We start from the raw sequence: 57,671 nt of genomic DNA on the forward strand, positions 1-57,671 counted from the left end.
GAAATCATAGCTGTCAATTTATGTGGCAGTTGATTAATTATGTTGATGCCTTTTTGGCATCGTTTTCATCACAGCAAAAACCAGGAAGACAAAGAATGGGTGTAGCACTATTATGAAACCTTATTTAGGTCATTACATATAATATTGATTAACTTATTCATTGTGAAATTAGATTTATTTACATAGTTAAACACTGATGACATGAATAGAATGAGGCAGCGACCGGATACTATCTGTTTAACTAAATAGGTTGCAAATATTAGCTCTATTTTTTTGCCAAACATAAAGGCAAGGAAAGTTATGACTAAAATTTTGTCTGTCTTTTTTACTGCCATGTTTTATATACTGTTCAGCTTTGAGTTTTGTTTTACTATAATCATTAAATGTATAAAATTCTATTTTTGTCTGTTTCTTTTTCTACAAAGTTATATGCTGCATGCTGTGACAAATGATGTATTGAATATTTAATTAATTGTTTTGCGACTAAACAAACGTTTTATTATGACAGAGGCGTCTTTAAACAATTATAATAAGGATTTCGGTTCAACGATATCCTCATATCCTCAGATTTTTGGAAATAATTCACTATTTATTTTATCTATAATCTTAAAATTTATATTCCATTGTTTAAGTATCTAATATAGGTGAGAACCTATAAAAATAAAATCTTTGAGCGCGATAGCTAACATATATTTTTCTTATTTCCTCATTAGTTTATATACCTTGGATAGTAGTGATGCTGGGAGTATTCTAATAGAACTTCGTAATAAAAAGGTGAAGTAAGACGAAGAAAAATTATCTATATTTTTTTCTATCTTTAATTTTGCTAGTTGGAATTCACTTTTAATATAAGGAATGCCTCGTCTTCTTTCTATCATGGAGTTCCCTCCTCTTATTTTTAGTAATCTATCTGGTATATTAGCGACCTTGTATCCATTCGATATTATACGTATCCATAAATTATAATCTTCCATAAAAAGATGATGTTGATAACTGCCTGACTTAATAATAACACTTTTCTTAAAGATGACACTCATATGGTTGAATGGATTTCGTTTTTTTATAAATTTAAGAATGTCATTATGATATAGTGCAAGTGATTTTTCATTGGTAATAACTGACATATTTTCATTGTATTCAGTTACATTTGATCCTAAGACTGAAATATCTGGGTTTTTCAGCATATAATCAATTTGTTTTTCAAATCTATTAGGCATACAAATGTCATCAGTATCCATTCTGGCTATTAACTCGTTGTGGCAATGTTCTAACCCAATATTTAAAGCTTTTCCTAACCCTATATTATTTTCTAGGGGGACAATAGTAAGAGGTAATATATTTCTCCATTTTTCTATTATATTTGATAATTCAGAATCTATTGGGCCATCAAGTACTAATATTATTTCTTGTGGTTTTCTTGTTTGTTTTAATAAACTATAGAAACATTCATTAAGATAGTTGGCCTTTTCTTTATAATATAAAGACATTAGAACAGAAAACTTCATGATTAATGATATACCTATCTAGGTTAATTGGAGATTGCTATTTATGTGCGTTTCTATATTTTTTGGATATTAGTAAATACGATAATAATCTATAAATGAAGAAATATATTACTAATGATTTAACTAAATAAAATCCAAGAGAATTATCTTTTTTTACTGTAATTACTATAAATAAAACTAAAATCAATATGGTGTAGAAAAAAACTCTAAACATATCAGAATTCAATCTAAATCTTTCAGTGAATAAATTAAATCTAGGTTTTGTGGAAAATTCTATAGTCACAGCCAATGGATAAATAAACCAAAGTAATATAGCATAGTCAATACTTATTGTAAGAAATACTAGACCAAAATAACGAAGATACACGAGAGAGCTATAAAGAATTATGCTAAATCTATTTCTTATATAATTATATAAGAAATAGATTATTTGTATAAATGCTGCTGCTAGAATCAAAGATAAGCTAAAAGGAAAATTACACCAATAGATATAAATTAAACATATCATTAATAATGAATATCTAATAGAATAAATGGCTAATTTGTTTTTTTCATAGAATAAAAATTCTGAACCATTTAATCGTAATGTTGGATTTTTTTCTTTTTTTGTTAACTCGCAATCATTTGTAATATATCCGATCTCATAGCTTGAATATATTATTATTATTCCCAGAATAAATCCTAAAAAAGATCTTATGTCATAGCTAAATAGTATAAAGTATGATAAAAAAACAGGGATTAAATAGGTGGTTACCCAAGCCAAGCGACTTGTATTTGTTTTCAATCTAGTTTTAAAAGTATAGAGGAAAGGAATAAATAAAAATATCATATGATTATTTCTACATTTAAATTGTGTTTTTGCCAAAAGGGTAAATCTTTTTTTCTGGAAACTATAGTATATTTGGATGCTTTTTTTATTAAAGCTAGATCGCTTTTATTATCTGTAATTACCCAATAGACATTTTCAAAGAGTTTATCTTTTTGTCCTAAGAGATCATTCTTTATTTTTCCTGTGCAGTATTCTCTAGAAAAAATAAGATTTGTGGCATGATGTTCTTCTATCTCTAAAGTACATGATACTTCTTTTATTATTATATCCAAACTTGCAGAACATATTATAATATCAGCTTTATTGAGCTTGTCTAAAAGGCTATGTGTCTGAGAGATCTTCTGGTGAAATAAAATATTTTTGACAAAATAGTGGGTTTCTTTGTTTAACTTACTGATAGTGAATCCTTTAAGTAGTTTTATATATAAGGATCGATATATATCTATATTTATAATTCTTCCTAGAATAATAAGGAAATATTTAGCAAGGTATGTCTTTAGTATTTTTCTCTTTATTACATGTTTATTTTCTTTTCCTAATAAATAATCTATGAAATCAAAGGTGGTATTTGAGTGATATAGGGTTCCACATACATCTAGTATTATTTTCATGCTCTTCTAGGCTTTTTAATTGCGCGAATAAATAGAGAAAATGTTAATAGGGTGGAGAAAACAACTATAGTATCTATAACAAATGCAATTCCAATCGTAGGGAATAATAAAATAGTGAGTGAACGTATATATAATGTTAAGATAATTATACTATATAAAGGATTAGAATGATTGTTTAGATTGGATTTTATTTTTATAAGTTTGCCTAATAACCATCCCAATACAATCACAAATATAATATCGAATGGCTTAGGGAAAAATTTATAAGCCAATAAATCAAAATGGTCTATTGAACCACCTGCATAAGCATCAGGAAACCAATACAACCATATCAATCTACCAATGCTTTGATTTGTATAGTCATAATTAAAAAGGTAGTTAGTAATTCCATTTCCTAATATAGGCCCTATAAATTGTAAATATAATTCTGTATTAGTGGTATTAATTCTATTGATTAGATCATATGGAAGAGATAAATAATACATGTCACCATTAGCTATAATTCTAAGGATAAATAGTTCTAATTGTATTGGCACTCCTGGTAAATATTGTGAGGTTATGTATCCACTTGCGTTTGATTGTAGAGTAAGGAAAAGCATGACAGGTAAAAATGAAAGTATGATAAGACATGTGAATTTTATATAAGTATTAGGTTTTATTTTGTAGATAGAATAAGTTTTAATAGAAATAAATAAAGCTAGAACCTGCTCGATTAAAACAATTTTTGCACCAGAAATCAAGCATGAATATAGTAAGAAGAATAATGTAAATATAGAAAGTAATGTTTTCTTCCTATTTGTGGATAGTTTAATTCCTAGTCCGATGCAAATCATGATACGAAGAGTATCTAATATTCTATAAAATACTCCCAATCCTTTATTAGCTTCAAATCTAGATAGAAAAAAAGTGGTAATAGAAATATTGTATATATATATAAATGAAATTACTAAATAAATAGTAATAGATAGTAATAGAAATTTATCTATATTATATTTTCTAAATGATGATTGTCTAAATAAATTTAAATTAATTAAATTTTTTGCTCTAAAAGATATATTTATTGAAATTATTAATATGGCGGCATAAAGAAATATGACGCTAAATATTTCAATAGATATATAATTATGCATATAAAGTATTAAAACTACAGCATATGATGTAGAAAATGTGAAGTGATAGTATAGATAGATAGGGTCTAATATATTCACAGCTAATTTTTTTATGGAAATAAATATAACTATAAATATAATGATAGTATATGTTATATATTCCAAGATATTATGGAATACAAAATTCAAGAAAGCACTAGGTTCCATAATCAATTTCTATTGATATTTTTTCATTATAAATTTGGGTAAAAAAGTCTTTATCGTGGCTCTTGTCCCTTTTTTTGTAAATAGTAAGTATGGATCTTTTTTAAAGGCTAAGAATAGATATTTAATAGAATTGAAAAATTCAAATGGAGCATAATCCATACTAATTGATAATAATATATTTGCTTTAGCTTTTTTATATATAGGTAAATTTTTGTATCTTTTTAGTATGAGGATTTTTTCTTTCATTATAGAGAGATTCTTTGATGTGTTAGTATCATGTCGTCTATAAGATGCTAATATATCAGGAAGTCTTGCTATATAGTAATTTCTTTCCTCAGTAAGTCTTAAGTACATATACCAATCTTCAATTTTTAATTTTTCATCAAAAGATATATTTTGAAGAGCTTTTTTTCTAATGAATTGAGTTGCTGCTGGCAATATAAAGTTGTAGCAGATAATATCCTCGAAATAATATTTCGCCAACGGCATTGTCTTTTTTCTATATATATGATTGCATTGGTCAATAAGTTCGATACTACCAAAAACAGCGGAACAATCATTATTTCTTTCCATGAAGTAAACCTGCTTAGATACTTTGTCTTTTTTTATTAGGTCATCAGAAGCAAGGCCAGCAAAATATTTACCTTTGGACCATATTAGGGCTTCGTTTAAGGTAGATGATAGCCCTCTGTTTTCTCTATCTATATATATAAATCGATTAAATCGAGCTTGACATTTTGATTCTAGCTCTTTAATTGCAATAGATGAGTTATCAGTAGAGCCGTCATTTATAATTATTAATTCAATGTTCTTATAGTCTTGATATATTATGCTTTTTATTGCATTTGCTACATATTCTTCATGATTGTAAACAGGGATACAATAAGTAACTAAAGGTAAAGATTCTAAATGAAAATTTAATTGATTACTCAAATTAAGTTCCTTATCCTAATTTTTTAAAGAAAATTAACATAGTTATTAAATACAGTACGTAATTTAGACAGTAAGCGTAACCCATACCAATTAATCCATAGTTGTTAACGAATGAATATGAAAGGAGAATAAACGATATCCCAAATATAATTTCTGTTATTATAAATGATTTAACCATAGCTTTAGCCAGCATTAAATAGGCTAATAGCCATGATGCTATCTTAAAGACATCACCTATAACTTGCCATAAAAATAAATCTCTCATAGGTGTGAAGTTTTGAGTAAATAATATAGTAATAATTATATCTCGGAAAAGATATATTAGTAGGGCACAAATTGTCACTATTGGGATGATGAGCCTATAACCTTGTGTTATCTCTTTTTTTAGTTCTTTATTATTAGTAATTTCAGATAATCTTGGCAAATAATAAGTACTTAAAGCAGTAGTAACTACCATAAGATACATAGTCGAAATATACCAAATACCTTGCCAATACCCTGCTTGATCCCAACCAAGTGTTGTACCTAGATAATTCCGAATAATTAAGTGAGATACAGGAACCATAATGGCAGAAGTTATAGCCATAGCTGAATAGCCCATTAATTTTTTTGCGATCGGGCGGTTAAATGGTTTAATGAAATTTTCCCATTTTATTATAGGATGTTTTCTTAGTAAGAATAGCGTTACGAGTAATATAATTGATTGATGTGTAGCTAACGCGATTAGTGCTCCATTTAATTTGAAGGCAATAATTAAGATACTAGTAAGCACCAATGCATAAATACTTTGAATTATATTTATCTTTATGTATGTTTGAATTTCTTTTAAACCATTTAATATGGATAATAGTAATCCATTTAAGACAAATAATACTATAGTAAAGCCAAAAATAATAAATACATATTGATATTTTATATCTAGTAAGATCTCTTTAGCCGCGGTTTGTGACAATAGTATTAACAGTATTCCTACTATAATCGATGTTATAAGGCTAATTTTAGCTGCGGTACTGAAAAGAGCAGGTGTTTTAGAATCGTTTGGTCCATATTCAGCAGTGTATTTTACAACACCATTATTGATTGCACCTTGCGCTGCTATCATAATGAGTTGACTAAGACTTTGAAATTGCCCGATTAATGCTAATCCAGCTGGGCCAATATAAAGTGACACGGCTTTATTAATAACTAGCCCAGCTAGCATTTTGAATGCAGTCGCTATTAGACTTAATATTGATGTCTTGAAAAGAGTCATTATTCTTACTTATTTAATATTAAAATTATTACAAGCAGTGATGACTTTTTCTGCGTCTTCTTTTGTTATAGTTGGTCCAATTGGTAAGCTTAATACTTGTTGATGAATTTTTTCAGTAATAGGGAAATTTAATGTATTCCATTCTGAATACGCTTTTTGTTTATGAGGAGGGATAGGATAATGAATCAACGTTTGGATACCATTTTCAAAAAGATGTTGTTGAAGCTTATCGCGGTGTGGACAATTAATTGCAAACAAATGCCAAACATGGTTTTCTGGATGGAGTGCATTTTGTTCAATGGTGATAGGTAATTTTATGTATGGATTATTGATATTCTCTAAATAATGCTTTGCAATGCTACGTCGATATTCTGTTTCGATATTTAGGTATTTTAATTTCACAGAGAGAAACGCAGCTTGAAGCTCATCTAATCGACTGTTAATGCCTTGATAAATATTTTTATACTTTTCATGTGAGCCGTAATTACGTAATGCTTTTATCGTGGTTGTTAATTCTTCATCGTTTGTTGTAATTGCACCTGCATCACCCAAAGCACCAAGGTTTTTTCCTGGATAAAAACTAAATCCTGATGCATTACCCCAGCTGCCGGCTTTTTTATCCGCTATTTCAGCTCCATGCGCTTGTGCACTATCTTCTAGTACTAATAGATTATATTCATTGGCAATCTTCATGATTTCAGGCATTGGTGAGATTTGACCATACAAATGCACGGGCAAAATAACTTTTGTTTTTTCTGTGATTGCAGATATAATATTATTAGGGCTTAAGTTATATGTATTTTGATCTGGCTCAATGAGAACGGGCTTTAAATTATTTTCTGTAATCGCTAATACTGATGCGATATAAGTATTAGCAGGTACAATAACTTCATCACCATCTTTGATTTTACCTAATTCTTTCCATGCTCTGAGGACTAGTATTAAAGCATCTAAGCCATTAGCGACACCGATCGAATGTTTTGTGCCACAATACTCTGCAAATTCTTTTTCAAAACATTCTAACTCTTTCCCCATTATGTACCAGCCTGAATCAACTACTCTGGAATATGCTTCTTTTAATTCTTCTTTATGTTTTAAGTTTATTGATTTTAAATCGAGAAAACTGACCATATTTTATATATTCCTTTTCATATTACTAGATAACATTATACTATGGTTTTTATTAATCGGTCATTTTTGTTTTTATCATAAATTTATCGTAGTCACGTATATAGTCGGATTCATCATAAACATCATCAGCTAATACCATTAAGATACAATCTTCTGAGAAGTCATGCATTTCATGCCATGCCATTGGGTCGATTAGGATACCGCTATGGGATGTATCTAATACAATTTCTTCTCTTTTTTTTCCGTCGTCTAATATAAAACGGCAATTACCGCTCATGCAGATTGCAATTTGCTTTAGCTTTTTATGGGCATGGAATCCCCTTGCAACACCAGATTTAGTTCCAAAAATGTAATAAACTCTCTTTATTTCAAAAGGAATGTTTTTGTTTCCTTCTAATGAAATTAGCTGTCCTCTTTCATCGCCAAGAATTTTAAAATCAATTAGTTTTATTAAGCTCATATCTTCCTCTGAATAAGAGATTGTAAATATTTTCCATATCCGTTTTTTGACATAGTGTTAGCAGCTTTGGCGATATCATTTTCATTCAGCCAACCGTTACGCCATGCAATCTCTTCTAAGCAAGCAATTTTAAACCCTTGGCGTTTTTCAATGGTTTCAACAAAGGTGGCGGCTTCTAGTAAGCTGTCATGGGTGCCTGTATCCAGCCACGCAAAACCACGACCAAGGAGTTCTACATTTAAAGAATTATTATCAAGATACATCTGGTTAATTGATGTGATTTCTAATTCACCACGATCTGATGGAGTGACTTTCTTTGCGAAATCAACGACCCGATTGTCATAGAAGTAAAGACCGGTGACAGCATAATCAGATTTGGGTTTTTTAGGTTTTTCTTCAATAGAAATTGCTTTCATCTGGTCATCGAATTCAACAATTCCAAAACGTTCAGGGTCTTTTACTTGATAACCGAAGATGGTAGCTCCAGTTTTTTGGGAAGATGCTTTTTGTAGTTTTGGTGAGAAAGCTTGCCCCCAGAAGATATTGTCTCCTAAAACTAAACAGACTGAGTCATCACCAATGAAATCTTCACCGATAATGAATGCTTGGGCCAGTCCTTCAGGTTTATCTTGAGTTGCGTAACTTATCTTTATTCCTAAGTTATTTCCGTCATTCAAAAGGCGCTTGAAGTTTATTTGATCTTCAGGAGTTGTAATAATAAGAATGTCTTTGATTCCTGCTAGCATCAGTACTGATAGTGGATAATAGATCATTGGCTTATCATATACTGGGAGGAGCTGTTTAGATACACCTATTGTTATAGGATATAATCTGGTGCCGGAGCCACCGGCTAAAATGATGCCTTTCATATTAATTTTAATTTGACCAAATAATTCATGTTTTTTCTGAATCTAAATTAATTTTACGATAATTATTAAACGAAGTTATTTAATGGTTTTTTCTTAACATATAGGGATTTTCCTGTGTATAGAAACGGAAAATTTGAACTAATGTATAAGTACCATTAAACAAAGCTACCGCACTAGGTTGTTGGCTCCCAGAACGCCTGCAAAATTCGGTAATCTTACCTATTGTACTGATTTTCCAGTACTTTTGTCTGTCGTAACAAAAAGTAATGGGGGATAAGATTTTGTAACTCGTTGGGGGGAGACTAAACTGTAAATTCTGTCTGGTCAAGCTTAACAAGCCACTTGTTTAACTAATTGGTAGAATACGGTTAGCTGAGATCTGTATTATCGCCTATGAAGTGGTAGTTAGATTCGTTAATAACGTCTATGATGCCTTATTTTTCAAAGAGTTTTATTCTATTCCATTAGTTTCGTAGGGAGTATTTCAGTTTTACATTCGTTTTTTTAGATTGGTAACTTTCTTCTTGATATCCATCCGATAATAAGGAATTGATATTGTTAAAAAAATGATATTTCTAATTCTGTAATCCGTGATCTTTGGAGGTGTCGGTGAATCTATCCGTGATTGTTATCTAAATGTTAGAGAATGGGGGAGGGATTGATGTAGGTTATGTTATTGATAGCCAGTAAAGTTTAGTGGTTTTTTAATCGTAGGATTAAAATGAACTTAAGCTGCTTCGAATAGAATCGCATTCATTTAAGTGTCAAAATTAATTTTTTGATATTACGTGGATTTACAGCAGTTAGGAATGAACCGATTGAGACTCCTACACACAGGAGTAATAGCTTTATAGAGATGGGTTCATCTACCAGTAGACATGCAAAAATTACTGCCCAGATAGCGTAAGTAATATTTAAACTCATCGCGCGGATGGGCTGGAGCATGCTGATTGCTTTGTAGTAGAAGAGGTACGATAGGGTGGCTACCAGGGAAGTGAAAAATAATAAGGAGTATAGTTCTATGTTTGAGAAGATATGTACAACACCAGGAAAAGAGTGAATTAATAATATGATGATAATTAAATAGCCCACAGAGGATGATAATTGCCTGATAAAATAAGCAATGTCAGCAGGGATGTCTTTATTCATTCCATAAGAGCTAATAACAATTTCGGAACTCCAGCCTAGTGCACATATAAAAGCGAAAAGAAAGCCTATCCAACCAGATGTTGTCTGTGTTGATGCTGAGTAACCGAGTATCATGGTGCATACAACAGCTAATATTAATCCCAATATTCCGATAAGGTGAATGCGATCTTTAAGTAGGAAAAAAGAAGTTAATGCGCCAATAGCAGGGTAGGTTGCTGAAATAGTTGCTGTGTAGCTAATGCCAATGTATTGAATGGCTAAAATATAACAAGACATGCCTATTGGGCCACCAAATATAGCCGCCAGTATAATTATTCCATTTTTCTTGTTCTTGGGAATAAGGCGTATTGCTTGGTATTTTCCTTTGACGATAAGATATATAAACATATATCCACATGAGATTGTGTCATTCAGAAAGGCAAGTACAATGGGAATGAGCAGATAGGAGGAAAGAACGGTATCTTCTAATAATAAGGCTAAAAGTACACCGCTTAGCCCCCAGAAGACACCAGAGGACAGTCCATAGGCATTGGCTGTTATTTTACGATCGATGAATATAGCCATTTGGGTACTGTTCCGTTAATTTTTTGGTTTGTGTTAGGCGATTAAATCCAATAATTTATATATACCCGTCATCTTTCAAGCTGCTGCTTTGTTGGCTACGTTCACTTACCCCAGTCACATAGTTATCTATGCTCCTGGGGATGCGTTCTCTTGCCGCCGCACTGCAACTTGAAATCTATTGGGTATATGTTTCACCATTTTTTATGAAAACAACCACTTATTCCTTTGAAATCCATAGGGTATAGATACTATTTTAAAAGGTCGTAAATATAGTCTTTAGGGTGAAAATCAATAGGTGCATTAATAAGAATTTTCCTGATATTCTCAAAATCATAATTTTCACAAGATATTCTTAGATCATTTAATAGTGGGTTTAATTTGTCCCAAGTCAGAAAAACTTCATTGGCTGTCATGATTCTCGGGTGATTAGTGCCAGAAACATTATCACCAATTAATAGTTCTTCATAAAGCTTTTCACCGGGCCTTAATCCGGTAATTTTAATTTCGATATCACCATGAGGGTTGGTTTCATCTTTAACTGTCAGTCCGGAAAGGTTGATCATTTTCCGGGCAAGATCATAAATTTTTACTGATTCCCCCATATCCAGAACAAAAACATCACCATTATTGCCCAGTGCACCTGCCTGGATAACTAACTGGGCGGCTTCTGGGATCGTCATGAAGTAACGGGTAATATCTTTGTGAGTGAGGGTTATTGGTCCGCCACTTTTTATTTGTTTTTCAAACAGGGGAACAACGGAACCAGATGAACCAAGAACGTTGCCAAAACGAACCATTGAGAATTTTGTGTGACTGTTTTCTTTGGCAAAAGCTTGTAGTATCAGTTCGGCAAATCTTTTTGTTGCCCCCATGGTGTTGGTAGGGCGGACGGCTTTATCTGTAGAGATTAATACGAATTTATCAACTTTTTGGTTCACCGCTGCTTTGGCAAGTGAAAGTGTACCAAAGATATTATTGTTCACCCCCTCTATGGTATTCATTTCTACAAGGGGGACGTGTTTATATGCCGCAGCATGGTATATTGTATGAATGTTAAATTTATTTATTATTTTATTTATCTTATCCGAATCTTTTATATCACCTAAAATTGGAATAATAGTGATATTTAAATCGCTTTCTGAGTTTATCTTTTGTAATTCTTTTTCTATTGAATAAAGGCAGTATTCGGTTAATTCAAATAATATCAGCTGAGTGGGAGACTGAGTGATGATTTGTCTACATAACTCTGATCCGATTGATCCACCGGCGCCTGTAACAAGAATATTTTTGTTTTTAATATTTTTACTGAGCAAGTTTTGTAATGGGGCCACTTGCTCTCTGCCGAGTAGATCGTTAATAGAAACGCGTTTGAGTGAGTTTATCTGGGCTTTTCCTTCAACCAGGTCATTGAAACTTGGAATGGTGAGTATTTCACAATGCTCTTTTTGTAGTTTATCAAGTATTTTCTTTCTATTGGATATTGATGCACTAGGTATTGCTAATAATATTTTCTTTATATTATATCTTTCTACTAAGAGTGTTATTTTCTCTGGAGAGAAGACATAAATTCCATGAATAGATAAATTGTGTAGTTTAGGGTTGTCATCAATAAAAGCAATCGGGTTGAATTCTCTATGCTCTCTTAATATGGGTAAAAGTTGCCGACCAGATTCTCCTGCCCCGTATATGATAACAGGAACGCCTTTATATTTTAATAGATTACGCAGTGTTCTATATAAAAATCGGGTACCGCAGAGTGACATTACCAGAAAAGAGAAGTAAATAATCGGTACGGTTCTGGGTAAAAATGCTTGTTGATATAAGGAGAATGCTGTTAATAATAGCGCAGATGAAAATGAGCCAACGATAGCCCATTTTAATATACTCATATTAACGTATTTTATGATAGATCTATAGAAACCAATTCTTAAGAAAATAAATAGTGTGCAAGGTATTGTAAATATAATAACTAGCCAATGTTGTAAACTATAGATTGGCACTTCTCTATCAAGCCGTAGCCACATACTTAACCAATATGAACTACTGATCATAAGTATATCTACGGCCAGCAGAGTGATGGTCTTTATTAATCTGTCTTGACTAAATATTATTTTTTTGTTCATGATTTTCAATTATCTAAAAACGACTTTATAAATTGTTTTAAAAATAATTTTCAGGTCATAGAAAAGTGACCTGTTATTAATATAGTTTAAGTAGTATTTGGCTTTTATAGGCATAATAATATCAATATAGGCTTGATGAGGATCTTTATATTGACTTAATATCTGATTTTCATCGATCATTTCTATAGAAGCCAAATCTGTTATTCCGGGTTTTACCGATAATATTTTGTGTCTGATATCATCTGGATATTTTTCCATAAACTGTGGGACTTCTGGCCTTGGGCCGACTAAACTCATTTTTCCCTGTATAACATCAATGAGTTGTGCTAATTCATCCAGTTTATATTTGCGTATAAATCTCCCAGAGTTGGTAACACGCAGATCATGACCGATAGTGAGTTGTCCTTTTTGCTCTGACCCGATAGTCATGCTCCTAAATTTGTGAATATAGAAATTTTGGTTATATTGGCCTACCCGTTTTTGTCGGAAGAAAATAGGTCCTTTTGAGTCTATTTTTATCCAAATAGCTATCACAATTAAAATTGGAGAAAGGATAATTAATCCAATTGAAGATGAGGTTAAATCAAAAATTCTTTTTATAATTGAATGCGTTATTTTCATTTATTTAAGAATCTCTTTAATTGTGTTAATAACGTAAATTTGATCTCCTTTTGTCATTTTTGTATATAAGGGAATCGATACAATCTTTTTAAAGTTTTCTTCTGCTATAGGAAAATCATTTTTGTCCAGAGAATAGGTATCTTTCCATATTGGCTGTTTATGTAATGGAATAAAATGGACAGAACAGCCTATATTTTTCTCTGCCATTTTTATGATGAAGTTATCTCTGGATATTTTGACTTCATCATTTAGTCTAATGGTGTATAGGTGCCAGGCATGTTGACTATTCGGTTCTTTAGGTTTGGTAGGTAAGGTAATAGGTAGATCTTTTAATTCATGATCGTAAAATCTGGCCATTGCTTCTCTTTTCTTTTGAAAAGCATCTATTTTCTGTAATTGATGAATACCGATGGCTGCACAGATATCTGGCATATTATATTTATAACCCGGTTCAATCACCTCATAATACCAAGCCGGCGTTTTAGATTGGTATCGATCAAAAGCATCTTTACTGATACCGTGAAGACGCATGATTTTTGTTCTTTTTATAATGTTTGGATTTCTGGAGACTAATATGCCTCCTTCCGCTGTTGTCATGGTTTTATTGGCGTAGAAGCTGAATACCGTCACATCTGTGTCGAGTGTGCCAATTTTCTTTCCCTTATATAAAGTCGGGAATGAATGGGCGGCATCTTCAATGATTCTTAGGTTAAATTCTTTTGCAATGGCAATGATTTCATCCATATCACAGGATAAACCGGCAAAATGTACAGGCATGATAGCTTTGGTTTTAGCGGTGATTGCTTTTTTTATTGCTACTGGATCAATATTCAGGCTGTCAGGTAAAGAATCAACGAAAATAGGATGAGCACCCAGATAACGGACGACTTCTGCTGTTGCCGTAAAGGTGTAAGTCGGTACGATAACTTCATCACCAGGCTGAATACCAATGGCTTCCAACGCTAAATGTAATCCAGCCGTTGCTGAATTTACTGCAATGGCTTCAACATCAGAATCTAAATATTGTGCAAAATCTTGTTCAAATTTTTTGGCTTTAGGTCCGGTCGTTATCCAGCCTGTTTTAAGTGAGTCAATGACTTCGTCAATTTCAGGTTGTCCAATTTCAGGTAATGCAAAAGGAAGGAATTTATTATTCATGATTTGTTATTGCCTTTATGAAATTGTCTGCTAATACGGAATAAGCGTGATTTTCTAAAGCGTAAATTTTACCTCTTTGCCCCATTTGGTTTAATTCGTTAGTTGATAACTTACTGAGATTTATTAAGTTCTGTGCAATATCTTCTGGTTTGCCTGATTTAATTGTAATACCGCAATTTGCTTCAGAAACAGGATCATTGCCTGCATCAATCGCACATAAAATAGGTTTACCCGCCATCATATAATCAATCAGTTTATTGGGGCTGATGCCAAATCTGAATAATGATTGCTTTTGTAATCCGATATAGGCAATGTCAATTTTATTTAATAATGTGGGTATTTGCGTTTTAGGAATCGGATCAAAGAATATAACGTTATTTATTCCCAGTGATTCAGATTCTTCAATTAAATTATCCTTTTCAAGGCCAGTGCCGACCAATAAGAACGTAATGGGTTTATCATGAAGCAATGAGGCTGTTTGGAGTAGTTTTTCTAGCGCATTTGGCCGTCCATGAGCACCGCTATAACATACAATTTTATGCCCTTTATTTTTTTCAGCTGTGATTAACGTTTCAAGTAAGCTGTTTAATGGCGTGAGTTGATTCATCCAATCATCGATAACCACACCATTAGGAATAATATGTAATTTATTAAGGTCTAACCCATGAGCCTGCATATGCTCTTTTACGTTTGGGAGCATAGAAATTACAATATCGGCATGTTTGTAAGCCGCGTTTTCAGCGAGTTGACATAGTTGGATAAATGGATGTTTAGGTGACATTCCACCTAATTCTATAGGTGAAAGGGGCCATAAATCATGCAGTTCAAAAACTAATTTAGCGCGAGCTTTTTGAGCAATACGTTTTGCCACCCATATATCCATAGGGTATGTGCTTGATGCAATGACCACGTCAGGCCGATATTTTTTGACCAGGTTATTACTGTCGAGCCAAATTTGTCGTAAAAAAGAGAAGATATTTTTGACTCTGACCAATCCATTTCCGTTGTAATCTGGAGTTGGATACCAGATAAATTCTAACCCATTAATATTTTCGGTGGTTTTTTTATTATTGATCAGTTTGGCTTGTTTTGTCCGGACATGAGAATAAGAGGCTGCGAGTATGGTAATTTTGTGTCCCGATTTAATCCATTCCTGGCCTAAATGGTATGGGCGAAATTCCATACCCAGATCCGGTGAACCCGCATAATGGTTTATATAGACTATATTCATAGTAATTTTTCTAATTCGTCAGCAATTCTTGTCGCAGCGATACCGCCGCCGTACATGGATTGAACTGCGCCTATATTAATATTTATCATGTCGTGAACTGATTGGGTTATTTTTTTATTTTCAGCTTCTGAAAGTTTGTTCACGCCGGCTTCAATTAATTCTACCCATTCAGTTTGATCCCTGACGGTTACACATGGTTTTCTGAAGAAGAAAGCCTCTTTTTGTAGTCCTCCGCTGTCTGTAATAATCAGGGCGGTGTTTTTGAGTAGCCAGAGCATTTCTAAATATCCCACTGGCTCAATTAAATGAACATTTAAATGCAAGTTGTATTGCTCTAACATTTTTTTAGTTCTTGGGTGAATTGGCATTAAAACAGTAGCAATCCTTTTATGTATATCATTCAATGCATTAACTATTTCAGTTAAACGCTGTGGATTGTCGGTGTTTTCAGCACGATGGAGGGTCGTTAAGATAAAATGTTGGATAGAATCCAGCCCATCAGGTTTTTTTGCCATTTGGCTAAAATATAAAGCGGCATCTTCCATCACATCACCGACTTTCTTTATAGTCACTGGTTTCGAGCTAAAGCCTTCTATTTGTAGATTATTGACAGCGGTGTCTGTTGGACAGAAAAGAATTGAACTCACATTATCTGTTAATATCCTATTTATCTCTTCTGGCATTTTCATGTTAAAACTACGCAAACCGGCTTCAACATGGATAACTGGAATATGTAATTTAGATGCGGCTAATGCACCCGATAAAGTCGAGTTAGTATCACCATATACCATGACTGCATCGGGCTTTTCTGTGATAAGTACCTTTTCAACCTCGATTAGCATTTTACCGGTCATTTCACCATGAGAGCCGCCGTGAATATTGAGCGTATAATCAGGTTTGGGAATGGCTAATTCATTAAAAAATATATCAGACATATTAGTATCAAAATGTTGGCCTGTATGAATGATAATTTCTTTAAATTTATTATGATTTTTTAAAGCGCGGGATACGGGACTTGCTTTAATAAATTGTGGTCTGGCGCCTAATACGGTAATGATTTTTTTCATATCGATTAACGTCCAATTTGTTGATAAAATTTGTTAAGTTTATTTTGTTCAATATCCCAATTGTATTTTTCATTTACTGCCAGAAGCCCATTGTTACCCATTTCTTCCGCTATATCAGCGTTATTTGATAAGTAATCTATCGCATCCGCTATTTCCTTCGGGTTTAATGGGTCGATGCAAATGCCACAATGGTTTTTTACAACAATATCTTTCCATAATGTGAAATTTGAAGCGATAACTGGGATGCCGGCACTCATATATTCGAATATTTTATTGGGTTGGGCATCGATATGATTGGGAAGTGGGTGATATAGCACAATACCCGCAATAGATTTAGATAAAAGTTCTTTGGTTTCTCCTCGATTTAAAAATCCCAGTTCATCTATTTTGTGCCAATTTTTCATGCTTTTTATTTTATTCTCTAAACCTTTGTCAGAAAAATTTCCCGCTAATTTCATTGTTGTATTCGTCGTGAGGTGAGAGATGGAGTCGACCATTTCTGCTATACCTCTAATGTCGGAAATGCCTCCGACATAGCAGACTTGTTTTTCTTTTTCATGCCAGTTAGCGTTCTTATTATGTAATTCACCTAATATGGGGTAATTATTAATGTCTATGGTGTTTTTATTAAGTTTTAAGAATTTATTTCTTATTGATGGGGTAGCCGTAATAATTCCATCAAATTTCTCAGCAGAATATTTTTCGTAGAAGGTAAATAATTTAGAGATAATAATTTTGTTAAATTTATTTAAATAAGGTTTACTAAAAATTTGTTTAGGGACATCTTCATGAGCATCAAAAATGACTCGTTTACCTTTCTTTTTGAGTTTTAATCCGATAGGGATGAGTTCTGGATCATGGAAATGATATAAATCAGCGTCTAATTCTAATGCTTTTTTATAAACTTTATCGGTTGTTTTAAATATTCTATTTAATCGACCTGTTAATATACCGACATCAATGATAGTAATGTTATTCTTTACTTCATTACCTTTACCATCTGCAACAATAAGGGAGACTTCATGTTCTTTTTGTAAGGCAGAACATTCTTTTAGGAAAATACGAATGTCGAAGCGCGAATGTACTGAGGTCATATGTGTGATTTTCATAAGGGTATTTTTTTAGTTTTTGTAGGGAATAAAAATAATAGTATGCTTAATGCTAGCAGCCCATATGTTAGTAACAGTGCTGTAATCGCTGAATTTGATATCGTATATACGAAGGGCAAATATAATGTGGTTGAAAACTCAAATGGAACTTTTTTTGAACTCAGGTTCATGGCGAAGATTAATAGATTAAATATAAAAAAGTTTATTAATAAACCAAATGTACCATATCGGGCGATACCGTCTCCGATAAAGCCGGTATTAGCCGATCCTGATGTGCCATAATATATTTGAGAAATTATTTGAGGAGCTTCTCTCGTAAATTCACTATTGTTGTTGTAGATATAATCATAAAAGTAATAGGTATTTAATGTTGGTGTGAAGAATACTCTACGGAGCCAATGTATAAGTGGATCGTAAAAATCGAAAATAAAATATAATATTCCTGCGGTAAGGAATAAATAGAGAATAATATTTATCACTGAGTTACTTATCGATCTTGTTCCTTTTATATAGAAGAATAGGATAATAACGGCGAGGTTCATGAATGCTATGCTTTTTAATCCAGAAGAGCTATAGATTAAATAGGAAATAGCAAAACTTATTGCAATGAGGATGTATTTAATAGAGCCTCTTATATAGAGTGAAGCGAGTAATAACAATGGTGAGACAACATATCCCCCATTTGTAATGATGTACATGGTGAGTAGTGGTGTATTTGCTTTAAAGTGTTCTCTTACAGCATAAACGCTAAATATATTTGGCGGTATTATACTGAATCCGGGATTACTAATAACGAATAACAGCACAATAATACCACATCCTATTATAATTATTTTATATAAATCCCATGGAATTTTCAGTTTCGGCATCGTTACTCTATCTATTATCCGAAAAAATAATATAGATAAGAAGAATAATATGTTTATTGTGAGTATAAAAATTGTTGAGTTGAGGGATGCTGAATTAATTAATGGGAATATAACTGATACGGGTATAATGTAAGTTATATATATTAACCATAGAAAAACCATGACTGGATTTTTTTTGTTATTGAGCAAAATGAGAGGTAAGAAAGATATCCAACAGAGAAAAATGCTCAAGTAACCTTGTGGGGCAATATTATAGCCTCTTACCTCATGGAATGTGTCTAATATAAGCATCGAATTCAGGTAGATAATAATCTGATATATAAATATTTTTAGAGTTATTTTAATTTTATTTTGCATTTTTTCTGATAAGGAAATAAATAGATGATAATACTAAGATAGATAGGAAGTACATTGTAATAAATTGATAATATGCCCAACTAATAGGCCCGTGTTTTATGTAATAATAGCCAATGTTAGCGGTGGATTTACTCCAATTATGATATAAATCTATTATCTCTTTATTTTTAAAATTTTGATTTCTTTCTATCAGATCTTTTAGGAGTAGGGTATGTATTCTATGATATTTGATATTACTTGGATTGCCAATTAAATCATAGCTGGACCATTCATTTCTTATGTCGAACTTAAATATATTATTACTGATCGATTGATACAAACTTTCGGATACCCTTTTACTTTCATCTATATTTAGATGATTTTCGAAGGACTCAATGCCATAAGTGGAGTAAATCATTCCGTTTAATACAAAAGCCAATTGGTCTGAATTAGCCTGAGGATCAACATATTCTTCAATCCATGGCATATTATCTAATGTTGTTAAACTGCCGCCTTTATGAATAGGTGTTAGTGATGATTGGTATAGTAGTTTCGAGGTTGACAGATATTTATCATCACCAAAATGGTCATAAGCCCTTAATAGGAGAATAATAGCATATGCGTCTGTTAGTCCAGACCACCAGGGGGCAGAGAGTTTGTTGTTTTTATATCCTTTATATGGCCAATCAAAATCATATAAGTAGTGATTTTCACCATGAAATAACTTTGTATTGTTTAATAACCAATCCGCTGAAAATTTAAAATTAGAAATTAATTGGTCTTTATTGAATTTAGGCGGTGGTACATTCCATCCAGGTAAGGATGAATCCGTCCTCCATAATATATTGATGTTGTCTTTATTTAGGGCTAAAGAAGAGTATATCATTCCATAGTGAACAACATAAAATGGAGATAAAAATGGCTCAGGAATATGGGGTGAATGTGATAAGGGAAAACCATAGCTATTAAATTCACGTTGAGAAAATTTCCCTTTCATGACCAAGCTTCTTACACTACCATTGAATTCATCTATTTCATAAGCATATTTATTGAATGTATAGCTCACAATCATCACGATAATGATGTAGGGAATTATTTTTATTATGTTTTTATTTCTCTTCATTTTAACCTTCTTTATACATGAAAGATAATTTTAGAATATAAGCAGTACTCATCAGATAGAGAACAAAACTTGTGAGTGAAAATAATAAAAGGGCTAAATAGATATCTCCTAGCATATATCCGACTAAGAGGGCTATAAATCTTAATATGATAGATGTTGTTTGAATGAATAAATTGCTTTTTTGATGTTCAAAAATAGATAAATATATTGATAAAGATGAATATATTATTTGCCCGCATAAATGAGGTATTAAACATAATAGATATTTACCTGATTCATACCATTCTTCACCAAAAATAAAGGTTATGACGGGTATGCCCGCGAAGTATGTTACTATAGCAAATAAAAGAGAAATTAGCGTTAAAAAATAAAATGTTTTTTTTATCTTTAAAAAAGGTGCTGTAGCCGGGTCTTTTAAATATCCTTGTAATATAGACGAAACGGTTTGGCTTAGTAGTATAATTGGGGCGCCTGATATTCTGGATGCGATTAAATAAAATCCGGCTGATTTTAGCCCATATGTGGACATGATAAATAATGGAGGTAGTTCATTACTAAATGTATTAATTGAGGCCGCAGGAAAATCATAAACGGGAAATTTATAATATTTTTTAGCCAGTAGTTTTATTTTTTTGAATTCTTTTCTGTTTGTAATAAAACGATATTGAGATTTTTTACCTAAAAATAGAACACCTAACGATTGACCTAATATCTGACCTAAGATAAGACTGCTTGCACCTAAACTAGCGATACCCCCAATGATTTGAACGCTAACCATAACAATCGTTTGAGTTATTCTAGTGATAGAGAATTCACGATATTGCCTTTTTCTTATACTATTGAAACTGACGGCTCGATAAAATCCATAAGTTATAATACCCAGTGGGATATAGTATATATAGTTTCCTATGGCTATTTTTTCTGATGGATTGTATATTGCAAAGACAGTGATGACTATCAAGCTAATGGTTATTGGAATGAGGCAAGATAATGTGATTAATGAATTAATCTCACGATTTTTTTCTGATGAACTTATCGAAAATTCATAACGAAGACAAGCACCCACAGCAAAAACACTTAAAAGTGATGAAAATGAAGCGTAAATGCCTAATTCTTCAGGTGAGAATAATCTTGTTAATACAGGTGTCGATAGTAATAATAATATCTGGCTGATTAATGATGAGAGTAATAAGCCAGATATATTCCTCAATAGTTTATGGTTCATAAATTTCAAATTGAACCGGTAATTTTATTAATTAAATCTATGGATAAATAAGGATGCATCGGTAAGCTAATCACTTCCTGGGCGATTTCATCACCCACAGGCAGAGTGATATTACTGGCCACCGCAGGTTGTTTATTCAAGGGAATAGGATAATGAATGGCGGTTGGGATGCCTTGTTCTTTTAATTTTCGCTGTAATTCGTCCCGGTTTTTAACCCGGATAGTATATTGCGCATAGGCAGAGAGATTGTGTGGCTCAATATAGGGTGTGGTCATGATGCCAATGTTATTCAATGCCTGATTGTAGTTTGTGGCAACTGTCTGACGTAATGCCATTTCTTCATCAAATATGTCCAGTTTGGGGAGTAGAATGGCCGCTTGCAGGGTATCTAAACGGCTATTCACTCCAACTCTGACATGGTGGTATCGCCTGTCTTGTCCATGGCGGGCAATTTGACGAATAATTTTCGCCAGCTCTTCATCGTGGGTGAAAATAGCCCCGCCATCACCGTAACACCCCAGGGGTTTACTGGGGAAGAAACTGGTACAAGAAATTGTGGTCAGGTTACAGGAGCGTTTTCCTTTATATGTTGCGCCGAAACTTTGGGCCGCATCTTCTATGACGGTCAGGTTATGTTTTGCTGCAATGGCATTAATTTCGTCAAAATCGGCACATTGTCCATATAAGGAGACCGGAATAATTGCTTTGGTTTTGGCGGTAATCGCGGCTTCGAGTAAAGCCGGGTCTAAGTTGTACGTGGTGGGTTTGACATCCACATAGACCGGTATGCCGCCCAGCAGTGCGACGGTTTCAGCGGTGGCAATGTAGGTAAATCCGGGGGTAATGACCTCGTCACCCGGTTTGATGCCAATCGCCATTAAGGCAATTTGTAACGCATCGGTACCATTCGCGCAGGTAATACAATATGGCGCCCCGGTGTATGCAATCAGCTTTTCTTCTAATTCGGCCACTTCCGGCCCTAAAATATATTTGCCGTGGGTGAGGACCTTTTGGATATTCGCGTCAATGTTATCTTTAATTCTGCGTTGTTGAGCAGCCAGATCGGTAAATTGCATTCTTTTATCCTTGCTTATTTAATTCGCACGACGGTCTGGTTATTGAGCTGATAAATATGGTGTGTGTGTGGACAAATGGTGGTGGCTTGTCCATGTAGCGGTAAATCGAGTTGTTCACCAAATTCACTCATCCAGCCAATCTGTTTGGCCGGTACACCCACCATCAGGGCATAATCGGGGACATCTTTATTCACGACCGCACCGGCGCCAATAAAGGCATAAGCGCCAATGGTGGTGCCACAAATAATGGTGCAATTGGCGCCTAAAGTGGCGCCTTTTTTTACCCATGTGTTTTGATATTCACTTTTTCTTTCAATCAATGAACGGGGATTATAAACATTGGTGAAAACCATGCTGGGGCCACAAAATACGCCGTCTTCCAGATGAACGTTGTCATAAACAGAGACGTTATTTTGTATTTTGCAGTGATTGCCGAGGGTGACTTGATTGCCAATAAAGACATTTTGTCCTAACGAGCAGCCTTCGCCAATTTTGGCTCCAGAACAGACATGCGTAAAATGCCAGATACGGCTGTTTTTCCCGATTTGTGCCCCTTCATCAACGATAGCACTGGGATGTATCATTACGTGTTCGGCTGACATGAGGCTGGTTCCATGGGGTTAATAGGTTAGAGGCAAAGAAATGGTTTTATTATCTCTGGCCGATAGGTAGGCGGCGATAAGCAGCTCTAAGGATTTTAAGCCTTCCCGGCCATCCGTGATGGGCTGGGCTTCGCCTTTCATGACATCAATGACATTTTTATAGTAGAGGGGATGACCAAAGCCATAAACGGAGGTGGTTTCATAGTTGGCGGTTTTGACGTGTTGGTCATACTCTTTTTCGTCAGCGAAATGCCATTGCTGGATTTCATTGACCGCTAAGCCGCCTACTCTAACGGTGCCTTTTTCCCCCAGAATGGTGATGGAACCTTCGAGATTCTGCGGATAGGTACACATGGTGACCGCCATTGAGCCTAAGGTGCCATCCCGCCAGCGGATATTCAGTACCCCGGTATCTTCCGTTTCGATATCCAGGTGGGTAGATGTCATGGCCTGAACATCTTTGACCGGGCCGATTAACCATTCAATTAAGTCAACGTAGTGGCTGGCCTGATTCATGAAGGCACCACCGTCAAATTCCCAGGTGCCCCGCCAGGCGGCCTGGTCATAATAGGCTTGGGGGCGGGTCCAGAACACATTGAGGTGAACCATATAAATTTTGCCAAAACGTTTTTCACTGACTGCGCGTTTTAATAATTGTAGCGTCGCGTTGAGGCGGTTCTGTTTGACCACAAAGAGGTATTTACCGGCTTTATCGGCGGCCTTAACCATATTTTCACCATCTGCCAGCCGGGTAGCCATCGGTTTTTCGGTGACGACATGAAAGCCTTTATCGAAGCAGGCTATTGCCTGCTCTGGATGGAGGCCGGATGGGGTGGTCAGGATAATGATATCGGCGGTGATAGTCTCCAGCATGGTGTTTAAGTCGCTGAACCCCGGGACACCGGTTTTTTCTACCGCGGCGTTTAATGCGTCTTGATCGTTATCACAGACGGCGACTAATTCGGTCTCTTCTTGATGGATTTCCAGCGCATTGAAATGATTTTTAGCGATCCGTCCACAACCTACTAAAGCAAACCTTATCTTTCTGTCTTTGATGATGTTCAGCATGGTTTATCCTGAGTTAAGCTTTTGTAATGTTTTTATGATTGGGAGAATATTTGCCACGAGTATCAACGACTAATGTGGCGTTATTAATAATTAATTCATAATCAAATTTATCGTGATCAGTGGCTAAAATAACGCAGTCGAAGGTTTGGAGATTATTTTCCGTGATGGGCTGGCTGATTAAATTAAAATGATGTTCCCGCATTTTAGGAAAGACTGGAACGTGCGGATCTGAATATTCGATATTTGCCCCCAATGCCTGGAATTTTTCCATAATATGTACCGAGGGGCTTTCCCGCATATCATCCACATTCTTTTTATAGGCGATACCGAGGATTAATATACGGCTGCCATTAATGGATTTATTCGCCTTGTTGAGGGCTAATATGGTTTTATTGACCACATAATCGGGCATGGAGGAATTGACTTCACCGGAGAGTTCAATAAAGCGGGTATTGATACCATATTCTCGGGCTTTCCAGGTTAAATAGAAGGGGTCAATCGGAATGCAGTGACCGCCTAATCCCGGGCCGGGGTAATAAGGGACAAAGCCGAAGGGTTTGGTTGCGGCGGCGCGAATCACTTCGTGGATATCAATCCCCATTTTATCGGTAACGAGTTTCATTTCGTTGACTAAGCCGATATTGACCGCCCGGTGTATATTCTCAAGCAGTTTCGTCATCTCGGCGGCTTTAGTTGAACTGACCGGGACAACCTGGTCAATGGCGGGTTGATAAACGGCGATACCGGCTTTTAAGCAGTTTTCCGTGTGGCCGCCAATGACTTTAGGGATAGTTCGGGTCTCGAAATCAGGATTACCGGGGTCTTCCCGTTCGGGAGAATAGACCAGGAAGATATCTTCACCGACGGTTAACCCGTTTTCTTCGACCCGGGGTAATAATTCTTCTTCCGTGGTGCCTGGGTAAGTGGTGCTTTCTAAGGAGAGGAGTTGCCCGGCTCTTAAATACGGTTTTACCCGGTTGGTGGTGTTAATGACAAAGCTGATATCGGGTTCGCGGTATTTATTTAGCGGCGTGGGAACGCAAAGAATAATGGCATCACATTCCGCGATTTTGGTGAAGTCCGTAGTGGCTTCAAAACCGGTATTTATCGCTTTACTGATTTTGGATGAGGAAATATGTTCGATATAACTTTGGCCTTGATTTAATTTATCTGTTTTTTCTTTATCAATATCAAAACCAATGACCTTAAAACCGATATCGTTATATCGAAGCATTAACGGTAAGCCAACATAACCCAGGCCAACAATGGCAATAATGGCGGTTTTATTATCAAGTTTCTTGGTGAGAATGTTAAGTGAGGACATATTTTGCCTTTTAAAATGATGATTTAAAAATGAAATCATGAAAATAAGTCACATTTGGTTTTTAATAGAATGTTATCTATTTTCATAAGTTTTATTTGGCAAGTGAAACTTTAACAACCTATTTTAAATAGGTTTTATAAGATATATTATTGGAATAATAAATAATGTAATAACAAAGCTACCGCACTAGGTTATTGGCTCCCAGAATTCCTTGGAATTTTATAATGTTATCTATTATTTTGATTTTTCAATGCTTTTGCCTGCTGTAATGGAAAAGCAGTAAAAATATAAGTGTTTTTAATGAATGAAGGGGAGATTAAACCGTCAGACTCTCTGGGTCAAGCATAATAAAAATTTATCTATTTAATTATTTTGTATAATAAGGCCGGTGAAAATTTGTATCACCGGCCATGAAGTGGTAGCCAAATAACCAAGCGTAAGCCGCCTAGTGGGCTGTCTTCAGCACATACCCAGCCACGATGTTGGCTGACTGCGGTTTCTACAATGGCTAAACCAAGGCCGGTGCCGCCAGATTCTCGGTCGCGGGCTTCGTCTGTGCGGTAGAAAGGACGGAATATATGTTCGCGGTCTTCTGGGGTGACGCCAGGGCCGTCATCGTCAACGGTGATGGTGATCCCTTGATTATCGGTGTGGAAACCCACGGCAATGTGGTGGTGGGAGTAGCGTAAGGCATTGCGTACAATATTTTCAAAAGCACTGCTAAGCGCTGATGGGTTGCAGTAAATAGTCCAGGAACCCGGTGGTGAGGTTGTTTCAAGGATTTTATCCATTTGTTCAGCTTCAAAGCTGGCGTTATCAAGAATATCGTTCCATAACTCTGTCATTTTGATATTTTCTCTCAGCAGCTCATTTTTATGCTGGCTGCGGGAGAGCACTAACAGATCGTTAATCATGCTGTCTAGTCGTTGGGCTTCTGTCTCAATTCTTTCCAATTCTTTACTTTCACCATGACGACGGCGAAGTAATGCTGTTGCAAGTTGTAGGCGGGTGAGGGGCGTGCGTAGTTCATGGGAGATGTCGGAAATGAGTCGTTGCTGTGCGGTGACCATGCGCTCTAATACACTGATCATCTGATTGAAGCTGTTACCTGCGGCCAGAAACTCTTGTGGGCCAGCTTCCAATTCTGGATGCTGGCGTAGATTGCCTTTAGCAACATCGTCTGCGGCATTTTTTAATTTACGGGCCGGTTTAGCCAAACTCCAGGCTAGCCATAATAGGAGTGGCGCACTGATTAGCATAGTGGCAATTAATAGCAATAGTGGTCGGTCAAACATCAGGTTAATAAAGTCTGACTGTGGGCTGTTTGCTGGGCGAACTAAGTAGAGTTGGTAATGATCTTCTCCGTCCCGGATAGAAAATGGCCCTAACATCTCAGAACGGCCATATTTTTTCTTTTTAGGGTGATCTGCATTATCTGATTGTCCGATAAAATTGCGGACAACTTGCATTTCACTTCTCTGGGCACCAATAACCCGTCCTTCACTGGTGACTAATATCAGGCGTTGTCCTGGTGGCGCCCATTTTTCAATTGCGCGAAATAAACGGCGCCACCAGAGTAAATCATTAGCTGGGTCTTGTGCTAATTCTGCTTCAATATGTTGTTCCAGCATAATTCCCTGCCGATATTCATTTTCCAGCAGAGAGGTCAATTGTCTGGAATCCAGTTTTGGTACCATCAATACCAGCATCAGGACTAACGCGAGAGTAAACCAGAAAATTGCGAAGATGCGTGCTGTTAAGCTGTTTATCATGTTGCAGAAACCATTAAATAGCCGCGGCCACGTAAAGTTTTAAACCAAGGCTGACCATCTTCCCGTTCAGGTAATTTACGACGCAGGTTAGAGATATGCATATCAATTGCCCGGTCAAATGGGGTCAGCCGTTTACCTAATACTTCTTGGCTTAGGTGTTCGCGGGAAACAACTTGCCCCAAATGTTGAGCTAATAAATAGAGCAATGTGAATTCAGTACCTGTTAAATCTAATATTTGATTAGCGAAGCTGGCTGCCTGGCGGCCAGGGTTTAATTGTAGGTTATCGACCAGAAGCGTGGGCAGGCCGTTGTCTGTCTGTTGTTGTTCACTCCAATTTGAGCGGCGAAGAATAGCGCGTATACGAGCCACGAGTTCACGATCATTAAATGGCTTGGCAAGATAGTCATCAGCGCCTAATTCCAGTCCCAGAACACGATCCAAATCGCTTCCGCGTGCTGTCAGCATAATTACCGGGGTTTGGTGATGTAGCCGAAGTTCTTTTAATGTTGAAATACCATTCTTACGCGGCATCATAATGTCGAGTAGTAGTAAATCAATCGAGTCGTCAAGGAATTTTAATGCTTGTTCTCCGTCATAAGCGATAACAACGTTAAATCCTTCCATTTCAAGTAATTCTTTTAATAGTGATGTCAGTTCACGGTCATCATCAACTAATAGGATTTTATGCATCGATTACTTCCTCCAGGAACAAAAATACGATAACAAACTTTGTTATTCCACGACTTTACGTTCTTTTACAAGCTCTGACGCTAGTTTGCAGCCGCACAGGTATAGTTGTCTACATTGAATCGAATAGCATCGTTCGGGGAAACGAGGAGTTGTTTAATGCGTAACATAGCAGCGCTGGTTCTTGCGTCAATATTTGTTGTTAGCTCGGTAGCATCTTTAGCTGAAACAGCAAATACGGCTCACGCTGCTACAGTACCTGATATTTGTGCGTCGTGTGGTTATAAGAGTGGTGAAGCTCATCATTATCGTAATAATAATGAAACCAGTGACAATGATCATATGTTCAATGGTATCACTTTAACCGAGCAGCAGCGCCAGCAAATGCGTGATTTGATGGTGCAAAAACATCAGCAGCGCTCATTGATGTTGATTAATCGCGCAGAACGTGAAGAGATGCGCAAATTAGTAACGGCGAAGGATTTTGATGAAGCGGCAGTAAAGGCTCAAGCTGAAAAGATGGCTAGATATAGTGTTGAACGTCAGGTGGAAATGGCCCGTATCCATCATCAGATGTATCAACTGTTGACTCCTAAGCAGCAAGCACAATTAGAGCAACACCATCGGCAGCGTATGTCTCAGTTACCGAACTGATTTTGTAGTATCCATAGCATAGTAGTAAGTTAGTAGTAAACGAGAATTTTTCCTTGCCATAGACACCATCCCTGTCTTTCAGGCCCTTTTTAGGGCCTTTTTTTTCAGTCACTTACAACACATTTCTTTGTAAAACAACAACATAAAAAAGTATGAAGGGGTTAGAAAGTATACGAAAGTTTTTGAGTGTGGACGCTTGCCACAATATCAGATGCGCCTTCCAGAAAAATTTCGCGAGCAATTAGAAGAGCAAGCGTGTAGAGACGGTGATTTTTCTCTTGTAACATGGATCAAGCGGATTTTGCGTAAAGAACTATGGGAACGAGGTATTGAACCGAAAGGTTGAATCTTGTGAAATGCCAAGAAGCACCCATTCTAGGTGCCTCTTGTTTTGAATTGCTCTAACACCTTTATATGTGGGTCTTAGCCTACCGTAATCTGAACAGGTTTTCCTATACGGGTTAACATATTAACCAATGCGTCAATGGTGAATTTACTTACCTTTTTATTCACAACATCAGATACTCTTGGACGAGAAATGTGCAACACCGTTGCTACTTCAGCTTGTTTCATTTTTTTATCTGCAATCCATAAAGTAATTTCTTCCATTAGCTGTTCTTTGATTTGCAATGTGTTTTCTATTTCTCGTAAAGAGGTTGCATGAAGTTGCTGAGCCTCTTGCTCAGTAAAACCTAACTCAGAAAATATATTATGTCCGGCTGGAGTTACCCTACGAATTTCAGTGTCAATTTTAGTGGTCATTTGATATTTCTCCGTTGCTGGATAACTGCGTTGTATCGTACTTTAGCGATATCCTTATCATGTTTATTCGTTTGTTGAGTTTTTTTCTGAAAACTATGCAATACATAAATAACTTCATCGAATTTAGCAACATACATAATACGATAAATACCTGTATTGTCTCTTAGCCGTATTTCTTTTACGCCAGAACCGATGTCAGAAAAGGGTTTCCAATCTTCAGGATCTATTCCATGCTGTATTCTATGAAGCTGATAGCCTGCGTCTTTACGTGCATCTGTAGGGAAGGCTAACAAATCTTCATAAGAAGAGCCAATCCAGGCAATTTCTTTCTCTGTACCGCTCCTGATTTTCGTCATAGTTTTCCCTTCCTTACCTGATTGTATAAAATTTTATACAATTCTGTGCAAAGTTACAAGAATTGTCGCTTCATTTATCGTGCGCGGCATGAGTCTTTTGATTACTCAAGGATGAACATCTCTAATACTCTTTTTATATCCTCCACTTTGTGCTATCCCTGATACTTACCCAATCAACTGAATTTTATTGTCACAGTGATCACCATAGCGAAATCATCATTACGGGAGTCTTTCGCTATGGCACAAGATTATCATCATGGTGTCCGCGTGCAGGAAGTCAACGAGGGTACGTGCACTATTACCACTGTCAGCACCGCTATTGTCGTGCTAGTCTGCACAGCGGATGATGTTTGACACCAAAACTTTTCCCTTAAACACGCTAGTCTTGTTAACCGACATTCTGACTGCCAATAGTAAGGCCGGCAAAACGGGCACATTGTTCCATGCTCTGCGAGCGATTGCCGACCAGTCCAAACCCGTGACTGTTGTTGTGCGTGTGGCTCAGGGGAAAACTGAAGCAGAAACCACGTCGAATATCATTGGCGGCGTTACCGACGAGGGCAAAAAAACGGGAATGCAGGCGCTGCTTGCGGCACAAGGTCAGCTTGGCATCAGACCGCGTATTTTGGGTGCTTGAGCACGTTATTTTAGCTATGAACGATTTCAGCAATATTTGACATGTGAAGATGTTGAAAAGAGACAACGTGCAATAATCAAAATCATCGGCGCATCAAATCTTATTGGTAAATCTGAAAGTTGACTTTTGGATTCTATCAACTAGAGTACGATTATTCCCCATGAGGGCTTTGTTAAAAAATTTCTCCCGCAAAGGGCTTATAACCCCTCATACATAGTATGAGGGGGTTTCAGACCGCTGACAAACTTCGTTGAAAATAACGGGGTTTGTTTCCTTCATTATGAATCATAATGTCTCCATTTTCCTCATTAACCCGGTCTAATCCCCCGCTAAGGCGTTATTTTCACTTCTCCCGTAATAAAATGCTTGTTCTCCAGAAATAAAAACAACAAAGCATTGCGATCAGCAATGGCAGCTCGCAGGACGAGACAGCTATGCTGGCTTGATGCACAGCACAACATAGCACCCGCCCGCTCAAAGAAGATGACGGGGGTGATTCATCTGTTGATGAAGGATACGCGCAATCAGAATATCGGTATCCCGGATAGTATAGAAAACCGTGTGACGGTGAAACTCAACCCGCATGACACTTGGGACAGATGGGTATTCCCTCCCTATATGTGGCATTTCAGCTAGTGTGTCAAAAAATGCTTCCAGTGCCTCCGTATAATGGTCAGCCTGAACTTCACCGAATTGCAAAAGTGTATAATCATAAATCCCAGCAAAATCTTCAGCAGCCTGATCCGTGAGCTTATACATTATGTCTGTGTTTCCGTTGTTCCGCTATATCCCGTAGGGTCAGCGAGCTTTCCCCACTTTCCAAGCCAGCAATAACCGCTTTGCGTACAATCTCATCGTAAGCTTCTTGTTGCTCCAGCAAACGCAGCGCCGAACGCATAACTTCACTGGCATTTCCATAACGGCCACTTTCAATCATATGCTGTACGAACCTGTCAAGTTGTTCGCCCATACTGACAGTAGTAATTTTTCTCATATTTCACCGATGTATTAATAGTTAATACATCAAGTGTACAGCAAATGAGGCTGCATTACCAATGTCCTGAAGCCCCGAAAAAAATCGGGGCTTATGTCGATGTGGTCAAGGTGTGGACACTTACTTAAATAAATCCTTTTATTACAATGTGTTATGTTTGAAAAACAAACGCCATCCCTGTCTTTCAGGCCCTTTTTAGGGCCTTTTTTTTCAGTCATTTACAATGCATTTCTTTGTAAAACAACAATATAAAAAAGTATGAAGGGGTTGGAAAGTATACGAACGGCAACGGATCACGCCGGAAGTTTATCCTCATGGACTCAGTCTATCAGACTCCTCAACCTCATCCTGGTAACGTAATGGATAAAGGCGCAGTAAATGGCCTTCGTGAGTGGTTCGAAAATGTAATAGGAGTCGAACATGATTAAAAGCAACAACATTATGACTATCGACGGTCATCCCGCTTCTGTTACCTACGAAGCAGAAATTAGGGCCTTTCGCGGCAAGTTTCTGGATGTCACCGGATATTGTGATTTCGTATCAAACAGTATTGACGGGCTTGAAAAAGAGGGACAAATCTCACTGGCTGAATATATAGAAACGTGCGAGGAAGAGGGAATTAACCCATTCAAGGAAGAGGACAGGTTAAAATCTTTTACTCTTCGTTATCCTGGCTGGCTGGAAGCTCGTTTGACTGCGGCGACAATATCACTCGCAGTCTCAAAGAACCAGTTCATAGTTCAGCTGCTTGAGCGGGAACTTCAATAAAATAGATAACGCCGGACAGTAACAAAACGTGTTTTTAGTGATACGTATTTCATGGGAAGAAATCGCCCAAACTGACCGGGAGCAAATTTATCTCTACTTCTTTGAACGGGCTGGGCTGTTATTGGCTGATACAATGGATACAAAATTTTCGGAGATGGCTGAACTTCTGAAAGTTAGCCCATACGCAGGCATAAAGGCTCGTAACAGCCCTGATGAACGTTATAGAAAACTCGTTGTCCCTCATTTTCCTTTCATCATGCTCTACCGTTACGATGAGGATATAGAAAATATAAAAATTCTCAGAATATTGCACATCTCATTAAGCCCCTCGGCATGCGAAGGACTTTTCTTGTATATCGATGTGGTCACAGTGTGGACATTTTTGTTTTAAAATCCTTTTGTTACAATTCGTTATGTTTGGAAAACAAACACCATTCCTGTCTTTTTCCCGCCTTCTGGTGGATTTTTTTTAATTGTTGTTATTCTGACCAATCCTGTTTATCTTACTTCATTTAACTTAAGTTGATTTAATTATTCATGGTTCTCAGGAAGGGAAATAGTATGTCTGGTAACGAGATAAAAGATCGACGTCCGATCAAAACGCGCAATTCAGTATGGGCTGGGAAAGCGGCTAAGTGGCTGCAATATCACGGGGTGACACCAAATAGCATATCTATTGCTAGTGTTGTTTTTGCTGCATTAGCTGGATTGTGTTTCGCGGCCTGTTTTAAGGACCAACCTTTCTGGTTAACTTCAGTATTATTGGTTATTGGGGCTTTATTTATTCAGACTAGGTTAGTGTGTAATTTATTGGATGGAATGGTGGCTGTTGAAGGTGGTTTGAGAACATCTGCCGGCACTGTTTTTAATGATCTTCCAGATCGTATCGCTGATTCTTTTATTTTGATTGGATTGGGATATGGTTTAACTCTTTTCCCATTTGCAATTTCCCTTGGCTGTATTGCGGCATTATTGGCCGTTTTGACCGCTTATATTCGCTTATTAGGTGGTACTTGTGGTTTGCCTCAGCGTTTTCTTGGCCCAATGGCGAAACAGCATCGTATGGCATTAATTACTGTTGGTTCAATTATCGCGGCTTTTTTACCTCAGTTATGGGGCCAGTATCTTTTGTTTGTGGTATTAGTCGCTATCACCTTGGGTTGTCTCTGGACATGTATTCGTCGAACTAGAGTCATATTAAATGAATTGCAAGAGAAGGATGCTTGTAATGAATAAATCCCAAGAAGTGACACTGGTAAGTAAAGGCATGGGTTCTTTTCTGTCCGGGCTTTGCCGTTTGTTAACCGGTGTGAGAATTCGTTGGATTGGATGTAAGCCATCAGTGGCTTCCCGAATTTATTATGCTAATCATACCAGTCATCTGGATGGGTTAGTTATCTGGGCTGGGTTTCCTCGGGCATTACGTTATCGGGTGCATCCGGTCGCTGCTCGTGATTATTGGAGTAAAACTCGTCTGCGCAGGTATTTTATCAATAAAGTTTTTCGGGCTGTGCTTATTGATCGTAGAGGAGAGGATTGTTTAAAGGGAAATACTCTTACGCCAATGGAGGATGTATTAAAACGAGGGGAGTCTTTAATTTTGTTCCCAGAAGGGACACGAGGAAATGGGGAACAAATTAATAAGTTTAAAGGCGGTCTATATTATTTAGCGAAGAAATATCCTGATGTTGAGCTTATTCCTGTTTATCTGGAAAATTTAAACAGGGTTTTGCCAAAAGGTTCGGCACTTGTTGTTCCTGTTATTTGTTCGGCAACATTTGGTCAGCCTTTGGAGAAATTAGGCGAAAAAGAGGAGAAAGCTGATTTTCTCCAGCGGGCTCGTCTGGCATTGGAGGTGTTAATATTATGACTATGCTTAATAATAAACTACTCCTGTTGCTGGGTGGTATGTTCGTGCCGTTAATTATTGCCAGTATTGTTGGCGCAATACTATCTTTCAAATATTCAAAGGATAACAGTAATGCGACAATCGATAATCTGAATGCCCGCATCCGCGGCTGGTGGGGGATGTGTGTTGTTTGTTTGTTATCAGTGATTATTGGGCCAATCGGTTCAGTTTTATTATTTGCAAGTATGTCATTTTTCGCTTTACGGGAATTTTTTACTCTGACACCAACACGACGAAGTGATCATGAAGCCATGTTTTGGTGTTTTTTTATTTTTATGCCATTGCAATATATTGCCGTTGGTATTCAGTGGTATGGTGTGTTTTCTATTTTTATTCCTGTTTATGTTGTCCTGTTTTTACCTGCCCGTATTGCATTGGCTGGTGATACGACTAATTTTCTAGAGCGGACGGCTAAAATACAGTGGGGGATGTTAGTTGCTGTATTCTGTATTAGCCATGCACCTGCGTTATTGATGTTGAATATTCCTGGTTATGAAGGGGAAAATGTTGAATTACTTCTGTTTTTGATGATTGTGGTGCAGATGTCGGATGTTTTACAGTACGTGTTTGGTAAATTATTTGGCAAACATCCTATTGTGCCTAAATTGAGTCCTAATAAGACAGTTGAAGGTTTTGTCGGCGGCATTTTGGCGTCAGTTTTATTAGGAATGTCGCTTTATTGGGTTACGCCATTTTCTCCGTGGGAGGCAGGTTTGATGTCGTTAGCGATTACGCTGATGGGCTTTATTGGTGGCTTGTGTATGTCGGCGATAAAACGCGATAGTGGCATTAAAGATTTTGGTGAAATGATTGAAGGTCACGGCGGCATGTTAGACCGAATCGATTCTTTGTGTTTTGCTGCCCCAGTATTTTTTCATCTGACACGTTATTTTTATACATAGTGGAGTGGAAAGATACCAACGTAATGAATGAGGGTTATAGGTGTGAGCACTGTGGCGTTGGTTGTTGCAGTGCTGGTTTCTGTTTTGTTGGTGACTTGTGACAATTTGCTGATAAGGTGTATTTTTGCTGAGTGTGTGAAATGTGGGGCGGTAATTAAATTATTTTCAGTTAAGTTGATCTCAAAAAGGGACTCATTGTTAATGCAGACTTGGTTTTTTACCGTATTATATGTACGGTTGAATCAATTCAGCATGATTGCCTCAGTGCGCTAGGCAATGACAGGTTAAAAAGGCAGATTTCTGTTTCAGGCAAAGTGATAGCATACGAAATCCGCTGTTAGCGGGTTTGCAAATATTACATCTACAAGTCAGAGGTCATCATGGTCAATGAGATCAAAAGAATCGGTGTCTTAACGAGTGGCGGTGATGCGCCGGGTATGAATGCGGCTATTCGCGGTGTGGTTCGTGCAGGATTAACCGAAGGGTTAGAAGTTTTCGGTATTTATGATGGTTATCTTGGCTTGTATAAGAACCGCATGAAGAAACTCGACCGTTTCAGCGTATCCGATATGATTAATCGTGGTGGTACTTTCCTAGGCTCAGCTCGTTTCCCTGAGTTTAGAGATGAGAAGGTGCGAGCTATCGCTATTGAAAATATGAGAAAGAATGGTCTCGATGCGCTGGTCGTCATTGGTGGTGATGGTTCTTATCTTGGGGCGAAGAAGCTGACAGAAGCGGGTTTCCCATGTATTGGTCTGCCAGGGACTATTGATAATGATGTGGCGGGTACAGATTATACTATCGGCTATTTCACTGCGCTGGAAACGGTTGTTGAAGCCATTGACCGGCTGCGTGATACTTCGACTTCCCATAAACGTATTTCCATTGTTGAAGTGATGGGGCGTTATTGTGGTGATTTGACTTTGTCTGCCGCGATTGCGGGGGGATGTGAGTTTATCGTGTTGCCCGAAGTTTCATTTAGCCGTGATGAACTGGTTGCTGAAATTAAAGCAGGTATCGATAAAGGTAAACGCCATGCGATCGTTGCGATTACTGAACACGTTTGTGATGTGTATGAACTTGCGAGGCATATTGAAAAAGAGACTCAGCATGAAACTCGTGCAACAGTCTTAGGCCATATTCAGCGTGGTGGTTCCCCGGTTGCTTATGATCGTATTCTGGCTTCTCGCATGGGAGCATATTCTATTCAATTGCTGCTGGAAGGTTATGGTGGTCGTTGTGTTGGTATCCAGAACGAGAAACTTGTTCACCATGACATCATTGATGCAGTGCAGAATATGAAACGTGTGTTTAAACAGGATTGGCTGGAAACCGCGAAAAAACTGTATTAATTATTCCCTGTTGCCTGTAAATGCAGGAAAATTTGTATCTGTTGCAGCCTCGTTGGAGGCTGTAATTTTTCCTCAGTATATTCCTCTGGCGTATAAGTGAATGCTTTTAATTATTTCTGAGAGATAACGCTTTCTGTCAGCCTTGAATTTCATAATAGTTAAAACCGTTTGGGAGAAATCCAGATGAAAGTCAGATGGCATGTGGGATTGGCGTTACTTTTTGTTGCTAGTAGCAGCCTGTGGGCAAAAGATATTCAGCTTCTTAATGTTTCCTATGATCCAACCAGAGAGTTTTATCAGCAATATAATCAGGAATTTAGTCATTATTGGCAGCAGAAGACTGGGGATAAAGTGATAATTCGGCAATCTCATGGCGGTTCCGGTAAGCAGGCAACTTCTGTGATCAATGGTCTTGATGCGGATGTTGTGACGCTGGCTTTGGCCTATGATGTGGATGCGATTGCCGAGCGCGGTCGGATAGATAAAGCATGGATTAAGCGGTTGCGAGATAACTCAGCACCTTATACTTCAACTATTGTTTTTCTGGTGCGGAAAGGCAATCCTAAACAGATTAAAGACTGGTCAGATTTAATTCGTACAGGTGTATCTGTTGTGACACCCAATCCAAAAACATCAGGTGGAGCGCGCTGGAACTATCTGGCTGCATGGGGTTATGGGTTGGCTCATAACAATCAGGATCAGAATAAAGCGAAAGCGTTTGTGAAAGCACTTTACCACAATGTTGAAGTGTTAGATTCAGGTGCAAGGGGAGCGACCAATACTTTTGTCGAACGTGGCCTTGGTGATGTATTAATTGCCTGGGAGAATGAGGCGTTATTGGTTATTAATGAGCTTGATAAAGACAAATTCGAAATTGTGACGCCAAGTTCTTCAATTCTTGCTGAGCCAACAGTTTCTGTTGTTGATAAAGTGGTTGATAAACGTGGTAGTCGTGATCTGGCAACGGAATATCTACAATACCTTTACTCTCCTGCTGGGCAAGAGATAGCCGCTAAAAACTATTATCGTCCACGTGATAAAGCGGTTGCCGATAAATACCGGTCTGTTTTTCCTGAATTGGAATTATTTACTGTCGACGAAGTATTTGGTGGTTGGGGAAAAGCTCAGAAGGTACATTTTGTGACAGGCGGTGTGTTTGATGAGATTATTCAGCGCCAGAGATAAATAGCCGCCGTAGTTATACGGCGGCCAATGACTATTTTATGGTCATATTGATAAAACGATGAATTATACTTTTTTCGCTGTTACCGCGGCTTTTACGATAACAGCGAAAGCGTCAGCTTTCAGGGAAGCACCACCAACCAGAGCACCGTCAATGTCTGGTTGAGCGAATAGTTCAGCTGCGTTATTTGCATTCACAGAACCACCGTACTGGATAATGACTTGTTCTGCGATTGCTGCGTCTTTCTTCGCAATATGATCACGAATAAATTTGTGCACAGCTTGAGCTTGTGCTGGTGTTGCTGATTTACCGGTACCGATCGCCCAGACAGGTTCGTAAGCGATTACTGCTTCTTGGAATGCTTCGACTCCCAGTAAGTTCAGCACAGCATCAATTTGCCTTGCACATACAGTTTCAGTCTGACCGGCTTCGTTTTCCTGTTCCGTTTCACCGATGCACAGAACTGGGATCAGACCTTGTTGTTTAAGAACAGCAAATTTTTTCGCAATGAATTCGTCGCTTTCTTTGTGGTAAGTACGGCGTTCGGAGTGGCCGATGATAATGTATTCTGCGCCAATGTTTTTCAGCATTTCGGCAGAAGTTTCACCAGTAAATGCGCCAGACAAGTTTACATCGACGTCTTGTGCGCCCAGAGCAATGTGACTGCCAACCAGCGCTTGTTTAGCCTGAAAGAGATAAAGTGCTGGTGGCGCGATAGCAATTTCACAGCCAGCAACATGGTTCAGTTCTTTACGCAGGCCAGTAATAAGTTCGTTAACCATGTGGGTACTGCCGTTTAATTTCCAGTTACCCATAACCAGTGGATGCCGCATGTTTTTTCCTCCAACCAGAGAATTTTTAAGTAGTGGATTGAATGAAATTCATTCTTGGAATAGATTCGGTCGTCAGGGTCCACAGTATAGTGATCATTACAAACAATAGCTTTGTTTTTTATCACTAATCTTGATTAGTTGTCAGGTTCAGATAGTGATAGCTTAATCGGTTCAATAGCGAAAGTTAGTATCTTTTCGCTACTACTTATCACAATATAGCGAATTGCCCCAATATTTTGGCTGTAAAATGGTGATTTTTTGCCGTTTTTCAATAAATTATCAATATTCTCTTTGCCTTGCTCCAGTGAAAGGGTCGGGTTAAAGTGGCGCATCAGAGCTATCATATATTGCTTTATTAAAGTTTGATTTTTTTGGGTTTCTATTTCATTTTCTGATGGTAACAACGTGAGTTGCAGGCTTTTGATTTTCTCATTTCCCCGTTCCAAAACGGCAGAAGAGTAAAGTTTCTCATTGATTTTGCTGGCTGCCCGTGTCAGTGGCAGAAGAATGTCTTTGCCGGTGATTACGCGATACTCATGTAGTGGTAATGCCGGATTACGGCGATTATATTTTTCACGAAACAGTGGAATGGTTTCATCAAAGGATGGTGCATTCGGTAGAAGATAAATCGCCTGAGTTGCTGTTGATCTATCAGCATTGGCTGCCAACGGCAGGTTGGCGCTGATTGCTATTAATAGCATGGCCAGAAATTTATTGACGCCGATTTTCATGTTGCCACTCGCTTAGGTTAAACTGCACTGAAAAACAGCATACACGATTGGAAAAGAATAAATGACATTACAACAATGGGGTTTTTCATTCAAAGGGCGAATTGGGCGACGTGAATTCTGGATTGGTATCGGTATTTGTCTGGCTCTGATGTTGGTTATCTTTACTATTCAGGGAATGAGTGATTTGCCCATGCATTATGCGGTTTTTGCCGTTGTTTTGGTGATGTATCCAGCAGTAGCAATAATGGCTAAGCGTTTGCATGACCGAAACAAACGGGGAGGTTGGTCACTGCTTTTATTACTGGCATGGTTGCTGATCGCTGTTGATTGGGGTGGCATGGAACCATTCTGGCAATGGGGGATTGGACGTTTTATCCCCACATTGATAATCGTTATGATGGTGCTTGATTGTGGTGTATTTCGTGGCACCGATGGGCCAAACCAATTCGGTAAGGTGGCAGAAAAAGTCGATTTTGTTTCTGCTAAAGATGACTGAAATCACCAATATTGCTCGCTGGTGATATGCCCAGCTTTGCGGCGCAGGTGTTTTGTCATTCCACGCTGTTCTTTCAGCAGGTTTTGGGTGTCTTTCACCATTTGAGGATTACCGCATAACATAATATGGCTGTTGTTGCTGTTCATAGGAAGCCCGACAGCCGCTTCAAGTTCGCCATTTCCGATTAATGCAGGGATACGGCCAGTCAGCGAAGTGGGGTTTTGCTCGCGGCTGACGATAGTTTGAATTCGTAATTTGCCATTGAAGCGCTGAACCAGTTGCTGCATTAGGGGCAGATAACTTAAATCTTGTGTGAGTCTGACCGCATGTACCAATACGATGTTCTCGAATCTATCTAGATAATCCCCTTGCTGGAGGATTGACAGATAAGGACCAATGGCTGTCCCCGTTGAAAGCATCCATAATGTTTGACAATCAGGTATTTCATCAAGAATGAAAAATCCCGCAGCTTGTTCTGTGACTAATAAATCATCACCGGGTTGTAATGCAGCTAACCGTGGGCTGAGTTTACCTTCAGGAACCGTGACTAGATAGAATTCAAGATTATTATCTGTCGGGGCATTAACATAAGAGTATGCACGCTGAATTCGTTCATCATCTATTTCCATAGCCAGTTTCGCAAACTGACCAGCGGTGAACTCTTCAACCGGTGCATGCACTTTGATACTGAATAAAGTATCCGTCCAGTGAATAACTTGTGTGACTTTTCCTGTAACCCAGTTGGCCATTGAAACTCATCTCCTATCCTGAAATCCCGGAACAATTTTTTACGCTGTTATTCTAATCTATGGATACCAATACCATTATCGATTCTGTGTCATAGGGAAATTGACTGGTTTTTTCTTAATATCTGGTTTTGTATGTACAAAATTGTTGCCATTTAAGGCGTAATTAACTGTCATTTTTTATGAAAATAAAATTGTGTACTATCTCGAAAAAATTTTTAAATTTGTTAAGTTAGTCACATTGATGGAGTAAGAGACTACAGCTGTTTTCTAATCGCTGGGTAATTCTGTTGTTAATTATATGAACTTGTTGTGAATTCGATGAGAAAATTAGATAACTTTAATTTATTGCTAATATTGATTGCATTGGCTGCTGTGGGGCAGATGACACAGACAATCTATGTGCCTGTTATTGCAGATATTGCTAAAGACTTTAATATGCCAGCCGGTTCTGTACAAAGTGTGATGGCGGCATATCTGTTTTCTTACGGGCTTTCACAGCTTTTTTATGGCCCTCTTTCAGATCAGATTGGCCGTCGTCTGGTGATTCTGGCTGGCATGATGATTTTCCTGTTTGCTACGGTTTGTGTTTTATTTTCTCCCAATCTGGATGTATTGGTTGTTGCCAGTGCCTTACAGGGGTTAGGGACGGGGGTTGCTGGCGTTATGTCCAGAACGATGCCGCGGGATTTGTATACGGGTACTGCGCTACGTTATGCCAACAGTTTGCTAAATATGGGGATTTTAGTCAGTCCGTTATTAGCGCCAATGATTGGTGGTGTTATCGCGCATTTTTTTGGCTGGCGTTCTTGTTATCTGTTTTTGCTGATTCTATGCGCGGGTGTTGTTTATTATGTGTTTCGTAAGCTACCAGAAACCCGGCCACAGCAAATTGAAAAACGAAAAATGTTCACTTCTTTTCGTCATCTTTTATCGAACGGGCCATTCACTTCTTATTTGATGATGTTAATTGGGGGTCTGTCAGGTATTGCTGTTTTTGAAGCCAGTAGTGGCGTGCTGATGGGGGGAGTGCTTGGATTGAACAGTATTACTGTCAGCATCTTATTTATTCTGCCAATTCCAGCAGCTTTCTTTGGGGCGTGGTATGCAGGGCGGGAAGGAAAACCTTTTTATAACCTGATGTGGCATTCGGTGATTTGCTGTTTACTGGCTGGGGTGCTGATGTGGTTGCCGGGATGGTGCGGTGTCATGAATATCTGGACGTTATTGGTTCCCGCTGCGCTCTTTTTCTTCGGTGCCGGGATGTTATTCCCACTGGCAACAACGGGGGCAATGGAACCATTTCCTTATCTGGCCGGTGCAGCTGGTGCGTTGGTTGGCGGTTTACAGAATGTTGGCTCTGGTGTAGCGACCTGGTTATCAGCAATGTTGCCACAAAACGGCCAATTCAGTGTGGGTATGCTGATGTTCTTTATGTCAGTTTTGATCCTGCTTTGCTGGTTACCTTTGGCGCATAGGATGCAGCATCAGGAACATGTAGCCTAATATGTGTTCATGTAGTAAGACAAGGGTGGAAGATTCCACCCTTTTATCTAAGGAAACTTAGCTTTTATCTTCCCAATCTTGCGCGCGGGCAACAGCCTTTTTCCAGCCATTATATTTGTAATTACGTTCAGTGGTTTCAATGCCTGGACGGAATTCTTTTTCAATGGTGGCTTTGCTTTTCACTTCATCCAGATCTTGCCAGTAGCCTACAGCTAATCCTGCGAGGAATGCCGCTCCCAATGCCGTGCTTTCACGCACAACAGGGCGTTCTACGCGGGTGCCAAGAATATCTGACTGGAATTGCATCAGGAAGTTATTGGCAACTGCACCACCATCTACACGCAGTGCTTGCAGTCTGGTCCCTGCATCAGCCTGCATTGCATCCAGTACATCACGAGTTTGATAGGCAATTGATTCTAGTGTCGCACGAATGATGTGATTACTGTTGGTACCACGGGTCACGCCGAAGATTGCACCACGGGCGTAAGGGTCCCAATAGGGTGCGCCAAGACCGGTAAAAGCTGGAACCACATACACGCCGTTACTATTTTTAACTTTAGTGGCAAAGTATTCGGAATCAGCAGCATCTGCAATGAGTTTTAGTTCATCACGCAGCCACTGAATAGAGGCTCCACCAACGAAAACTGCACCTTCAAGTGCATAGTTTACTTCGCCGCGGGGGCCGCAAGCAATGGTGGTTAATAATCCATGGTTGGAACGTACAGCATCTTTACCTGTGTTCATCAACAGGAAACAGCCTGTCCCATAGGTGTTTTTCGCCATACCGGGCTGAACACAAAGCTGACCATATAGTGCAGCTTGCTGGTCACCCGCGATTCCTGCAATAGGAATACGGGTGCCGCCTTTACCGCCAATGTTGGTTTGACCATAAATTTCAGAAGATGAGCAAACCGTTGGCAGTAAGGCGCGTGGGATTTGTAATTCATCAAGAATGTGCTGATCCCAATCCAGATTGTGAATATTGAATAACATTGTACGAGATGCATTCGTGAAATCCGTAACGTGAACACGGCCTTGAGTCATTTTCCAGACTAACCAAGTGTCCACAGTACCGAATAGCAGTTCGCCTTTTTCGGCCCGTTCACGTGCGCCTTCGACATGATCCAAAATCCATTTTACTTTGGTACCGGAGAAGTAAGGGTCCACAACTAGCCCTGTATTCTGGCGAATATATTCTTCCAGCCCCTCTTTCTGCTTCAGTTTAGTACAGACATCCGCAGTACGGCGACATTGCCACACAATAGCATTATAGATAGGTTTGCCAGTTTCTTTTTCCCAGATAATGGTTGTTTCACGCTGGTTAGTAATACCGATGCCTGCAATCTGATCAGAGCTAATATCCGCTTTCGCTAATACTTCTACCAGCGTTGAGCTTTGGGTTGCCCAGATTTCCATCGGATCATGCTCGACCCAGCCGGGTTTCGGATAAATCTGGGTAAATTCTCTTTGTGAAATAGAGATAATATTAGCATTGTGATCAAGAATGACAGCTCGTGAGCTGGTTGTTCCCTGATCAAGGGCAACGATATATTTTTCCTCAATCATATTCTTTGTTGTCATGATAATAACCTGTTTTGGAGATCCTCTACTTTAAGCTTTCTTTTTGTTCTGGTTTTCAGTTTTACCAACACTAGTTGGCAGATTGCGGCCAATAAGTTTACGGTAGCCAAATGCCCCGATAATGCCGCCGATAATTGGAGCGGTCAGAGTAACCAGGCAGTAAGGGATTTCACGTCCACCAGTTAGCGCAATATCTCCCCAGCCAGCCAGATAAGCAACTAATTTAGGGCTAAAATCACGGGCTGGATTCAGGGCGAAGCCTGTTAGTGGGCCAAATGCACCACCGATAACGGCAATCAGAATACCAATCAGTAATGGAGCCAGAGGACCACGGGGAACGCCGTTACCATCGTCAGTCAGCGCCATAATCAGACATAGTAAAACGGCGGCAATGATGGCTTCTATCATAAATGCCTGAGAAATAGAAAGTGATGCCATTGGATAAGTAGAGAATACGCCCGCAGTAAACAGACTTTCAGAGGTACCACGAACGATATTATGTACCTGTTCGTAATCAAGGAATATATTGTAATACATCGTATAGACGATAGCCGCAGCGACAAAACCACCAATCATCTGGGCAATAATAAAAGGAATAACTTTTTTGCCGCTAAAACGGGCAAACAGCCATAAGGCAATGGTTACAGCTGGGTTAAGGTGACCGCCGGAAACACCTGCGGTAAGATAAACAGCTAAAGCAACTCCCAGACCCCAAATAATACTGATTTCCCACAAACCCAGTTGTGCGCCGGCAATACGGGCAGCGGCAACGCAACCCAGACCAAAGAAGACCAGTAGTGCGGTACCAAGAAACTCAGCGATACATTGCCCGGTTAATGTCGTGCTAGTAGTTTGGCTCATATGTTCTATCCTACTAAGAAGATTTTAGAGTGATAATTATTCTTTTCGCCTTTCAGACATTGAAAGGTGGATTATGTAAATTTATCGTTAATGCGCGCAAACGAGAAATAGCGCAATTGAAATGTGTGTGTTGTGTCAACAAAATGAGCGAATTCGCATCTTTTTATGATTGTGCTAAAAATTAAAGTATGAGCCGCTTTGTGCTTTTATTTGAATAGTTATTTTACTTGTACTGGGGATGTTGCTAGACAGGGGCGCTTTGGCTACATACAATCAGACAATTGCTTATAAGGGGGAACCGAGAATGTCATTTGAAGTTTTTGAAAAGCTGGAAGCCAAGGTTCAGCAGGCGGTTGATACTATTACCCTGCTACAAATGGAAATTGAAGAATTAAAAGAAAAAAACAGATCTTTATCTCAGGAAATTCAGAATGCAACCAGTAGCAATGAGTCTTTGGCTCGTGAAAATGAGCAATTGAAGCAAGAGCAGCAGGGTTGGCAGGAGCGTCTTCGTGCCTTGTTAGGCAAAATGGAAGATGTTCAGTAACGACAATTTCTAGCAGACAAAAAAGGGCGATTCAAAAAAATCGCCCTTAATTTTATACATTGCTGTCAGATGATCTCATCTTCTTCGCTATCATCAAGCCCCAGCGGCTCTTCGGATAGGATGATACCAGTATTATCAGCATACAGATAATCACCAGAGAAGAAAGTTACACCACCGAAATTTACCCGGATATCGCTTGTTCCGGTACCTTCATCACGACAGCCAGCCGGAATAGCCGCTATAGCCTGAATACCAAGGTCAAGCTCTGCCAGTTGATCAACTTGACGTACAGCACCGTAAACGACAATGCCTTCCCATTCATTTTGCACAGCGAGTTGTGCAAGTTCTGCATCAATCAATGCTTGGCGTACAGAACCACCACCATCTACCAGCAAAATGCGACCACGACCGTTTTCTTCAAGCAGGTCATAAAGCAACCCGTTATCTTCAAAGCATTTAACTGTGATGATTTGACCACCAAATGAAGTACGTCCACCAAAATTGGAGAACATAGGCTCTACCACATTTATTTCTTCCTGATAGATATCACAAAGCTCGGAAGTATCATATTTCATAGGATTTACGTCTGGTTAAGGTATGGAACGATAAGTATATCCCTTCCAGGCTGGTGTTAGCAAAATCATCAATTGATAAAATGGTACAAAAGATCAAATTCTGCCTGGTTAATTAAGAATAAGACCGATAGAAAAAAGAATGTTAGTCAGTAGTGCTGTTTTGACCATCTGTTCTAGCATTGGACGCATTCCTTCTGATGTGGGTTCATTAAGTACATACCACATGTGCTTGAGTAATAAGGGTAGAGCGAGCAGGAATAGCCAACCGGTCCAGCCAGGCAAATTTCGTATGGTAAATAATACCAAGCAGAATATTGCTCCGATTATCAGACTGACATGATAGTAACGGGCTTTTTTAGGGCCGAGACGGACAGCCAAGGTGTTTTTGCCATGTCGTTTGTCATCTTCAATATCGCGCAAGTTATTAATATTCAAAACAGCAGTAGACAGAAAACCGCAGGCCGTTGCCGGCAACATAACAATTGAGTCAAAAAAACTAGCTTGAAGATAGTAAGTCCCGGCAACACTTAACCAGCCAAAGAAAATCATTACTGAAATATCACCGAGTCCCATATAACCATAAGGTTTTGTACCGACTGTATAGGTAATTGCGGCAACAATTGCTAGCAAACCAAGTACCAAGAAACCTAATATGTCCCTAGGTTCTTCACAGGCAATAGCAATCAGGGTAGCACCAGATAGGCAAGCCAGCAGCACCATAATCTTCAGTGCCCTTTTCATCTGTGAAGCAGTAATAATTCCTTTTTGCATACCGCGCAGTGGTCCGATACGTTTTTCGGTATCACTTCCTTTAACAACATCACCGTAGTCATTGGCGAGATTGGATAAAATTTGCAGTATGGCGGCTGTTAATAGAGCAAGTAAGGCAACAGGGAGCTTGAAATGCCCGTTCCAGGCAGCAAGGGCTGATCCGGTCATGATAGCGGCAAGTGCCAGCGGAAGCGTTTTAGGACGCAAACTTTCCAGCCATGCTTGGGTTTGACTAATGGAAGTTGATGAGTTCATTTCTGCGTTAACTCGCTCCTTTGGATGTTATAAAAAAGTGATGGGAGGCAAGCCTCCCATCATTTATAGCGAATCAAGGAATCACATACCCCGATTATAGAATAAATCGGCTTAGATCTTCATCTGCAACCAGTTCATCTAAATGTTCTTTAACGTAGTCAGCATTGATGTCGACTGACTGACCGTGACGTTCGCTAGCTTCAAAAGAGATATCTTCCATCAGTCGTTCAAGAACAGTATGTAAGCGACGAGCACCGATATTTTCGGTTGATTCGTTTACCTGCCATGCTGCTTCAGCGATTCTGCGGATTCCGTCAGTGGTGAAACTGATGTCCATTCCTTCTGTTGCCATCAGTGCTTTGTATTGTTCAGTCAAAGATGCGCTAGGTTCAGTTAGAATGCGTTCAAAATCTTCTGTGGTTAATGCTTGCAGTTCCACGCGGATTGGCAAACGCCCTTGTAATTCGGGGATCAGATCAGAAGGACTGGAAACCTGGAATGCACCGGATGCGATAAACAGGATATGGTCTGTTTTTACCATGCCATGTTTAGTGGATACAGTACAACCTTCCACCAGTGGCAGTAGGTCACGTTGAACGCCTTCACGGGAAACATCAGGGCCTGAAGTCTGACCGCGTTTACAGATCTTGTCGATTTCATCAATGAAGACAATGCCGTGTTGTTCAACTGAATCAATTGCCTGCTGTTTCAACTCTTCAGGGTTAACCAGTTTAGCGGCTTCTTCTTCTACCAACAGTTTGAAGGCATCTTTGATTTTCAGCTTACGTGATTTGTGTTTCTGACCGGCAAGGTTCTGGAACATGGATTGTAACTGATTGGTCATCTCTTCCATGCCAGGAGGGGCCATGATTTCCACGCCCACGGGTGCGGTAGCAACGTCGATTTCGATTTCTTTATCATCAAGCTGACCTTCACGTAATTTCTTACGGAATGCTTGGCGTGCTGCTGATGGTTCAGACTGAACTTCTGCTTGCCCCCAGTTATTTTTTGCTGGTGGGATCAACACATCCAGAATACGCTCTTCTGCCAATTCTTCAGCCCGGTAACGGTTTTTTTCAATGGATTGCAGCCGAACCATTTTAACCGCAGCGTCTGTTAGATCACGGATAATAGAGTCGACTTCTTTACCAACGTAGCCAACTTCTGTGAATTTTGTTGCTTCAACTTTGATGAATGGTGCATTTGCCAGTTTTGCCAGCCGACGTGCGATTTCGGTTTTGCCTACACCAGTCGGGCCAATCATCAGAATATTTTTAGGCGTCACTTCGTAACGCAGCATTTCATTCAACTGCATACGACGCCAGCGGTTACGGAGTGCGATAGCTACAGCGCGTTTCGCTTTGTCCTGACCAATAATGTAGTTGTCAAGTTCACTGACAATTTCGCGTGGAGTCATTTCAGACATACTATCTATCCTTACGCTTTTGAAGGAAGTTCTTCGAATTTGTGATTATGGTTGGTGTAAATACAGATATCACCGGCAATTGTCAGCGCTTTCTCTGCAATTTCTCTGGCATTGAGATCAGTATTTTCCAGCATTGCCCGTGCGGCGGCCTGCGCGTATGGGCCACCAGAACCAATAGCAATCAAGTCATTTTCAGGCTGAATAACATCGCCGTTGCCTGTGATGATAAGGGAGCTGTTTTCATCTGCTACTGCCAGTAATGCTTCCAGTTTGCGCAACATACGGTCAGTTCGCCAATCTTTGGCAAGTTCAACAGCTGCCTTTGTCAGGTGGCCTTGATGCATTTCAAGTTTACGTTCAAACAGCTCAAACAGAGTAAAAGCGTCTGCTGTACCGCCGGCAAAACCCGCGATTACTTTGTCATTATAGAGGCGGCGAACTTTCCGGACATTGCCTTTCATGACGGTATTACCCATCGTTGCCTGTCCATCACCACCGATTACGACTTGGCCATTACGGCGAACACTTACGATTGTAGTCACGAGTAAGCCCTTGGTTACAAAATAGATAAATGTGACGCACGGTATTTTCGGCAGTGTATATAGCTATCGAAAATACCGTGTGCACGGTGCTAGGAGTTATAAATGGGGGAGGATTATAATTTTTCAACCCCCTGTTACACGGAGAATACAACCGGGTACTCCGGCACCTTTCAGACGTTCCTGCATTTTTTCAGCGGTGCTTTTACTGTAGGGACCAAGAATAACACGATGCCAGCCGCCCCCCGTTGTGATTTGGCTTTCAATACCGGCAAATGCCAGTCTGGCGCGTACTGATTCAGCCTGATCCATATTACGGAATGAACCACACTGTAAAATCATGCGTTGTGCGCTTTCTGCTGGTTTAGGTTTACTGGTTTCAACTGATGGTGTTTGCGGTTGAATTGTTTGAACTTGTACTTGTTGCTGAGGTTGTAGCCTTGCTTCCAGCGGTTGTTGCGTCTCTGTTGGTGGCTTGATGATAACTTGTGAACGTGGCACTTGAACGCCATTGTATGGAACTTCTGGCAATGAAGTTGCTGGTTGTTGCATATCTGCCTGCATCTGTTCAAGTAGCTGCCGTTGTTCTGCGGTTAACTGGGTTTGTGAATTTATTTGTCCGCTAGATGATGGATCACGCGGAGTCGCTATGCCGACAGGGCGATTTTCCAACTCTTTGATGTAGCGCCAGCGCTCTTCCGGTTTTGGCGGTAAGCCGTGATTTTGCTGAGGATGTTTTGGTAGTGTGTCTGGAGCGCTTTCCTGTTTATTGTGGGTAATAAAGTAAAGACCACCAATAAAGATGACCACCAAGGCTATTGCTACTGCCAATGTTGTTTTTGGCAAACCTTGGGTTTGGTGTTTTTTCTTGTCGGTATTTTTACGGCGGGGGTTTGAACGCCCGCGGCTCACATAATCTCGTTGTGCCACTGTCTAATTCGCTGAGTTATTTAAATAAAAGAAAATAAACAATATATTACTTAACCTGCGGTTATTTGCCTAGCTTTTAGGCGAACAGGCACTTTGTCGAATGATGAGTTCAGATTCTAATAATTGAGAACCGCCAGATGTTGTGTGGCCCTGGATTTGATCGAGTAATAGCAGCATTGCTTTGTGACCAATCTGATAACGAGGTTGGCCAACCGTGGTCAGAGGTGGATCGCTGTACGTGGCTAAATTTAAGTTATCGAACCCAATAATTGATAAGTCTTCCGGTATTTTTAAGCCCATTCTTTTAGCTTGCCACATGACGCCAATCGCCATCACATCGCTGTGGCAGAAAATGGCGGTAGGAGGCTCTGGTAGAGACATCAACTGTTCGGTCAGCTTTGCACCGCTTTCATGGGTAAAATTACCCTGGACAATATAATCTTCACGAATTGTCCCACCAGAGCGCCGCAATGCTTGTATATATCCCTGAAGGCGATAACGGCAAAGTAGCATATCTTCCGGTCCGGAAATGCAGGCAATATGTTTATGACCCAGTGTTTGCAGGTAATGGGTGGCGTTGAATGCTGCGGTCAGGTTATCAATATGAATAGTTGGAAGTTCTAGATCAGGTGCAAATTCGTTTGCCATCACCATTGGCGGCAGGTTTTTTTGTTCTTCTTTACTGGCATCAAATGGAATGTTAGAACCGAGCAGCAACATACCATCAATCTGTTTAGTGATAATCAGGTTGAGAAATGCGTGTTCTTGTTTATGCTGATGTTGACAATCACCGATTAACACTAGATAACCATGTTGCGTGGCTGTCTCTTCGATACCACAAATCACATCTGTGAAAAAAGGGTCACTGATATTCGGCACTATTACCAGGATCGTTTTCGACTCACTGCGTTTGAGATTGCGGGATAAGTTATTAGGATAATAGCCCACAGCCAGTACAGCTTGCTCCACTTTTTGTCGTGTCTGAGAGGAAACCTTTTCCGGATTCATGAGTGTTCTTGATACTGTTGCGGTAGAAACGCCAGCCACTTCAGCGACATCTTTCATCGTTGCGGAGGTGCCATTCTTTTTCTGCTCCAAAACTCACTCCTCATTTCCTGACTGATTAGTTATACCTGTTATCTTTCAAGTTGCCTCTTTGTTGGCTGCACTCACTCACCCCGGTCACAGAGTTATCTATGTTCCCGGGGATTCGCTCCCTTGCCGTTGCGATCCATCTTGAAATCCATAGGGTATAAACGATTGTCATTTTTGGGTTGCCGGAAGCCATCAGTCATTTTAAGTAAAATAATGACATTTGGTTTAGGATTATGACAATGTTATTAAGGGATCATTCTAAACAGTTTGGCAAATTCGTTTATTCCTTAGTTTGCAAAAAAAGGTGATATAAATCATTTATTCGATGTGGCTCGCAAATTAGTAAATAATTTTTCATTGATTGCGTTTATCAAGTGTGATTTTTCCGAGTAGTTAATAGAAGAATGTTTTATTTGATAAACTTATACCTGTTATCTTTCAAGTTGCCTCTTTGTTGGCTGCGTTCACTTACCCCAGTCACATCGTTATCTATGCTCCTGGGGATGCGTTCTCTTGCCGCCGCACTGCAACTTGAAATCTATTGGGTATATATGCTTAAAAATAAAGGTCATTAACCATCCGTTGGGTCCACATCAATACTCCATTTCACTTTTCGAGTTTGCGGCAACGCGGTTATTTGTGGGTAGACCATTGCCATTATTTTCTGTAGAGAAATTCTAGATGGATGTTGAATGAGTAGCTGCCAGCGATAACGACCGCTTCTTTTTGCCTGTAATGCAGGTACTGGTCCCATGATCCATAAGTTATCCTCGCGCAGAGGATGATTTTCAAAAAGCAAACGTAATTGCTGTAAAAAGACGGGTGACTGCTGATTATCATGATCTTCTGACCGCAAGATAATATGGCTGGTAAATGGCGGCAAAAATACGTTTTGTCGTTCATCCATAGCTTGGGCAGCGAATGCGTCGTAGCCTTTGTTCAACAGAATTTGCAATAACGGATGATCAGGATGATGGGTCTGGAGAACCACTTCTCCCTGTTTACCTGCCCGACCAGCACGGCCAGATACTTGCGTATAAAGCTGTGCGAAGCGTTCCGCTGCCCGGAAGTCTGCAGAAAATAGGGCGCCATCAACATCCAGCAAGGAGACTAGCGTGACATTAGGGAAATGGTGACCTTTTGCCAGCATTTGTGTGCCGATTAATATACGGGCACCTCCGGCATGAATATCAGTCAATCGTTGCTCCAGTGCTCCTTTACGACTGGTGGTATCTTTGTCAATTCGGGTAATAGGCACACCGGGAAACAGGTCTGAAATACCACTTTCAAGCTGTTCTGTGCCAAGGCCAGCAGGTTGAAGATGGGTAGAGCCGCATTGTGGGCACTGGTGAGGAACTGAGCGTTGGCTGTCACAATGATGGCAACGCAACTGACGATGGTGCTGATGTAGCGTGTAATAATGGTCACAGCGTTGGCATTCTGCAATCCAACCACACTCATGACAAAGTAAGGCCGGTGAATAACCACGGCGGTTGAGGAACAGCATTATCTGGTTGCCCGCTTTTAGATGTTCCTCAATACGCTTTATAAGTGGCTGAGATAACCCGACTCTTATCGGCAAACCTTTTAAATCCAGTAAATGTTGAGTGGCGGGTTGGGCATGACCTGCCCGTTTGGATAATGTTAGCTGGCGGTATTTGCCTTGTTGCACATTATAAAGTGTTTCCAGTGCTGGAGTAGCAGAACCCATGATAACCGGGATATTTTCTTTTTTTGCCCTGAATACTGCTAAATCACGGGCATGGTAACGCCAGCCTTCCTGTTGTTTATAAGAGCTATCGTGTTCTTCATCGATAATGATGACACCCAAACAGGCAAATGGTGTAAATAGGGCTGAGCGTGTACCGATGATAATCGCATTCTCACCGCGTTGTGCTCGCAGCCATACAGCCAGGCGTTCACTGTCATTCAAGGCTGAATGGAGAACGTCAACCGGTGCATTGAAGCGTTTTCTGAAACGGCGGATTGTCTGTGGTGTCAGGCCAATTTCCGGTACAAGGATCAGCGCCTGTTTACCTTGTGCCAGAATATTCTCCAGTACGCTAAGATAAATTTCTGTTTTACCTGAGCCGGTGACTCCAGCCAGTAACCAGGCAGAAAATTGCTGATCCTCTGCGCGGATCGCACCAATTGCTGTGGCCTGTTCTGTATTCAATTTCAGGCGTTCGCCGGTGATTTGAAAATGGTTCCTCCAGTCTTTAGACTCAGGTTGCATAGGATACAAATCGATAAGTGCTTTCTTTTTAAGTGACTGAAGGGCGCTTTCGCTCAATTCCAGTTCTGTAATCTGATGGCGATATATCGTTTTCTGGCGCAGTGTTGCCAGCGCTTGCTGTTGTTTTGGTGAGCGTTTCAGTTGCGCCAGCGGTATTTCAGCACCTGTCGGAGTCACTCGCCATTGCCAGAGCGGAGTTGGTTCAGCAGGTTTTCCCTGACGAAGCAATACCGGCAATGCATGAAACAGGACTTCGCCTAGCGGATAATGGTAATAGTTGGAAGCCCAGAGTAATAATTGCCAAAGATCTGCTGAAAATAAAGGGCGAGTATCGAGAATAGATTCTATTGGTTTCAGTTGTTCTGCTGGAATATCACTACTATCGGTTGTTCCAGTGACGATACCAATCGCTTTACGTTTGCCAAAAGGTACTGTTACCCGCATCCCGGCAACGGGTAATTGGCTGTTTGCGGGTAGTAGATAGTCAAAAGAACGAGTAAGAGGGACCGGCAAAGCAACCTGAACAACAGCCATAAAATTATTCCATAAGATCAATGAGTAAGTCAGAGTATAGTCAAAAATTGACTATAGAGTATCACAGACCATGAACGGATTTCATTGCGAGATAGATGGATATTCTGTATGATCCGCCGCCTTTGGTATGGAAGATGCCAAACTTATTTTATCAACGCGACGTGTGGTGTCTGGCGGCAACAGGGCTGGATAGCGACACGGCCTTAACAGAGGTTATCCCATGAAAAAAGGTATTCATCCTAAATATGAAGCAGTTACTGCAACTTGTTCTTGCGGTAATGTAATGCAAATCAGATCTACCGTTGGTCACTCCCTGAATTTGGACGTATGTGGTCAATGTCACCCATTCTATACTGGTAAACAACGTGATGTTGCTACCGGTGGTCGTGTTGATCGCTTTAACAAACGTTTCAACGTTCCAGGTGTTGGCAAGTAATTGCGGATTTGTGTCTGCTTATAGAGCAGGCCACTGGTACGAACAAACGCCCGGTGCTTTGCATCGGGCGTTTTGCATTTAAAGTGAACATAACAACAAAGCCCCTGAATTTTGCAGCGGGCTTTGTTGTGCCACCATCAATATTCCCAGGTATCGGGATCAATACCCAATTCACGCATGATCTCTTTTGCTGCTTCTGGGATTTCATCGTTACGCTCTTTGCGTAAGTCATTATCATCAGGAAGTGGTTGCCCGGTAAATGCATGCAGGAATGCTTCACACAGCAATTCACTGTTAGTTGCGTGACGCAGGTTATTTACCTGGCGACGGGTACGCTCATCAGTGAGAATCCTCAACACTTTCAAAGGAATTGAAACTGTGATTTTCTTCACTTGTTCACTTTTTTTGCCATGTTCAGCATAAGGGCTGACATATTCACCGTTCCATTCAGCCATGGGGTACCTTAAATAGTCGTATAGTCATAAAATTAAGCCAGATAACAGAGCCAGCTTTCGTTGTGAAATATTGCCATTTTATCGTGATTTCCTTATCAATTATACAGTTATAGTATATTCGATAAACTAATTGCTACTAATAAAAGTATCATAATTATGATGGATAATTATCCCATTGGTTAATCTAACTGCAAAGAAGTTTAGATGTCTAGATGTGTTGACGTCCATTATGGTAGAGGATATTCTTCCTTGACTCAATTTATGGCAGACAGTGGTAACTGATATGACACGCAAACAGGCAACGATAGCAGTTCGCAGTGGGCTGAATAATGATGAGCAATATGGCTGCGTTGTTCCACCTATTTATCTTTCCAGTACTTATAATTTTACTGATTTCAATCAGCCGAGGACACATGATTATTCCCGGAGGAGCAATCCTGGTCGTGATATGGTGCAGAGAGCATTGGCTGAATTGGAGGGAGGGGTAGGTGCTGTAATGACCAGCAGTGGAATGTCAGCGATTCACCTACTATGCACCGTTTTTCTAAAGCCTGGTGATCTGTTGGTTGCTCCTCATGACTGTTATGGCGGTAGTTACCGATTGTTTGACAGTCAGAGTAAACGTGGTGCTTATGAAGTCGCTTTTGTCGATCAGGGGGATGAACAGGCGTTAAAGCGAGTATTGTCCAGAAAGCCAAAGCTGGTATTGATTGAAACGCCGAGTAATCCTTTATTACGTATTGTCGATATTGCCCGTATATGCCAGCTTGCCCATGAAGTAGGTGCGATAGTCATTGCTGATAATACTTTTCTGAGTCCAGTATTACAGAAACCGCTGGAATTAGGAGCGGACTTGGTTGTTCATTCCTGTACTAAATACCTTAACGGACATTCTGATGTTATTGCTGGAGCGATTATTGCTAAGGATGAAGAGATAGCAACAGAACTTGCTTGGTGGGCCAATAATATTGGTGTAACTGGTGCGGCGTTTGATAGTTACCTGTTACTGCGTGGAATACGTACTTTATCGCCACGGGTACTTTTACAGCAAAATAATGCGCTAGAGATTGTGAATTATCTTCAACAGCAACCGTTAGTGAAAAAGCTTTTTTACCCCTCTTTGAAAGATCATCCAGGACATGAAATTGCTTGTAAGCAGCAATCTGGTTTTGGCGCAATGATAAGTTTTGAGTTAGATGGCAGTGAACAGGCGATACGCTGTTTTCTGTCTGAGTTAAAATTATTTACTTTGGCGGAATCATTAGGTGGTGTGGAAACTTTAATTTCCCATACGGCAACGATGACTCATGCTGGAATGTCAGCACAGGCAAGGGCAGAAGCGGGGATTACGGATTCACTATTGCGTGTTTCTGTAGGTATCGAAGATAGTCAGGATTTAATCACTGACTTAGAAAATGCATTTCAGGCAGTAGTAAAGGAGTGACCATGGGTGCACTGGCAGTAGCAGGGGCGGAAAATGGCCGCCAATTACATAAGTTTGGTGGCAGCAGTCTCGCGGATGTGAAATGTTATCAACGGGTAGCTAAGATTATGGCTAATTACAGCCAACCTGGTGATTTAATGGTGGTATCCGCGGCAGGCAGCACAACTAACCAGTTAATTAACTGGCTTAAGCTCAGTCAGAACGACCGTATTTCTGCCCATCAGGTACAGCAGGTTCTGCGCCGTTATCAGCAGGATCTTATTAAGGGATTGCTACCTGAAACTGTTGCTGAAGAATTGATGGAGGGTTTTATTGCTGATCTTGAAAGATTGAGTGCATTACTGGATAAGCCGGTTAGTGATGTGACTTATGCCGAAGTTGTTGGTCACGGTGAGATCTGGTCTGCACGTCTGATGTCAGCAGTACTAGAAGCTCAGGGGATTCCTAGCGCTTGGGTAGACGCCCGTCAGTTTTTACGTGCCGAGCGGACAGCTCAGCCACAAATTGATATTGCACTTTCTCAGCCATTGTTGGGTCAGTTGTTAACTCAAAATCCAAATAAACGATTGGTTGTGACGGGTTTTATCTCCAGTAATCATGATGGAGAAACGGTTCTGTTGGGACGTAATGGCAGTGACTACTCTGCAACTCAGGTTGGTGCTTTGGCTGGGGCGAAACGAGTGACTATCTGGAGTGATGTTGCTGGTGTTTACAGTGCTGACCCAAGAAGAGTAAAAGATGCTTGCCTGTTGCCTTTATTGCGTTTGGATGAAGCCAGTGAGCTGGCTCGTCTTGCTGCTCCTGTATTGCATACTCGTACCTTGCAGCCTGTTTCCTCTAGCGATATTGATCTGCTACTGCGTTGCAGCTACCAACCAGAGCAGGGTTCTACCCGTATTGAAAGGGTGCTAGCGACTGGGACTGGGGCAAAAATTGTTACTAGTCATGATGATGTTTGCCTGATTGAGTTGCATGTGGCTGCATATCATGATTTTAAACAGATCCACAAAGATATCGATTTGTTGTTAAAACAGGGACAAATTCGTCCGTTGGCAACAGGTATTCATCCTGACTGTAATCTGATTCAGCTTTGTTACACTGCCGAAGTGGTGAATAGTGCCCTGAATGCTCTGGAAGATGCCGCGTTGCCGGGGAAATTGTCCTTGAGAAAAGGTCTGGCGCTGGTGGCATTGGTTGGTGCAGGTGTATGTAAGAATCCATTGCATTGTCATCGTTTTTATCAACAACTTAAAGATCAGCCAGTAGAATTTATCTGGCATGCAGAGGATGGCATTAGCCTTGTTGCTGTATTGCGAACCAATCAGACTGAGCATGTCATTCAGGGGTTGCACCAGAGTTTGTTCCGTGCTGAAAAGCGGATTGGTCTGATTTTGTTCGGTAAAGGAAATATCGGTTCTCGTTGGTTAGAGCTATTCACCCGTGAGCAGAAAAATATTTCTGCTCGCAGTGATTTTGAATTTATTCTGGCGGGGGTAGTGGATAGCCGCCGAAGTTTGCTTGATTATCAGGGGATTGATGCTAGCCGGGCATTAGCTTTCTTTGATAATGAGGCGATAGAGCATGATGTTGATGAGCTGTTCCTGTGGATGCGAGCGCATCCTTATGATGATTTGGTTATCCTGGATGTGACTGCGAGTGAAGAATTGGCCCGGTGTTACACCGATTTCGCCAGCTATGGTTTCCATGTTATCAGTGCTAATAAAATTGCGGGTTCTTCCAGTAGTAACGATTATCGTCTTATCCGTGATGCATTCGCCAAAACAGGTCGTCACTGGTTTTATAATGCGACAGTGGGTGCTGGCTTGCCGATCAACCATACTGTGAGAGATTTACGAGAAAGTGGCGATACCATTCTGTCGATCAGCGGGATCTTCTCCGGCACATTATCTTGGCTGTTTCTACAATTTGATGGTTCCGCGCCATTTAGTGACTTAGTTGAGCAAGCGTGGCAGCAGGGATTGACAGAGCCTGATCCGCGTATTGATCTGTCTGGCCAAGATGTGATGCGTAAATTAATTATCCTTGCCCGTGAAGCGGGGTATGAGATTGAACCAGAGCAAGTACGTGTTGAGTCACTCGTCCCGAAAGAAGCAGCATCAGGTTCTATTGAGCAATTCTTTGATA

55 protein-coding genes and 2 pseudogenes (1 of these 57 running past the window's edge) are annotated in these 57,671 nt (G+C 39.4%); 16 read left to right on the top strand and 41 right to left on the bottom strand.

The genetic code is table 11. From position 1 onward, the window contains the following. Nucleotides 1–116: pseudogene (locus tag AM629_RS23330) on the top strand (IS630 family transposase); the annotation flags it as partial. Between the two features lie 582 nt (nt 117–698). On the opposite strand, the gene AM629_RS07260 reads toward AM629_RS23330, so the two are convergent. From AM629_RS07260 to cpxR, 24 genes are all read right to left on the bottom strand, one after another. Continuing rightward, on the bottom strand, nt 699–1,505 hold the full coding sequence (locus AM629_RS07260) for a glycosyltransferase (RefSeq protein ID WP_054477547.1): 807 nt from the start codon (nt 1,503–1,505) through the stop codon (nt 699–701). Nucleotides 1,506–2,330: 825 nt separating this feature from the next. Next, nucleotides 2,331–2,945, bottom strand: coding sequence for an HAD family hydrolase (locus tag AM629_RS07270; protein ID WP_054477551.1), 615 nt, complete (start codon nt 2,943–2,945; stop codon nt 2,331–2,333). Beyond that, nucleotides 2,942–4,261: an O-antigen polymerase gene (locus AM629_RS07275; protein ID WP_054477553.1), complete on the bottom strand. Its 1,320-nt coding sequence runs from the start codon at nt 4,259–4,261 to the stop codon at nt 2,942–2,944. The genes AM629_RS07270 and AM629_RS07275 overlap by 4 nt, the downstream gene beginning before the upstream one ends. Before the next feature lie 9 nt (nt 4,262–4,270). After that, nucleotides 4,271–5,194: a glycosyltransferase family 2 protein gene (locus AM629_RS07280; protein ID WP_054477555.1), complete on the bottom strand. Its 924-nt coding sequence runs from the start codon at nt 5,192–5,194 to the stop codon at nt 4,271–4,273. Between the two features lie 10 nt (nt 5,195–5,204). Then, the gene (locus AM629_RS07285; RefSeq protein WP_054477557.1) at nt 5,205–6,446 is read right to left on the bottom strand and encodes an O-antigen translocase; all 1,242 of its coding nucleotides are present in this window, start codon (nt 6,444–6,446) and stop codon (nt 5,205–5,207) included. 9 nt (nt 6,447–6,455) lie between these two features. Then, nucleotides 6,456–7,577 carry a DegT/DnrJ/EryC1/StrS family aminotransferase gene (locus tag AM629_RS07290; RefSeq protein WP_054477560.1) on the bottom strand — a complete coding sequence of 374 codons (1,122 nt, stop codon included), beginning with the start codon at nt 7,575–7,577 and terminating at the stop codon, nt 6,456–6,458. Between the two features lie 52 nt (nt 7,578–7,629). Then, entirely contained in the window at nt 7,630–8,037 is a 408-nt protein-coding gene (locus tag AM629_RS07295; RefSeq protein WP_054477562.1) for a sugar 3,4-ketoisomerase, read from the bottom strand. Beyond that, nucleotides 8,034–8,906: a glucose-1-phosphate thymidylyltransferase RfbA gene (gene rfbA, locus AM629_RS07300; RefSeq protein ID WP_054477564.1), complete on the bottom strand. Its 873-nt coding sequence runs from the start codon at nt 8,904–8,906 to the stop codon at nt 8,034–8,036. Before rfbA ends, AM629_RS07295 begins: the two co-directional genes overlap by 4 nt. A 753-nt stretch (nt 8,907–9,659) precedes the next feature. Continuing rightward, complete coding sequence (locus AM629_RS07305; protein ID WP_054477567.1) at nt 9,660–10,619, bottom strand: DMT family transporter; 960 nt, start codon at nt 10,617–10,619, stop codon at nt 9,660–9,662. Nucleotides 10,620–10,867: 248 nt separating this feature from the next. Next, nucleotides 10,868–12,742, bottom strand: coding sequence for a polysaccharide biosynthesis protein (locus tag AM629_RS07310; RefSeq protein WP_054477569.1), 1,875 nt, complete (start codon nt 12,740–12,742; stop codon nt 10,868–10,870). Nucleotides 12,743–12,751: 9 nt separating this feature from the next. Continuing rightward, complete coding sequence (locus AM629_RS07315) at nt 12,752–13,363, bottom strand: sugar transferase (RefSeq protein ID WP_235525416.1); 612 nt, start codon at nt 13,361–13,363, stop codon at nt 12,752–12,754. Continuing rightward, nucleotides 13,364–14,521 carry a DegT/DnrJ/EryC1/StrS family aminotransferase gene (locus tag AM629_RS07320; RefSeq protein WP_054477570.1) on the bottom strand — a complete coding sequence of 386 codons (1,158 nt, stop codon included), beginning with the start codon at nt 14,519–14,521 and terminating at the stop codon, nt 13,364–13,366. Next, the gene (locus AM629_RS07325) at nt 14,514–15,704 is read right to left on the bottom strand and encodes a glycosyltransferase family 4 protein (protein WP_235525417.1); all 1,191 of its coding nucleotides are present in this window, start codon (nt 15,702–15,704) and stop codon (nt 14,514–14,516) included. The genes AM629_RS07320 and AM629_RS07325 overlap by 8 nt, the downstream gene beginning before the upstream one ends. A 44-nt stretch (nt 15,705–15,748) precedes the next feature. Next, nucleotides 15,749–16,819, bottom strand: coding sequence for a non-hydrolyzing UDP-N-acetylglucosamine 2-epimerase (gene wecB, locus AM629_RS07330; RefSeq protein ID WP_054477574.1), 1,071 nt, complete (start codon nt 16,817–16,819; stop codon nt 15,749–15,751). A 5-nt stretch (nt 16,820–16,824) separates the two neighbouring features. Continuing rightward, nucleotides 16,825–17,913 carry a glycosyltransferase gene (locus AM629_RS07335; RefSeq protein ID WP_235525418.1) on the bottom strand — a complete coding sequence of 363 codons (1,089 nt, stop codon included), beginning with the start codon at nt 17,911–17,913 and terminating at the stop codon, nt 16,825–16,827. Between the two features lie 11 nt (nt 17,914–17,924). Continuing rightward, a complete protein-coding gene (locus tag AM629_RS07340; RefSeq protein ID WP_235525419.1) occupies nt 17,925–18,797 on the bottom strand; it encodes a hypothetical protein in 873 nt (290 codons plus the stop codon). Between the two features lie 346 nt (nt 18,798–19,143). Continuing rightward, entirely contained in the window at nt 19,144–20,256 is a 1,113-nt protein-coding gene (locus tag AM629_RS07345) for a D-glucuronyl C5-epimerase family protein (RefSeq protein WP_054477580.1), read from the bottom strand. A 1-nt stretch (nt 20,257) separates the two neighbouring features. Next, nucleotides 20,258–21,481, bottom strand: a complete 1,224-nt coding sequence (locus AM629_RS07350) for a lipopolysaccharide biosynthesis protein (protein WP_054477680.1) — start codon at nt 21,479–21,481, stop codon at nt 20,258–20,260. Nucleotides 21,482–21,486: 5 nt separating this feature from the next. Next, nucleotides 21,487–22,557 (bottom strand): DegT/DnrJ/EryC1/StrS family aminotransferase, encoded by a 1,071-nt coding sequence (locus tag AM629_RS07355; protein WP_054477582.1) that lies wholly within the window; start codon nt 22,555–22,557, stop codon nt 21,487–21,489. Nucleotides 22,558–22,571: 14 nt separating this feature from the next. After that, nucleotides 22,572–23,159: an acyltransferase gene (locus AM629_RS07360; protein WP_054477584.1), complete on the bottom strand. Its 588-nt coding sequence runs from the start codon at nt 23,157–23,159 to the stop codon at nt 22,572–22,574. An 18-nt stretch (nt 23,160–23,177) separates the two neighbouring features. Continuing rightward, entirely contained in the window at nt 23,178–24,227 is a 1,050-nt protein-coding gene (locus tag AM629_RS07365) for a Gfo/Idh/MocA family protein (RefSeq protein ID WP_054477586.1), read from the bottom strand. Nucleotides 24,228–24,240: 13 nt separating this feature from the next. Beyond that, a complete protein-coding gene (locus AM629_RS07370) occupies nt 24,241–25,551 on the bottom strand; it encodes a nucleotide sugar dehydrogenase (protein ID WP_054477588.1) in 1,311 nt (436 codons plus the stop codon). 401 nt (nt 25,552–25,952) lie between these two features. Further along, complete coding sequence (gene cpxA, locus AM629_RS07375; RefSeq protein WP_054477590.1) at nt 25,953–27,323, bottom strand: envelope stress sensor histidine kinase CpxA; 1,371 nt, start codon at nt 27,321–27,323, stop codon at nt 25,953–25,955. Next, nucleotides 27,320–28,015: an envelope stress response regulator transcription factor CpxR gene (gene cpxR, locus AM629_RS07380; protein ID WP_054477592.1), complete on the bottom strand. Its 696-nt coding sequence runs from the start codon at nt 28,013–28,015 to the stop codon at nt 27,320–27,322. Before cpxR ends, cpxA begins: the two co-directional genes overlap by 4 nt. Nucleotides 28,016–28,171: 156 nt before the next feature. Between cpxR and cpxP the strand changes: the two genes are divergently transcribed. Continuing rightward, entirely contained in the window at nt 28,172–28,666 is a 495-nt protein-coding gene (gene cpxP / locus AM629_RS07385) for a cell-envelope stress modulator CpxP (RefSeq protein WP_054477594.1), read from the top strand. Between the two features lie 423 nt (nt 28,667–29,089). Here the strand turns inward: cpxP and AM629_RS07390 are convergent, their stop codons facing one another. Then, nucleotides 29,090–29,428 carry a helix-turn-helix domain-containing protein gene (locus AM629_RS07390; RefSeq protein ID WP_054477596.1) on the bottom strand — a complete coding sequence of 113 codons (339 nt, stop codon included), beginning with the start codon at nt 29,426–29,428 and terminating at the stop codon, nt 29,090–29,092. Then, on the bottom strand, nt 29,425–29,784 hold the full coding sequence (locus AM629_RS07395; RefSeq protein ID WP_054477599.1) for a type II toxin-antitoxin system RelE/ParE family toxin: 360 nt from the start codon (nt 29,782–29,784) through the stop codon (nt 29,425–29,427). The genes AM629_RS07390 and AM629_RS07395 overlap by 4 nt, the downstream gene beginning before the upstream one ends. Before the next feature lie 237 nt (nt 29,785–30,021). Between AM629_RS07395 and AM629_RS07400 the strand changes: the two are divergent. Next, nucleotides 30,022–30,415: pseudogene (locus AM629_RS07400) on the top strand (phage tail protein); the annotation flags it as partial. 480 nt (nt 30,416–30,895) lie between these two features. On the opposite strand, the gene AM629_RS07405 reads toward AM629_RS07400, so the two are convergent. Then, nucleotides 30,896–31,180: a type II toxin-antitoxin system RelE/ParE family toxin gene (locus AM629_RS07405; protein WP_054477603.1), complete on the bottom strand. Its 285-nt coding sequence runs from the start codon at nt 31,178–31,180 to the stop codon at nt 30,896–30,898. Beyond that, nucleotides 31,173–31,415, bottom strand: a complete 243-nt coding sequence (locus tag AM629_RS07410; RefSeq protein ID WP_036811444.1) for a type II toxin-antitoxin system ParD family antitoxin — start codon at nt 31,413–31,415, stop codon at nt 31,173–31,175. Before AM629_RS07410 ends, AM629_RS07405 begins: the two co-directional genes overlap by 8 nt. A 420-nt stretch (nt 31,416–31,835) precedes the next feature. On the opposite strand from AM629_RS07410, the gene AM629_RS07420 reads away from it, so the two are divergent. From AM629_RS07420 to AM629_RS07455, 7 genes are all read left to right on the top strand, one after another. Next, on the top strand, nt 31,836–32,183 hold the full coding sequence (locus AM629_RS07420) for a type II toxin-antitoxin system HicB family antitoxin (protein ID WP_054477605.1): 348 nt from the start codon (nt 31,836–31,838) through the stop codon (nt 32,181–32,183). Nucleotides 32,184–32,220: 37 nt separating this feature from the next. Next, a complete protein-coding gene (locus tag AM629_RS07425) occupies nt 32,221–32,574 on the top strand; it encodes a type II toxin-antitoxin system RelE/ParE family toxin (RefSeq protein ID WP_161804219.1) in 354 nt (117 codons plus the stop codon). Between the two features lie 170 nt (nt 32,575–32,744). After that, entirely contained in the window at nt 32,745–33,419 is a 675-nt protein-coding gene (locus tag AM629_RS07430) for a CDP-alcohol phosphatidyltransferase family protein (protein ID WP_054477609.1), read from the top strand. After that, a complete protein-coding gene (locus tag AM629_RS07435) occupies nt 33,412–34,053 on the top strand; it encodes a lysophospholipid acyltransferase family protein (protein WP_054477611.1) in 642 nt (213 codons plus the stop codon). The genes AM629_RS07430 and AM629_RS07435 overlap by 8 nt, the downstream gene beginning before the upstream one ends. Next, nucleotides 34,050–34,994 (top strand): phosphatidate cytidylyltransferase, encoded by a 945-nt coding sequence (locus AM629_RS07440; RefSeq protein WP_188093325.1) that lies wholly within the window; start codon nt 34,050–34,052, stop codon nt 34,992–34,994. Before AM629_RS07435 ends, AM629_RS07440 begins: the two co-directional genes overlap by 4 nt. 380 nt (nt 34,995–35,374) lie before the next feature. Continuing rightward, the gene (gene pfkA / locus AM629_RS07450; protein ID WP_054477617.1) at nt 35,375–36,346 is read left to right on the top strand and encodes a 6-phosphofructokinase; all 972 of its coding nucleotides are present in this window, start codon (nt 35,375–35,377) and stop codon (nt 36,344–36,346) included. A gap of 183 nt (nt 36,347–36,529) precedes the next feature. Then, the gene (locus tag AM629_RS07455; protein ID WP_054477620.1) at nt 36,530–37,531 is read left to right on the top strand and encodes a sulfate ABC transporter substrate-binding protein; all 1,002 of its coding nucleotides are present in this window, start codon (nt 36,530–36,532) and stop codon (nt 37,529–37,531) included. Nucleotides 37,532–37,594: 63 nt separating this feature from the next. Here the strand turns inward: AM629_RS07455 and tpiA are convergent, their stop codons facing one another. Beyond that, complete coding sequence (gene tpiA / locus AM629_RS07460; RefSeq protein WP_054477621.1) at nt 37,595–38,362, bottom strand: triose-phosphate isomerase; 768 nt, start codon at nt 38,360–38,362, stop codon at nt 37,595–37,597. A 134-nt stretch (nt 38,363–38,496) separates the two neighbouring features. Then, nucleotides 38,497–39,093 carry a DUF1454 family protein gene (locus AM629_RS07465; protein ID WP_054477623.1) on the bottom strand — a complete coding sequence of 199 codons (597 nt, stop codon included), beginning with the start codon at nt 39,091–39,093 and terminating at the stop codon, nt 38,497–38,499. A gap of 61 nt (nt 39,094–39,154) precedes the next feature. Here AM629_RS07465 and AM629_RS07470 point away from each other — a divergent pair, with 61 nt between their 5' ends. Next, nucleotides 39,155–39,589: a DUF805 domain-containing protein gene (locus AM629_RS07470; RefSeq protein WP_054477625.1), complete on the top strand. Its 435-nt coding sequence runs from the start codon at nt 39,155–39,157 to the stop codon at nt 39,587–39,589. A 2-nt stretch (nt 39,590–39,591) separates the two neighbouring features. On the opposite strand, the gene fpr is transcribed toward AM629_RS07470, so the two are convergent. Continuing rightward, nucleotides 39,592–40,338: a ferredoxin--NADP(+) reductase gene (fpr, locus tag AM629_RS07475; protein ID WP_054477627.1), complete on the bottom strand. Its 747-nt coding sequence runs from the start codon at nt 40,336–40,338 to the stop codon at nt 39,592–39,594. A gap of 318 nt (nt 40,339–40,656) precedes the next feature. Between fpr and emrD the strand changes: the two genes are divergently transcribed. Continuing rightward, on the top strand, nt 40,657–41,841 hold the full coding sequence (gene emrD, locus AM629_RS07480) for a multidrug efflux MFS transporter EmrD (RefSeq protein ID WP_054477629.1): 1,185 nt from the start codon (nt 40,657–40,659) through the stop codon (nt 41,839–41,841). Nucleotides 41,842–41,898: 57 nt separating this feature from the next. Here the strand turns inward: emrD and glpK are convergent, their stop codons facing one another. Next, nucleotides 41,899–43,422, bottom strand: coding sequence for a glycerol kinase GlpK (glpK, locus tag AM629_RS07485; RefSeq protein ID WP_054477631.1), 1,524 nt, complete (start codon nt 43,420–43,422; stop codon nt 41,899–41,901). Nucleotides 43,423–43,452: 30 nt separating this feature from the next. Then, on the bottom strand, nt 43,453–44,283 hold the full coding sequence (locus AM629_RS07490) for an MIP/aquaporin family protein (protein WP_054477632.1): 831 nt from the start codon (nt 44,281–44,283) through the stop codon (nt 43,453–43,455). Nucleotides 44,284–44,587: 304 nt separating this feature from the next. On the opposite strand from AM629_RS07490, the gene zapB reads away from it, so the two are divergent. Next, the gene (zapB, locus tag AM629_RS07495) at nt 44,588–44,830 is read left to right on the top strand and encodes a septal ring assembly protein ZapB (RefSeq protein WP_054477634.1); all 243 of its coding nucleotides are present in this window, start codon (nt 44,588–44,590) and stop codon (nt 44,828–44,830) included. Between the two features lie 65 nt (nt 44,831–44,895). On the opposite strand, the gene rraA is transcribed toward zapB, so the two are convergent. The 7 genes from rraA to priA all read right to left on the bottom strand — a co-directional run bounded on the left by rraA (nt 44,896) and on the right by priA (nt 53,191). Further along, nucleotides 44,896–45,405: a ribonuclease E activity regulator RraA gene (gene rraA, locus AM629_RS07500; RefSeq protein ID WP_054477635.1), complete on the bottom strand. Its 510-nt coding sequence runs from the start codon at nt 45,403–45,405 to the stop codon at nt 44,896–44,898. Nucleotides 45,406–45,513: 108 nt separating this feature from the next. Continuing rightward, nucleotides 45,514–46,431, bottom strand: a complete 918-nt coding sequence (locus AM629_RS07505; RefSeq protein WP_054477636.1) for a 1,4-dihydroxy-2-naphthoate polyprenyltransferase — start codon at nt 46,429–46,431, stop codon at nt 45,514–45,516. Between the two features lie 94 nt (nt 46,432–46,525). Continuing rightward, the gene (gene hslU, locus AM629_RS07510) at nt 46,526–47,857 is read right to left on the bottom strand and encodes an ATP-dependent protease ATPase subunit HslU (protein ID WP_054477637.1); all 1,332 of its coding nucleotides are present in this window, start codon (nt 47,855–47,857) and stop codon (nt 46,526–46,528) included. 11 nt (nt 47,858–47,868) lie between these two features. After that, nucleotides 47,869–48,399, bottom strand: coding sequence for an ATP-dependent protease subunit HslV (gene hslV, locus AM629_RS07515; RefSeq protein WP_054477639.1), 531 nt, complete (start codon nt 48,397–48,399; stop codon nt 47,869–47,871). A 123-nt stretch (nt 48,400–48,522) separates the two neighbouring features. Next, nucleotides 48,523–49,326: a cell division protein FtsN gene (ftsN, locus tag AM629_RS07520; protein ID WP_054477641.1), complete on the bottom strand. Its 804-nt coding sequence runs from the start codon at nt 49,324–49,326 to the stop codon at nt 48,523–48,525. Nucleotides 49,327–49,395: 69 nt separating this feature from the next. Further along, entirely contained in the window at nt 49,396–50,424 is a 1,029-nt protein-coding gene (gene cytR, locus AM629_RS07525; RefSeq protein WP_054477643.1) for a DNA-binding transcriptional regulator CytR, read from the bottom strand. Between the two features lie 568 nt (nt 50,425–50,992). Then, entirely contained in the window at nt 50,993–53,191 is a 2,199-nt protein-coding gene (gene priA, locus AM629_RS07530) for a primosomal protein N' (RefSeq protein WP_054477644.1), read from the bottom strand. 220 nt (nt 53,192–53,411) lie between these two features. Between priA and rpmE the strand changes: the two genes are divergently transcribed. Beyond that, nucleotides 53,412–53,627, top strand: coding sequence for a 50S ribosomal protein L31 (rpmE, locus tag AM629_RS07535; protein ID WP_054477645.1), 216 nt, complete (start codon nt 53,412–53,414; stop codon nt 53,625–53,627). Nucleotides 53,628–53,764: 137 nt separating this feature from the next. Here the strand turns inward: rpmE and metJ are convergent, their stop codons facing one another. Beyond that, on the bottom strand, nt 53,765–54,082 hold the full coding sequence (metJ, locus tag AM629_RS07540; protein ID WP_054477647.1) for a met regulon transcriptional regulator MetJ: 318 nt from the start codon (nt 54,080–54,082) through the stop codon (nt 53,765–53,767). Nucleotides 54,083–54,365: 283 nt separating this feature from the next. Between metJ and metB the strand changes: the two genes are divergently transcribed. Together metB and AM629_RS07550 are read left to right on the top strand one after the other, a co-directional pair. Next, entirely contained in the window at nt 54,366–55,526 is a 1,161-nt protein-coding gene (gene metB / locus AM629_RS07545) for a cystathionine gamma-synthase (protein ID WP_054477649.1), read from the top strand. A 2-nt stretch (nt 55,527–55,528) separates the two neighbouring features. Further along, nucleotides 55,529–57,671, top strand: partial view of a bifunctional aspartate kinase/homoserine dehydrogenase II gene (locus AM629_RS07550; protein WP_054477651.1) — the 5' portion only. Its footprint extends 293 nt past the window's final position; only the first 2,143 of its 2,436 coding nucleotides appear in the window; it begins with the start codon at nt 55,529–55,531; the stop codon falls past the right edge of the window.

It is taken from the genome of Photorhabdus heterorhabditis (genome assembly GCF_001280945.1).
GTDB classification, from domain to species: Bacteria; Pseudomonadota; Gammaproteobacteria; order Enterobacterales; family Enterobacteriaceae; genus Photorhabdus; species Photorhabdus heterorhabditis.

Coding starts and splice junctions, on each gene's coding strand:
- AM629_RS07440 (WP_188093325.1), top strand. CDS start 34,050: ATGACTATGCTTAATAATAAACTACTCCTGTTGCTGGGTGGTATGTTC.
- AM629_RS07270 (WP_054477551.1), bottom strand. CDS start 2,945: ATGAAAATAATACTAGATGTATGTGGAACCCTATATCACTCAAATACC.
- emrD (WP_054477629.1), top strand. CDS start 40,657: ATGAGAAAATTAGATAACTTTAATTTATTGCTAATATTGATTGCATTG.
- AM629_RS07340 (WP_235525419.1), bottom strand. CDS start 18,797: ATGCCGAAACTGAAAATTCCATGGGATTTATATAAAATAATTATAATA.
- cpxP (WP_054477594.1), top strand. CDS start 28,172: ATGCGTAACATAGCAGCGCTGGTTCTTGCGTCAATATTTGTTGTTAGC.
- AM629_RS07320 (WP_054477570.1), bottom strand. CDS start 14,521: ATGAATAATAAATTCCTTCCTTTTGCATTACCTGAAATTGGACAACCT.
- AM629_RS07325 (WP_235525417.1), bottom strand. CDS start 15,704: ATGGAATTTCGCCCATACCATTTAGGCCAGGAATGGATTAAATCGGGA.
- AM629_RS07490 (WP_054477632.1), bottom strand. CDS start 44,283: ATGAGCCAAACTACTAGCACGACATTAACCGGGCAATGTATCGCTGAG.
- rpmE (WP_054477645.1), top strand. CDS start 53,412: ATGAAAAAAGGTATTCATCCTAAATATGAAGCAGTTACTGCAACTTGT.
- fpr (WP_054477627.1), bottom strand. CDS start 40,338: ATGGCCAACTGGGTTACAGGAAAAGTCACACAAGTTATTCACTGGACG.
- AM629_RS07505 (WP_054477636.1), bottom strand. CDS start 46,431: ATGAACTCATCAACTTCCATTAGTCAAACCCAAGCATGGCTGGAAAGT.
- rraA (WP_054477635.1), bottom strand. CDS start 45,405: ATGAAATATGATACTTCCGAGCTTTGTGATATCTATCAGGAAGAAATA.
- metJ (WP_054477647.1), bottom strand. CDS start 54,082: ATGGCTGAATGGAACGGTGAATATGTCAGCCCTTATGCTGAACATGGC.
- AM629_RS07465 (WP_054477623.1), bottom strand. CDS start 39,093: ATGAAAATCGGCGTCAATAAATTTCTGGCCATGCTATTAATAGCAATC.
- cpxA (WP_054477590.1), bottom strand. CDS start 27,323: ATGATAAACAGCTTAACAGCACGCATCTTCGCAATTTTCTGGTTTACT.
- tpiA (WP_054477621.1), bottom strand. CDS start 38,362: ATGCGGCATCCACTGGTTATGGGTAACTGGAAATTAAACGGCAGTACC.
- AM629_RS07350 (WP_054477680.1), bottom strand. CDS start 21,481: ATGAACCATAAACTATTGAGGAATATATCTGGCTTATTACTCTCATCA.
- AM629_RS07410 (WP_036811444.1), bottom strand. CDS start 31,415: ATGAGAAAAATTACTACTGTCAGTATGGGCGAACAACTTGACAGGTTC.
- AM629_RS07365 (WP_054477586.1), bottom strand. CDS start 24,227: ATGCTGAACATCATCAAAGACAGAAAGATAAGGTTTGCTTTAGTAGGT.
- hslU (WP_054477637.1), bottom strand. CDS start 47,857: ATGTCTGAAATGACTCCACGCGAAATTGTCAGTGAACTTGACAACTAC.
- AM629_RS07260 (WP_054477547.1), bottom strand. CDS start 1,505: ATGAAGTTTTCTGTTCTAATGTCTTTATATTATAAAGAAAAGGCCAAC.
- AM629_RS07395 (WP_054477599.1), bottom strand. CDS start 29,784: ATGACGAAAATCAGGAGCGGTACAGAGAAAGAAATTGCCTGGATTGGC.
- AM629_RS07390 (WP_054477596.1), bottom strand. CDS start 29,428: ATGACCACTAAAATTGACACTGAAATTCGTAGGGTAACTCCAGCCGGA.
- priA (WP_054477644.1), bottom strand. CDS start 53,191: ATGGCTGTTGTTCAGGTTGCTTTGCCGGTCCCTCTTACTCGTTCTTTT.
- wecB (WP_054477574.1), bottom strand. CDS start 16,819: ATGAAAAAAATCATTACCGTATTAGGCGCCAGACCACAATTTATTAAA.
- pfkA (WP_054477617.1), top strand. CDS start 35,375: ATGGTCAATGAGATCAAAAGAATCGGTGTCTTAACGAGTGGCGGTGAT.
- AM629_RS07370 (WP_054477588.1), bottom strand. CDS start 25,551: ATGTCCTCACTTAACATTCTCACCAAGAAACTTGATAATAAAACCGCC.
- AM629_RS07315 (WP_235525416.1), bottom strand. CDS start 13,363: ATGAAAATAACGCATTCAATTATAAAAAGAATTTTTGATTTAACCTCA.
- AM629_RS07430 (WP_054477609.1), top strand. CDS start 32,745: ATGTCTGGTAACGAGATAAAAGATCGACGTCCGATCAAAACGCGCAAT.
- AM629_RS07420 (WP_054477605.1), top strand. CDS start 31,836: ATGATTAAAAGCAACAACATTATGACTATCGACGGTCATCCCGCTTCT.
- AM629_RS07345 (WP_054477580.1), bottom strand. CDS start 20,256: ATGAAGAGAAATAAAAACATAATAAAAATAATTCCCTACATCATTATC.
- AM629_RS07290 (WP_054477560.1), bottom strand. CDS start 7,577: ATGGTCAGTTTTCTCGATTTAAAATCAATAAACTTAAAACATAAAGAA.
- glpK (WP_054477631.1), bottom strand. CDS start 43,422: ATGACAACAAAGAATATGATTGAGGAAAAATATATCGTTGCCCTTGAT.
- metB (WP_054477649.1), top strand. CDS start 54,366: ATGACACGCAAACAGGCAACGATAGCAGTTCGCAGTGGGCTGAATAAT.
- AM629_RS07360 (WP_054477584.1), bottom strand. CDS start 23,159: ATGTCAGCCGAACACGTAATGATACATCCCAGTGCTATCGTTGATGAA.
- AM629_RS07455 (WP_054477620.1), top strand. CDS start 36,530: ATGAAAGTCAGATGGCATGTGGGATTGGCGTTACTTTTTGTTGCTAGT.
- AM629_RS07305 (WP_054477567.1), bottom strand. CDS start 10,619: ATGGCTATATTCATCGATCGTAAAATAACAGCCAATGCCTATGGACTG.
- AM629_RS07435 (WP_054477611.1), top strand. CDS start 33,412: ATGAATAAATCCCAAGAAGTGACACTGGTAAGTAAAGGCATGGGTTCT.
- AM629_RS07285 (WP_054477557.1), bottom strand. CDS start 6,446: ATGACTCTTTTCAAGACATCAATATTAAGTCTAATAGCGACTGCATTC.
- zapB (WP_054477634.1), top strand. CDS start 44,588: ATGTCATTTGAAGTTTTTGAAAAGCTGGAAGCCAAGGTTCAGCAGGCG.
- AM629_RS07295 (WP_054477562.1), bottom strand. CDS start 8,037: ATGAGCTTAATAAAACTAATTGATTTTAAAATTCTTGGCGATGAAAGA.
- rfbA (WP_054477564.1), bottom strand. CDS start 8,906: ATGAAAGGCATCATTTTAGCCGGTGGCTCCGGCACCAGATTATATCCT.
- cpxR (WP_054477592.1), bottom strand. CDS start 28,015: ATGCATAAAATCCTATTAGTTGATGATGACCGTGAACTGACATCACTA.
- AM629_RS07470 (WP_054477625.1), top strand. CDS start 39,155: ATGACATTACAACAATGGGGTTTTTCATTCAAAGGGCGAATTGGGCGA.
- AM629_RS07405 (WP_054477603.1), bottom strand. CDS start 31,180: ATGTATAAGCTCACGGATCAGGCTGCTGAAGATTTTGCTGGGATTTAT.
- AM629_RS07275 (WP_054477553.1), bottom strand. CDS start 4,261: ATGGAACCTAGTGCTTTCTTGAATTTTGTATTCCATAATATCTTGGAA.
- AM629_RS07355 (WP_054477582.1), bottom strand. CDS start 22,557: ATGCAATTTACCGATCTGGCTGCTCAACAACGCAGAATTAAAGATAAC.
- AM629_RS07335 (WP_235525418.1), bottom strand. CDS start 17,913: ATGACCTCAGTACATTCGCGCTTCGACATTCGTATTTTCCTAAAAGAA.
- AM629_RS07310 (WP_054477569.1), bottom strand. CDS start 12,742: ATGAACAAAAAAATAATATTTAGTCAAGACAGATTAATAAAGACCATC.